The following is a 40379-nucleotide window of genomic DNA, read 5'->3' on the forward strand; positions in this document are numbered from 1 at the left end:
CCGTCGGAGTTGACCGCCGAGCCGCGCACCACCGCCAGCACCTGGCGGCCGTTGCGCACCGCATCCGACAGCCGCTCCAGGACCAGCACGCCGACCCCTTCGGCGCATCCGACGCCGTCGGCGGCCTCCGCGAACGCCTTGCAGCGGCCGTCCGGCGCCAAGCCACGCTGTTCGCTGAAGTAGACGAACATGTCCGGCATGGCCATGACCGTGACTCCGCCGACGAGTGCCAGCGAGCAGTCTCCCTGGCGCAGGCTCCGCGCCGCCAGGTGCAACGCCACCAGCGACGACGAACACGCCGTATCCACCGTCAAGGCCGGGCCCTCCAGTCCCAGCGTGTACGCCACACGGCCGGAGACCAGGCCGCCGTCGCTGGTGGCCCCGGGGTAGTCGTGACACATGACGCCGGCGAAGACGCCGGTCGGGCTGCCGCGCAGGGTACGCGGCCGGACGCCGGCGTCCTCGAGCGCCTCCCAGGACGCTTCGAGCAGCAGCCGCTGCTGCGGGTCCATCGTCAGTGCCTCACGCGGCGAGATGCCGAAGAACGCCGCGTCGAAACCGGCTACGTCGTCGACGAAGCCACCGTTGCGGGAGTACGTCCGGCCGGGCCCGCTGGGCTCCCGCTCGTACAGCGCCTCGATGTCCCAGCCACGGTCGGTGGGAAACTCGGTGACGGCGTCGGCGCCCGAGGACACCAGCCGCCACAGGTCGTCGGGTGATCCGATCCCGCCCGGCAGGCGGCAGGCCATTCCGACGATCGCGACCGGTTCGGTGGCGGCGGCGGTGACCCGGTCGAGTTCCCGGCGCAGCCGCTCGTTGTCCAGGACCGACTGCCGCAGCGCGCTGACGATCCGCTCGGTCGATGCCGCCTCACTCGTCTGTTCCGTGCTCACGCCGGGGCTCCTCCCTCGCCGTACACCGATCGCAGCAGGTCGTCGATGCCCATCTCCGCGACCCGCTCCCGCATCCGGGCGTCCTCGGCCGCGTCGGCCCGCCCTTGGGCTGTCGCAGCGGCCGGCGACCCGTCCGGCAACGGCTCGTCCGGCACCAGTTCGGCGAGCAGGTGCCTGGCCAGTGGCACGGCCGTCGGGTAGTCGAAGATCAGCGTGGCTGGCAGGCGCAGGCCGGTGGCTGTGCCGAGACGGTTGCGTAGCTCCAGCGCCGCGAGCGAGTCCAAGCCGAGGTCGAGGAACGTCTTCTCCGGGTCGATCGCGACCGAATCGTCGTACCCGAGCACCGCGGCCGCTTGACCGCAGACGAGGTCGAGCACAACCTTCTCCCGGTCGGGGCGATCCATGCCGGTCAGCCGCTCGCCGAAGGCGGGCGGATCTTCCGCAGCGGTGGCCGCGACGACGCGCCGCCCTGGGGCGCCGGCCACGGCACGCAGCAGGGCCGGAAGGTCGGTACGGTCCCGCAGCACCGCCCTGTCCACCCGCAGCGGCACGAGTACCGCCTCGGCCGCACCCAGCGCGGCGTCGAACAGGGCCAGGCCCTCTGCGGTGGACAGTTCGACGATTCCGGAGCGAGCGAGACGGTCCACGTCGACCTGACCGCCGCTGCCCTCCCACGGCCCGAAAGCCAGCGAGGTGGCCGGAAGGCCCTGGGCGACCCGGTGCTCGGCGAGCGCGTCGAGGAAGACGTTGGCCGCCGCGTAGTTGGCCTGCCCGGCCGTGAGCACCAGGCCGCCGGCCGAGGAGTACAGCACGAACGCCGCCAGGTCCAGGTCGCGGGTCAGCTCGTGCAGGTGCCACGCGCCGTCCACCTTGGGGCGCAGCACGGCCGCCAGTTGCTGGTGGGTCAGCGAGCCGAGCACGCCATTGTCCATGACGCCGGCCGCGTGCACCACCGCGGTCAGCGGATGCGCGGCGGGCACGCCGCCGAGCAGAGCCGCGACGGTGGCCCGGTCGGCCACGTCACAGGCCACGATGGACACCGTGGCGCCCATGCCGGACAGCTCCGTGTGCAGCTCGGCGGCGCCGGGTGCGGCCATCCCCCGGCGGCTGGTCAGCAGCAGGTGCCGTACGCCGTGGCTGCTCACCAGGTGCCGCGCCAGCGCGCCGCCGAGCAGCCCGGCGCCGCCGGTGATCAGGACGGTGCCGTCCGGGCGCCAGGCCGCCGGTCGGTCCACTGTGTCCACCCGGTCCACGCGCTCCAGCCGGGGCAGCCGCACGACGCCGGCACGGATCGCCGTTTCCGGCTCGCCGGAGGCGGCGACGGCGGGCAGTGCCCGCGCGGAGGCTGGCGAGCCGTCGGTGTCGACCAGCACGATCCGGCCCGGGTTCTCCGCCTGTGCGGCGCGGACCAGGCCCCACAGTGGAGCCTGGGTGAGGCTTGACCCGTCGGGCGCGCACGCGGCGTCGCGGGTGAGCACGACGAGGGTGGCACCCTCGGTGCGCGGGTCGGCGAGCCAGAGCCGTAGCTGGTCAAGGGCCCACCGGGTCGCCGCGTGGACCGCCTCGGGCACGTCGCTGCCGGTGTCCGCTGGTGCCGGTAGGACCACGACGTCCGGGATCGGCGTGATGGCGGCCAGGTCGGGGTACGTCGGGGCGTGCAGTCCGTGTGCGTCGTCGCCGAGCACCGCCCAGCCGTCGGCGGCTTCGGTGGGGTCCGCTGGCGCGACGGCCGGGCCGGGCTGCCACCCGATCCGCAGTAGCCCGTCCGGCGCCGGCTTGCCGGACCCGAGCTGGTCAGCCGAGACCGGCCTGGTCACGATCGACTCGACCCTGCCGACCGCCGTTCCGGCGGCGTCGGCCAGCGTGAGAGACACTCCGGCCGGTCCGCCGCGCGCTCGTACCCGTAGCGCGGCCGCTCCGGCGGCGTGCAGGCGGATCCCGGTCCACGCGAACGGGATCGCCGTCTCGGTGATGGCCTTCGGACCGCCGTCGACGAAGAAGTCCATGGCTCCCAGCGCGGCGTCGAGCAGCGCCGGGTGAACGCCGAACGACGCGGCCGAGGCGGCGGCATCGTCGGGGAGCGCCACCTCGGCGTACACCTCGTCGGCGCGCCGCCAGACGGCCCGCAAGCCGCGGAAGGTCGGCCCGTAGCCGTAGCCCAGCCCGGCGAGGTGGCCGTAGACACCGTCGAGGTCCACGCGCCGCGCACCTTCCGGCGGCCATGCGGCAAGGTCGTGCTGTTCCGAGCGGGCGCCCAGGGCGAGGGTGCCCATCGCGTGCAGTGTCCACGCCGTCGTCGCGGCGCCCGCACCGTCGGCCGGCCGTGAGTACACCGACAACGCGCGCCGGCCGGCGTCGGCGCCGCCGACCACGACCCGCACCTCGGCCACCGCGCCGGCGGACAGGTCGAGCGGCCGGTGCTGGGTCAGCTCCTCCACCACGTCGTACCCGACCTCGTCCCCGGCACGGATCGCCAGCTCGACGAAAGCGGTGCCCGGCAACACGGCCCGGCCCAGGATCACGTGGTCGGCGAGCCAGGGCTGGCGGTCCAGGGACAGCAGGCCGGTCAGCACCACACCGCCGGAGTCCGGCAGTTCCACCACGGCGCCGAGCAGCGGATGCCCGGCAACGCCCAAGCCGGCCGACCAAACGTCGGCGGCCGGACCTGTGCCGACCTCGCCGCCGGTGACGGTGGGCGGTGTGGAGGCGTCCAGCCAGTACCGCTTGCGCTGGAAGGCGTAGGTGGGCAGGGGCATCTTGCGGGCGCCCCGCCGGGCGAAGAAGGCCGGCCAGTCGATCGGCGTGCCGCGCACGTGCAGTTCCGCCACCGCCGCGAGTACCGTGCCGGTCTCCTCCCGGCCACCGCGCAGCATCGGCACCACGCCGGCGGATTCCGCGACGCTCTCGCGCGCCATCGCGGTCAGCGCCGCCTCGGGTCCCAGTTCGACGAAGCGGGTCACACCCAGCGACTCCAGGGCGCGGGCCGCGTCGGCGAACAGCACCGGCTGGCGCACCTGCCGCACCCAGTACTCCGGCGAGCACAGCTCGTCGGCGGTCGCGACCGTCGCGGTCACAGTGGACATCACCGGGATCCTCGGCGGCTGGTACGCCAGCCGCTGCGCGACCGCGCGCAACCTCGCCAGCATCGGATCCATCAGGTGGGAATGGAAGGCGTGCGAGACCCGCAGGCGCTTGGTCTTGTCGAAGCCGCGCGCGACCCGCGCCACCGCGTCCTCGTCTCCGGAGACAACCACCGCCCTCGGCCCGTTGACCGCGGCGATGTCCACGCCGGCGCACAGCGCCGCCCGCACATGTTCGGCGCTGGCCGCGATCGCGACCATCGACCCGCCGGCCGGCAGATCCTGCATCAGCCGGCCTCGCGCCGCGACCAGCGCGCACGCGTCAGCCAGGGAGAACACGCCGGCCACGTGGGCGGCCGCCAGCTCGCCGATCGAGTGCCCGGCCACGAAGTGCGGCACGATCCCCCAGGACTCCAGCAGCCGGAACAGCGCCACCTCGACGGCGAACAGCGCCGGCTGCGTGTACCCGGTCTGGTCCAGCAGGTCGGGTTCGGCCCGCATCACGTCGCGCAGTGGATGGTCGAGCTCGCGGTCGAGCAGCGTGCACACCTCGTCCAGCGCCGCCGCGAAGGCGGGGAACGCGGCGTAGAGTTCCGTGCCCATCCCGAGCCGCTGCGCGCCCTGGCCAGTGAACAGGAACGCGGTCAGACCGCTGGAGCGCGCGACGCCGCGCGCCGCCCCGGGCGGTGCCGCCCCCGAGGCAAGACCGGCGAGGCCGGCGGCCACCGCACCGCTCGCACCGCCACCGGCCGGCGCCAGCACCACCGCGCGGTGGTCGAGTGCCGCGCGGGTGGTCGCCAGCGAGTACCCCAGGTCGAGCGGGTCGATGTCGGGCCGGCTGTCCAGGTAGGACACCAGCCGGGCTGCCTGGTCGCGCAGCCCTTCCGCGCTACTGGCGCCGAGCGGGAGCGGGACCAGGGTGAGCGGCGCCGGGCGACCGGCCGCCGGCGGCTCCGGGTGGGCTGTCTCCGCCTCGGCGGGCGCCTCCTCGATGATCGCGTGGGCGTTGGTGCCGCTGATCCCAAACGAGGAGATGCCGGCCCGGCGCGGCCGACCACCGGCCAGCCACGGCCGCGCCTCGGTGAGCAGTTCCACCGCGCCCGCCGACCAGTCCACGTGCGGCGACGGCGCGTCGATGTGCAGGCTCTTCGGCAACAGGCCGTGGCGCAGGGCGAGCACCACCTTGATGACGGCCGCGGCGCCGCCGGCCGCCTGGGCATGGCCGATGTTCGACTTCACCGAGCCGAGCAGCAGCGGCCGGCCATCGGGCCGGTCCTGCCCGTACGTCGCGAGGAGCGCCTGCGCCTCGATGGGGTCGCCGAGCCGGGTCCCGGAGCCGTGCGCCTCCACGGCATCCACATCGGACGGGTTGAGGCCGGCGGCGGCCAGCGCGGCCCGGATCACGCGTTCCTGTGACGGCCCGTTGGGCGCGGTCAGCCCGTTGGACGCGCCGTCGGAGTTGACCGCGCTGCCGCGGACCACCGCGAGCACCTCGTGGCCGTTGCGACGGGCGTCGGAGAGCCGCTCCAGCACCAGCAGGCCGACCCCTTCGGCCCACCCGACGCCGTCAGCGGCCGCCGAGAACGACTTGCACCGGCCATCCGGAGACAGCACTCCTTGCCGGCTGGAGTCCACGAACAGGTCCGTGGTCGACAGCACGGTCACGCCGCCGGCCAGCGCGAGCGAGCATTCGCCGTTGCGCAGCGCCTGGGCCGCCAGGTGCAGGGTCACCAGCGATGACGAACAGGCCGTGTCGACGGTCAGCGACGGGCCCTCCAGGCCGAGCACGTACGAGATCCGGCCGGACACCACCGCGCCGGAACTACCGTTGGCCAGGTATCCGGCCACGTCGGCTGGCGGGTTCTTGGCGCGGCTGCCATAGTCGTCGTACATCACGCCGGCGAACACACCCGTCTGGCTGCCCCGCAACGAGCTCGGATCGATACCGGCGCGTTCGATCGCCTCCCACGAGGCTTCCAGCAGCAGCCGCTGCTGCGGGTCCATCGCGACGGCCTCACGCGGGCCGATGCCGAAGAAGCCCGGATCGAACCAGGCCGCGTCGTGCACGAATCCGCCCTCGCGGGCGTAGGTCCGGCCGGGCGTTCCAGGCCGTGGGTCGTAGATGCCGGCGACGTCCCAGCCACGGTCGGTCGGGAAATCCCCGACCGCGTCGAAGCCGTCGACCAGCCGCTGCCAGAGGTCCTCGGGCGAGCCGACCCCACCGGCGTACCGGCAGCTCATTCCCACGATCGCGATCGGCTCGTCGGTGCGCCGCCGGGGCGCGGCCGCGGCCGGCGCGGCGTCCGCCGTCCCGACGAGCCGGCCCTTGAGGTATTCGGCCGAGGCGCGGGCGGTCGGATGGTCGAAGACCAGCGTCGCGGGCAGCGCCAGGTTGGTGGCGGAGCTGAGCAGGTTGCGCAGCTCCACCGCCGCGAGCGAGTCGAACCCCAGACTGCTGAACGCCCGGTCAGGGTCCACGGCGGACGCGTCGTCGTAGCCGAGCACCGCCGCGACGCTGGTGCGGACCAGCTCGGTCAGGATCCGGTCCCGCTCGGCGTCGGGCAGCCCGGCGAGGCGGCGCACCAGCGGCGGACCATCCGCCGGTTCGGCTGTCCGGGCGGTGCGGCGCCGCTGGGTCGCAACCATCGCGCGCAGCAGCGCCGGCAGTTCGTCGGTGCGGGCCCGCAACGCCACCGGATCCAGCCGCAGCACGGCCAGGACGGCCTCGTCCGTACCCAGCGCCGCGTCCAGCAGCCCCAGCGCGTCAGCGGCGGCCAGCGCCGGCATGCCCAGACGTGCCATCCGGCGCAGGTCGGACTCGCCCAACTCGCCGCCCAGCCCGGTGTTCTCCGCCCACAGGCCCCAGGCCAACGCCGTCGCGGGCAGTCCGAGCCGCGCGCGGTGCTCGGCCAGCCGGTCCAGAAACGCGTTCGCCGCCGCGTAATTGGCCTGCCCGGCGCCGAGCACCATGCCGCCGGCGGAGGAGAACAGCACGAACGCCGCCAGGTCGAGGTCGCGGGTGAGCTCGTGCAGGTGCCAGGCCGCGTCCACCTTGGGCCGCAGCACGGTCTCCATCTGCTCGCCGGTCAGCGCGGCGAGCATCGCTCCGTCCGAGGTACCGGCGGCGTGCACCACCGCGCTGAGCGGCCGGTCAGCGGGGATCGCCGCGATCAGGCCGGCCAGTTCCGCGCGATCAGCCACGTCGCAGGCGGCAAGGGTCACCTCCGCTCCGAGCGCGGCCAGCTCGGCGCGTAGCTGCTCCGCACCCGGGGCGGCGGCGCCGCGACGGCTGGTCAGCAGCAGGTGCCGCACGCCGTGCTCGACGACGAGGTGCCGGGCGAGCAGGCGGCCCAGCCCGCCCGTGCCGCCGGTGACCAGCACCGTTCCGGTCCCCCACGACACCCCGTCGGCACCGGCGCGGTCCGGCACCGCGACCTGGACCAGCCTCGGCACGAGCGCCGCGCCGCCGCGCACCGCCGCCTCGGGCTCGCCGGCCGCCACGATGCCGGGAAGCAGGCCCGCCGCCGTTTCCACCGCGTCGCCGGTGATGGCAGCGTCGAGGTCGACCAGGACGAACCGGCCGGGGTGCTCGGCCTGCGCGGCCCGGACCAACCCCCACACGGCGCCGTGGGCCAGATCGTCCTGGCGAGTCGCCACCACGAGTGTCGCCTCGGCGAACCGGCGGTCCGCCAGCCAGGTCCGCGCCGCGGAGAGCACCGTGGCCGTCGCCGCCCGCACGCTCACCGGTACGTCCACGGTGGACGACGGGCAGTCGAGCACCACCACGTCGGGCACGCGTGCGCCTCGCTCCAGCGCGGCGCCGAGCGCGGCCAGGTCCTCGAACGCCGCCGCGCCGGCGCCCACGACCGCCCAGCCGTCCGGCAGTGCCTCGGCGCGTACCGGCAGCGGGCTCCACCGCACCCGCAGCAGTGACCCGCCGGCGGCGCCGGCCCCGCCCGCGTCCTCGGCGGCCTTGGTGATCTGCTGGTCCGAGACCGGCCGTGAGACAAGCGCCTCGACCGACGCCACCGGACGCCCGGCGGTGTCGGCCACGTCGATAGTGGACACCTCGGCGCCGTCGACCGCCACGATGCGGACCCGCAGCGCCGCCGCGCCGGCCGCGTGCAGCGTAACCCCGCGCCACACGAACGGCAGCAGCGTGGGCGCCCCGCCGGGCTGGTCGGCGCCGTCGAGAAGGTCGGCGTGCATGGCGGTGTCGAGCAGGGCGGGGTGCAGGCCGTACCCGCCGGCCGCCGCCTTGACCTCGTCCGGCAACGCGACCTCGGCGTACATCTCGTGTCCACGCCGCCAGGCGGCCCGCAGTCCCTGGAACGCCGGGCCGTAGTCGTACCCGCGGGCGAGCAGCCGCTCGTAGGCCCGGTCCAGGTCGAGCGGCACGGCACCGGCCGGCGGCCACTCGTCGTCGCCGGCCGGCGGCCACGGGCCCGGCCCGTCTGCCTCGACCGCCGGGGCGGCGGTGAGCACTCCGGTCGCGTGGCGGGTCCACGGCTGGCCGGCGGGCGCGTTCTCGGCCCTGGAGTACACCGACAGCTCATGCCGGTCAGTGCCGGCCTCGGCCACGACCACCTGCAGCGCCACCCCGCCATGCGCGGGCAGGACGAGCGGCGCCTCCAGGGTCAGCTCCTCGATCACCGGGCAGCCGACCTGGTCGCCGGCCCGGATCGCCAGCTCGACGAACCCGGTGCCGGGCAGCAGCACCGAACCCTTGACCACGTGGTCGCCGAGCCACGGCTGGACGCCCGGGGCGAGCCGCCCGGTGAGCACCACCGAGTCGGTGCCGGGCAGCGGCACCACGGCGCCCAGCATCGGATGCCCGGCGGGCTGCTGCCCGACCGCCGTGACGTCGCCCGATGGCGTCGCGTCGAGCCAGTAGCGCTTGCGCTGGAAGGCGTACGTCGGCAGGTCGACCCCGGCCAGGTCGGACCCGAGCAGCGCTGGCCAGTCCAGGCCCACCCCGCGCGTGTACAGGTGGGCGACGGCCGACACCACTGTGGACGGTTCGGGACGGTCGCGCCGGCACATCGGCGTGAACGTGGCGTCCGCGCCGCTGTCGACACAGTCCGGCCCCAGCGCGGACAGCACGCTGTCCGGCCCGATCTCCACGAACGTGGTCACCCCGTCCCCGGCCAGCGCCCGCACGGCGTCGGCGAACCGCACCGTCGCCCGTACCTGGCGCACCCAGTACCCCGGTGAACACAGCTCGTCGGTGGCCGCACCAGTCACCGTGGACACGATCGGGATCCTCGGCGCGTGGTACGACAGCGCGGCCGCGATCTGGCCGAACTCCGCCAGCATCGGCTCCATCAGCGCCGAGTGGAACGCGTGGCTCACCACCAGCCGGTGGGTGCGGGCGCCGCGCGCCCGGATCAGTTCGGCGACGGCCAGCACGTCCGCCTCGGCCCCGGAGATCACCACCGACGCAGGGCTGTTGACCGCCGCGATGTCGACCTCCGGCCGGGCTTGGCCACGCTCGCCCGCCTCCAGGTAATCGCGCAGCACTCCGCGCACCACGTCCTCGGACGCCCCGAGCGCGACCATCGCCCCCGGCCGGGCGGGCAGCGCCTGCATCAGCCGGCCGCGCGCGGCCACCAGCGTGCCGGCGTCGTCCAGGGACAGCACGCCCGCCACGTGTGCGGCGGTCAGCTCGCCGATGGAGTGCCCGGCCAGCAGGTCCGGCCGGACTCCCCACGACTCCAGGAGGCGGAACTGCGCCACCTCGACCGCGAACAGCGCGCTCTGGGTGTAGCGGGTCTGGTCGAGCAGGCCGGGCTCGGCGTCACCGAAGACGACCGCCCGCAGCGGCGGCCCGCCCGCGACCTCGTCGAGCACGGCCGCCACCTCGTCGAAGGCCCGGGCGAACACCGGAAACGCGGCGTACAGCTCGCGTCCCATGCCGACCCGCTGCGCGCCCTGGCCGGAGAACAGGAACGCGAGCTTGCCCTCGCTGGCGGCGCCGCGCACCGCACCAGCCGGCACATCGCCCTCGGCCAGCGCACCCAGGCCGCGCAGCAACTCGGCGCGGTCGGCGGCGACGACGGCCGCGCGATGCTCCAGCCCAGCCCGGCCGGTCGCGAGGGTGCGGGCCAGCACGTCGAGGCCGATACCGTCCCGCTCGGCCAGGAAGGCACGCAGTCGGGCGGCCTGCGCCCGCAGCGCCGCGGCGCTGCCGCCGGAGAGCACGAACGGCAGCGGCCCGGTCAGGTCGCCTCCACCGGCACCGGGTCCGGTCAGGGCGGCGGGCGCCGGATCGGTGGCCTCCTGCAGGATCACGTGGGCGTTGGTGCCGCTGATGCCGAAGGAGGACACCCCGGCGCGGCGGGGGCGCCCGTTGGCCTTCCACGGGCGGGCCTCGGTGAGCAGCTCGACCGCACCGGCCGACCAGTCCACATGCGACGACGGCTCGTCGACGTGCAGGGTCTGTGGCAGCAACTCGTGGCGCAGCGCCAGCACCATCTTGATGATGCCGGCAACCCCCGCCGCCGCCTGCGTGTGCCCGAGGTTCGACTTCACCGAGCCGAGCCACAGTGGACGGTCCCGGTCGCGCCCGTAGGTGGCCAGCAGCGCCTGGGCCTCGATGGGGTCGCCGAGCGTGGTGCCCGTCCCGTGGCCCTCCACCGCGTCGACGTCGGCGGGGCGCAGCCCGGCGGCGGCCAGCGACTGCTGGATGACCCGCTGCTGGGACAGCCCGTTCGGCGCGGTCAGGCCGTTGCTGGCACCGTCGTGGTTGACCGCCGTACCGCTCACCAGCGCGAGTACCGGGTGCCCGTTGCGGCGGGCGTCGGAGAGCCGTTCCAGCACGAGCATGCCCGCGCCTTCGCCCCAGCCGGTGCCGTCGGCGGCGGTGGCGAACGACTTGCAGCGGCCGTCGGCCGACAGGCCGCGCTGCCGGCTGAAGTCCACGAAGGTGTCCGGTGTGGACATTACCGTCACGCCGCCGGCCAGCGCGAGCCCGCACTCTCCACTCCGCAGCGCCTGCGCGGCCAGGTGCAGGGCGACCAGCGACGACGAGCACGCCGTGTCGACGGTGACGGTGGGTCCTTCCAGGCCGAACGCGTACGAGACCCGGCCGGAGACCACACTGGCCAGGCTGCCGTTGCCGAGGTATCCGGCCACCTCATCGGAGACGGTGCCCAGCCGGGTGCCCCAGTCGTGGTACATCACGCCGGCGAACACACCGGTCTGGCTGCCGCGCAGCGACCGGGGGTCGATCCGGGCGCGCTCCAGCGCCTCCCACGAGATCTCCAGCAGCAGCCGCTGCTGCGGGTCCATGGCCTGGGCCTCGCGCGGGCTGATCCCGAAGAACTCGGCGTCGAACTCGGCGGCGTCGTGCAGGAAGCCGCCTTCTCGCACGTAGCTCTTGCCGGGCACGCCGGGCCGGGGGTCGTAGATGGCGGCCACATCCCAGCCTCGGTCCACCGGGAAGTCCGTCACCGCGTCGCCGCCGCCGGCCAGCAACGCCCACAGGTCCTCGGGGGTGTTGACGCCTCCGGGGTACCGGCAGCTCATCGCGACGATGGCGATCGGCTCGTCGGTGCCGACCAGCGCGCCCGGCGTGGTGGCGTCCGCCGCCGGTACACCGAACAACCTGGCGAGGATGTGTTCGGCGAGCGCACGCGGGTTGGGGTAGTCGAAGATCAGGGTCGCCGGCAGCCGCAGCCCGCTGGCCGCGTCGAGCGCGTTACGCAGTTCGATGGCGGCCAACGAGTCGAAGCCCAGCTCGCTGAACGCCCGGTCGGGGCTGATCGCGGCCGCGCCGCCGTGCCCGAGGACCGCGGCGACGTGGGTCCGTACCAGGTCGAGCACCGCACGTTCGCGGTCCGGTCCGGACAGGGCCGCGCGCAGCGCCGGGTCACCGGCCACCGCGCCCGCCGCGACGGGCGCCGCGTGAGCCGGCGGCGCCGCGGCCGGCACCAGGTCCGCCAGGAGCGCGGGTACGCCGTCCGGGCGAGCCCGCAGCGCTGCGGTGTCGACGCGTACCGGGAGCACGGTCGCCTCGCCTGCGCCGAGCGCCGCGTCGAACGCGGCGAGGCTGTCGCGCGCGTCCATCGGCACCATCCCGAGTCGGGCGATGCGTCGAAGGGCGCCCTCGCGCAGCCGGCCCCCCATGCCCGCGGAACCGGCCCACAGGCCCCAGGCCAGCGAGACGGCGGGCAGGCCGAGCGAGCGCCGGTACGCGGCCAGCCCGTCGAGGAACGCGTTACCGGCCGCGTAGTTGGCCTGCCCGGCGCCGTCGACGTGCCCGGCCGAGGAGGAGAACAGCACGAACACCGTGAGGTCGCGTTCCCTGGTCAGCTCGTGCAGCCACCACGCGGCGTCCAGCTTGGGCCGCAGCACGGCCCCCATCCGCTCCGGCGTGAGGGCGCCGAGCGAAGCGTCGTCGAGCACACCGGCGGCGTGCACGACACCGGTCAGCGGGTGGGCGGCCGGGATCTCGCGCAGCATGCCGTGCAGCGCGTCGGGGTCGGCCACGTCGCAGGCCACCACCCGCGCCTGGGCGCCCAGTTCGGCCAGGTCGGCCACCAGGCCGCCGGCGCCCGGCGCGTCCGGACCTCGGCCGCTGGCCAGCAGCAGATGGGTGACCCCGTGCACCGTCGCCAGGTGCCGGGCCACGAGGGCGCCGAGGCCGCCGGTGCCGCCGGTGATCAGTACCGTGCCGGCCGGATCCCATCGCGCGCCCCGTGCCGCCGGGCGCGACCGGGCCAGCCGAGGCGCGTGCAGCGCGGCGCCGGTGAGTCGCAGTTCCGGTTCGCCGGAAGCCAGCGCGGCGGCCAGCGTATCCGCCGGCACGGCGGCCGAGGTGTCGAGCAGCAGGATCCGCCCGGGCTGCTCGGATTGGGCCGCCCGCACCAGCCCGCGCACCGCGGCGGCGGCCAGCCCGGTCGGGTCGGCCGGATCGGCCGCGCCGCGGGTCACGACGACCAGCCGCGACGCGGCGAACCGCTCGTCGACCGCCCAGCGCTGGAGCACGTCGAGCACGTCGAGCGCAGCCGCTCGGGCCGCCGGGACCAGCCCGGCGGGGTCGACATCGGGGCCGGCCGGGACGGGCAGGACGACGGCGTCCGGGGGCCCGCCGGTGGCGGCGGCCTCGGCCAGTGAGTCCAGGTCGGCGAACGCCGGGGCGTACGGCACCAGGCCGGCCAGGGCGAGCGGAGCCGAGGACAGCACGGCCACCCGCATCCCGGCCTCGTCCGCCGGCGGCGTGGCGACCGGTGGCGCGGCGAGCGCGGTCCACCGCACGCCGTACAGCGGCGCCTGCCGGGCGGCCGACAGCGTGCCGGCCGGCACCGGGCGGGACCGGAACGACGCGACCGACGCCACCGACGCGCCGGCCTCGTCGGCGAGCGCGAGCCTCACGCCGCCGGTCGGGCTCGGCGAGATCCGTACCCGCAGCCGGGTCGCGCCCGCCGCGTGCAGGCGCACACCGTTCCACGCGAACGGGAGCCGGACCTCGCCGGGCTCGCGGGCCTCGGCCGGGGCGAAGTCGGTGGCCTGGAGCACCCCGTCCAGCAGCGCCGGATGGATGGCGTATCCGTCCGCGTCCGTAGCGAGCGCGACCTCGGCGAAGACGTCGGCGTCGCGCCGCCACACGGCACGCAGATTGCGGAAGGTCGGCCCGTAGCCGTACCCCTCGACGGCCAGTCGCTGGTAGAAGTCGCCGAGGTCGACCGGAGACGCACCGGGCGGAGGCCAGGCGGCCAGGCCGGCGTCGGTGGGGGCGGCGCCGCCGGCCGGGCCGAGCCACCCGGTCGCGTGCTGGGTCCACAGTGGGCTTTCCAGGGCGTCCGGGCCCGACGGTGCCGCCGGGTCTGACGGGTCCCGCTCGGGTCGCGAATAGAACTCGATGGTCCGCCGGCCGGCCTCGCCTGGCGGGCCGACCACGACCTGGAGCGCGACCCCGGTCGACTCGGGCATGACCAGCGGGGCGTGCAGCGCCAGTTCCTCGACCTCGGCACAGCCAACCCGGCTCGCCGCGAACGCCGCCATCTCCACGAACGCCGTGCCGGGCAGCACGCCCACGCCGGTGACGACGTGGTCGGCCAGCCAGGCTGGCGAGCCGGCCGCCACCCGGCCGGTCAGCACCAGCCGGTCCGAGTCGGCGACACCGACCTCGGCGGACAGCAGCGGGTGTCCGGACGCGACCTGGCCGAAGCCGGCGGCGTCGGCGCGGTGGGGTGCCGAGGACGCCCAGAAGTACTGGCGCTGGAACGCGTACGTGGGCAGGTCGATCCGCCGTGCCCCGACCGGCGCGTAGAACTTCGCCCAGTCCACGTCGGCACCTCGCGCGTAGGCCGCGCCGAGGGCAGCGACCAGCACTTCGGCGGCGGGTGTCTCACCACGCTCGCGCATGGCCGGCAGGAAGGCGATGTCCGCGCCCGGCACGCACTCGCGGGCCAGCGCCGACAGCACCGGGTTTGGCCCGACCTCGACGAAGGTCCGCACGCCCAGACCGGCCACGCACCGCACGCCGTCGGCGAACCGGACGCTCTCGCGGACCTGCCGTACCCAGTAATCCGGCGAGCACAACTGTTCGGCCGTGGCCAGCTCACCGGTCAGGTTGGACACCACCGGGACGCGGGGCGGCGCGTACTCGACGATCTGCAGGATCCGGCGGAAGTCGGCCAGCATCGGCTCCATCAACGCCGAGTGGAACGCGTGCGAGACCCGCAGCCGGGTCGTCCGTCGCCCGTCCGCCGCGAACCGCGCCGCGTGCTCCGCCACCGCATCCTCGGCGCCGGAGATGACGGTCGACGTGGGGCCGTTGACGGCGGCGACGCACACCCGGTCGTCCAGCCGCCGCCGGACCTCGTCCTCGGCCGCCTCCACCGCCACCATCGCGCCGCCCGCGGGCAGCGCCTGCATCAACCGCGCCCGCGCGGCGACGACGGTGCACGCGTCCTCCAGCGACCACACCCCGGCCACGTGCGCCGCCGCGAGCTCACCGATGGAGTGCCCCAGCAGCACCGTCGGCGCCAGACCCCACGACTCCAGCAGCCGAAACAGCGCCACCTCGACGGCGAACAGGGCGCACTGCGCGTTGCCGGTGCGGTCCAGTTCCGCCGCGTCCGTGCCGTACAGCACCTCGCGCAACGGCCGGTCCAGGTGCACGTCGAGGTGGTCGATCACCTCGTCCAGCGCCCGCGCGTACTCGGGGAAGGCACGGCGCAGGCCTCGGCCCATGCCCAGGCGTTGGGAGCCTTGGCCGGTGAAGAGCAAGGCGATCCCGCCCGTGGTGGCCTCGTCGACGATGACCGTGCCGGCGGTCCCGGCCGCGCCCTGGGCCACGGACTCCAGGCCGCGCAGTGCCTGTGCCCGGTCGCCGGCCAGCACGACGGCCCGGTACGGCAGCGCCGCGCGGGTCGTCGCGAGGGAGTACCCGATGTCCGCGAGCGCCGTCCCGCTGTCCACGATGGACGCCAGCCGGCCGGCCTGGGCGCGCAGGGCGGCCGCGCTGGACGCCGACACCGGCACGGGGACCGGGAAGCCGGTTCCATCGGCCGGCTCAGCCGGCACGGAGGTTTCGGTGGCCTCGACCGGGGCGGCCTCCTCGATGATCACGTGGGCGTTGGTGCCGCTGACCCCGAACGAAGACACGCCGGCCCGGCGCGGGCGGCCGGTCGACGGCCATGGTCGCGCCTCGGTCAGCAGCCGGACGTTGCCGGCGGTCCAGTCCACGTGCGGCGTCGGCTCATCCACGTGCAGGGTCTCGGGCAGCGTGCCGTGGTGGATGGCCTGCACCATCTTGATCACACCGGCGACCCCGGCCGCGGCCTGGGTGTGGCCGATGTTCGACTTCACCGAGCCGAGCCACAGCGGCTCCGCGCGATCCTGGCCGTAAGCCGCCAACACCGCCCGGGCCTCGATCGGGTCGCCAAGCCGCGTACCCGTACCGTGCGCCTCCACCGCGTCGACCTGGTCCGGGGTCAGCTTCGCGTCCGCGAGGGCCCGCCGGATCACCTCGCGCTGGGCACGCCCGTTCGGTGCGGTCAGGCCGTTGGAGGCGCCGTCGGAGTTGATCGCGCTCCCCCGCACCACCGCGAGGACCCGCCGCCGGTTGCGGATAGCGTCGCTGAGCCGCTCCAGGACGAACACCCCGACGCCCTCGCCGAACCCGGTGCCGTCGGCGGCGGCCGCGAACGCCTTGCACCGCCCGTCCTCGGCCAGCCCGCGCTGACGGCTGAACGCGGTGAACGTGCCGGGTCCGCCCATCACCGCGACGCCACCGGCCAGCGCGAGTGGACAGTCACCACGCCGCAGCGCCTGCACCGCCAGGTGCAGCGCGACCAGCGAACCGGAGCACGCGGTGTCGACGGTCAGCGTCGGCCCCTCCAGCCCGAACGCGTAGGCGACGCGCCCGGACACCACGCTCGGCGCGTTGCCGGTCAGCAGGTATCCGTCCATCCCGTCCGGCGCCTCGTGCAGCCGAGGCCCGTACTCCTGCGCCTCGGCACCGATGAACACGCCGGTCGGCGTGCCGCGCAGCGTCGTGGGATCGACGGCTGCCCGCTCCAACGCCTCCCACGCCGTCTCCAGAACCAGCCGCTGCTGCGGGTCCATCGCCATTGCCTCGCGCGGGGCGATGCCGAAGAAGTCGGCGTCGAAGTGTGCGGCGTCGGGCAGGAATCCGCCCATCCGCACGTACGTCGTGCCCGGCTGCTCGGGGTCGGGGTCGTAGAGCCGCTCGAGGTCCCAGCCGCGGTCGGTGGGAAACCCGGTGACGGTGTGCCGACCCGCCGCGACCAGCTCCCACAGCTGCTCCGGTGATCCGATGCCGCCCGGGTAGCGGCAGCCGATGCCCACGATCGCCACCGGCTCGGCGTCGAGCGGCCCGGCTCCGGCCGGTGCCTGGTCGGCGGGTCCGGTGTCGGCCGCCTCGCCGGTGGCCAGTACCTGGAGGTGGCGCGCCAGCTCGGCCGGTGTCGGATGCTCGAAGGTGACGGTGACCGGCAGGTCCAGGCCGGTGTCGGCGACCAGCCGCTCCCGCAGCTCGACCGCGGCCAGCGAGTCGAACCCGAGGTCGCGGAACGAGACCTTCGGGTCCGCGACCTCCGGCGAGCCGGGCCGCACCGCGCTGAGCACCGCCGCCGTGCGCTCGGTCACCAGACGCAGCAGGAACCGGTCACGTTCGACCGCCGGCAGCTCCGCCAACTGTCGCGTCAGGACACTGACCTCAGACTGGACCATCGCCGTACTCCATCGTCGTGGCGGAAACTCTCGTGGCGGACCTCACCCGGTGTCCGGGTCGCCTGCCCGGCTCAGGCTGTTCGCGGGTTCGCGGCGCTCACCAGGCGATGAGCAGGCGCGCCGGGCCCCGCACGATCACGCCGTACTTCCAGGGAATCGCGGCCCGCTCCTCAGCCAGGTGCAGGCCCGGCAGGCGGGTCAGCAGCTCCGCGAGGGCCTCGCGCAGCTCCAGTCGCGCCAGCTGCGCGCCGATGCAGTGGTGCGGACCGTGGCCGAAGGCCATGTGCGGGTTGGGACTGCGGGTCAGGTCGATACGCTCCGGGTCCTCGAAGACCTCCGGATCGCGGTTGCCCGCCGCCAGCGCCGGGAGCACCGGATCGCCGGCACGCACGACCACGTCGCGGAACCGCACGTCCTCCAGCGCGTACCGGGCGAACATGGCCGCGGTGTTGATCGGCACGTACCGCAGCAGCTCCTCCACCGCCGAGGGCATCAGCTCCGGTTCGGCGCGCAGCTGCGCCAGCAGGTGCGGCTGGGTGAGCAGGGTGAACACGAAGCTCGGCAGGCCCGACGAGACGGTCTCCACGCCACCGGTGAGCAGCCCTGCCCCGGCGATGGAGATCAGCTCGTCCTCGCTGAGCTTGTCGCCGCTGTCGCGGGCGTAGACCAGGGCGCCGAGCAGGTCGTCGGTGGGTTCCAGGCGGCGCTGCGCCACGAGCCCGGCCATGTACTCGGCGAGCGCGTCGCCGAGCTCGTTGAGCACGTCGCCGTTCGCCGTGGCGTCGTCGACCAGACCCTCCGTCCACTGTCGAAAGACGTCGCGGTCGGAGAAGGGCACGCCCAGGAGGTCGCAGATGACCGAGACCGGTAGCGCCCGCGCGAAGTCCTCGACCAGGTCGGCCGGCGGCCCCTTCTCGATCATCGCGTCGACCAGCCGGGCGGCCCGGGAACGGACGTCGGCGCGCATCTGCTCGATCCGGCGCGCGGTGAACGCCTTGCCGACGAGCCTGCGCAGCCGGCTGTGGTCCGGCGGGTCCATGCCCATGATGCCGTCACCGCTCGCCTCGCGGCGCAGGCGTGGCTGGTCGAGGCCCTGCGCGACCGCGCGGCTGAACCGCTGGTCGCTGAGCACGACCTTGAGGTCCTGGTAGCGGGTGGCCAGCCACGCCGGCTCGCCGTAGGGCAGCCGTACCCGGCTCAGCGGCTCGTCGGACCGAAGCTTCGCGTATATCGGCGACACCTCGATCTCGTGCATGTCAAATGGGTAGTCGCGGACCGTGGCGCTGGTGACCATCGGACATCCTCCCGGGAAGCTCACCCTCGTGGCTGTCGAGCGCGGGCCGATCGGCCCGGCGGTCCAGCGCGTCTTCGTCGAACGTTCGCTGCACATAGGACAGTGCGCGCATGAGGCTGGTCGAGCTGAGCGCGTGCCGCCGGTGCCCCTCGGCGATCCGGCCCAGCGGAAGCGACCCGATGTCGGCCCAGCCCAGTCGGCCATCGGCGTCGATGTAGCCGCGGCTGCGGCCGGCGTTGTCCGGGTGCAGGCAGTAGGGCACGTCCAGCAGGCCGCGCTTGAAGGCCGACAGCATCGCGCGCTCGATCTCCGGCGCGCAGTTCAGTACCGCGTCGACGAGCGCTTGCGCCTCCAGGTACACCTGGCCGCCGTCCCCCTCCACCACGTCGGGAGCGACCGAGCCGGCCACCGCCGCGGCGTGTTCGAGCGCCGCGACGTTCTCGGCGATGGTGGGGATGCGGTGCGCCTCGGCGACGGTCTTGACGATGAGCCGCGCCGAACCAGTGGCGACGGCCAGCTCGACAGCCTCGGCGAGCAGGTTGCGGGCTCCCTCCGGGGTGCGTGGCGCGAGGCCCATGTAGGCGTACACCACGATGTGCCAGCGCGTCCCGGTCAGCAGTTCGCGGCACAGCCGGCGCAGCGCGGCGATCGCCTCGCGGTCCTGCGCCGGATTGGTTTGCTGGGCGTAGCTGACCGAGACGCATCGCACGCCGTAGCGGTGGAAGAACAGCGCCTCGAGCACGCTGATGGCCACGAGCTGGCTGGGCGGGCAGAGCTGTCCCATCATGGCGCCGCCGAACGTCTCCAGATGCGGCTCGACGCCGGCCTCGCGGAGGCTGGCCAGCAGTTCACAGGTGGCGGCCCAGTCGCGCACCGAGTCGCTGAGCGGGATCCGCCCGTACGGCAGGCAGTAGGAGATCGGGCCGCCTTCGGTCGCGTGCAGGCCGGCCCGCAGCACCGCCCGCACGATCTCCAAGGGCTGGGCGGAGCCATGCCGCACCTGTACCGGGAAGTCGTCACCCACGACCCCGTGCAACATCGCTCGGGTGGTCGCCACCGGATGGCTTCGGATCGGGTACCCGTTGAGCCCGATCCCGGCGCTCAGCGCGTGGTCGACCGCGCCGAGGTCGCCGATCCGCGTGTAACTGTCCAATGTGATCGTTCCGACCGTCGCCGCCGCGGCCTGCCGGGTCGCGACGAGCCCGGCCCGCATCCGGTCCGGATCGGCGAAGCCCATGCGCGGCTGCACCACCAAGGCCCCCGCCCGGTGCCGCCGCCGCACAAACTCGCCGAAGCTCACGGCGCGTCCAGAGCGGTCGCGCCCGCACCGAGCCGTGTCGTGACGAAGCTGCGGAAAAGCGCGGCGCCGTCCGGCCGATCGTCGTAGACGGCGTCGAACCCGGCGGCGAGCAGATCCGCCGCGTGCACCTCCCGGTCGACCTCGGAGACACCGAGCTTGCCACCGATCACCACGGGCGTGCCGGCCAGTTCGGGCCGCTCGCGCAGCCGCCCGATCACCCGCATGCCGTCCTGATACCCGTGGCCGTTGACACTGCTCAGCACGACCATCGACGGGCGTCGCGCCACGCACTCCGACACCAGCAGGTCGTCGGGCACGCACGGCCCGAGATTCACCACCTCGAAGCCGAACTCGTTGATGAGAAGCTGCAGGTACACCAGGTTCCACGTGTGCGAGTCGGATGCCATGCTGCTGACGAGCACGGTCCGCCCACCGCCCGGGGAAGCCGATTCCACATCGGACGGCCGAATCGCGTCCAGGCCGGTCGTGCCGCGCGCCGCAGCTCCGCTCATGATCCTGACACCGGCTCGAACCCGCGCTGGTAGGCCAGGCGGGACACCGACACGACATCCCCGCCGCGAACCGTCACCTCGGCAGGCGCCGGCCGGCCGAGAAAGCTGACCAGGCTGGCGCTGACGCCGTAGGCGCCGACGTTCGGCACGGTGATCAGATCGCCGATCTCCAACGGAGGAACGGTGACACCGCGCCCCAGCAGATCGCCCGGTGTGCACAGTGGACCGACGAGGTTGGCCACGTCGGTGACCTCGTGGCCGGCGAGCCCTTCGAGCTCCACGGCCATCGGCATCAGCCGGCCGAGGCCGGACAGGCCACCGATGACGTTGATGCCCGCGTCGAGGATGACGTACCGGTTGCCGCGGCTCTCCTTGATGTTGACTACGCCGCAGGTCAGAGATCCGCTACCGCCCACCAGGTACCGGCCGGACTCGCAGGCCAGCCGAGGATGTCCCGAGCGCCACCGCGGCAGGTACAGGTCGAGAATCGGCTCCAGGTAGATCCGCAGCTTGTCGTACGTGGCCCGCTCGCCGGGCGCCGCATAAGGCGAGGCGAACCCACCACCGATGTCGAGCAGCTCCAGCGGCAGCCCGATCTCGTCGGTCAGCATCGCCGCCAGCTCGATGACCTCCTCGTACTCGGCCAGAAGGCTCGACTCGTCGGCCGCGTTGCTCATCGTGAAGAAGTGCGCGCCGACGACCCGCGCGCCACGGACCGCGGTCAGGTGCGGCATCAGGGCCGGTAGCGTCTCCGCGTCGATCCCGAACTGCGAGGGACGTCCCATCATCCGGATGCCGGTCGGCGCACCGACCCACTGGCTGTTGATCCGCAACAGGCACTGGGCGACGGCGCCGTGCCGGTCCGCCGTCGCGCCGATCCGCCGCATGTCGGTGAGCGACTCCACCGAGAACAGCCGGACCCCGGCGCCGATCGCGATGTCCAACTCACCGTCGGTCTTGCCCGGGCCGGTGTACAGGCACTCCCCCGCCGCGTACCCGGCCTCGATGGCGACGGCCAGTTCACCCACCGAACTGATCTCGGCCCGGCACGAGGGGCCCTCGCCCTCGCGCAGCGCGCGGGCGACCTCCGGATGTGGGTTGGCCTTGACCGCGTAGAACACCTCGAACCCGGCGGGCAGAGCGGCGAACAGGCTCCGCCGCGCCTCGGCCACCCGGTCCAGGTCGTACACGTACAGCGGAGTGCCGTAGCGCCCGGCCAGTTCGTGGTGTGCGTTCACCGTCCGGTCCCTTCCCCGCCGGCCAGCAGGTCGGCGAGCTGCCTGGTCGCGTTCTTGCCGTGGACGGTGAGCGGCACCTCGGCGACCACGTGGCACACGGCCGGCACCTTCGCCGGCTCCAGGCGGCGGGTCAGCTCCCGCAGCACAGCGTGCGGCGCGAGGTCGGCCTCGACGTAGATGGCCAGGTCGTGGTCCTCTGTCGGCGCGATCGCCGCGGCGGCCCGGACGCCCGGGACGTCCATGGCTGCCGCCTCGATCTCCAGCGTGCTCATCCGCACGCCCTTGCGCTTGAACATGTCGTCGGCACGACCCCTGAAGTACAGGTAGCCGTCGTCGTCGAGGTAGCCGTAGTCGCCGGTGTGCAGCCGCGACACGCCGCTGCCGTCACGGCGGAAGGTGCGGGCGGTCAGCTCGGGTTCGCGCCAGTAGCCGGGCATCACGTGCGGGCCGGTCACCACGATCTCGCCGAACTGCCCGGCGGGCAGCTCGCGGCCGTCCGGATCCAGGATCAGCACGGTGGTGCCGGGCAGCGGCCGGCCGACGGCGCCCGGCCGCTCGCCGTCCTCCTCCGGCGGCATGATGGCGATCCGCTTGCACTCGGTCTGTCCAAACTGGCGCACCACCCGCACGCCGGGGAACGCCGCACGCAGCTTGGCGATGGTGGCCGGCGGCAGCGCCGCACCGGTGTTGGTGAACATCCGCACGGTGTTGACCGGTACCGGACCAACCTCCCGGTTGGCCAAAGTGGCGATCATCGCCGCCAGCGACGGGACGATGGGTACCACCGTCGCGCCGACCTCGCGGATCCGCGCGAGCAGCACCAGGTCTGACTCGGCACCGGCGAGGACGATCTCGCTGCGCCCCAGGAACGCGAGCAGGACCTTGTAGAGGCCGTAGTCCCACGACATCGGAAACCGGCAGAACACGACATCGTCGGGCCGGTACCCAAGCTCGGCGGCGATGGCCCGCGCGGCGAAGGTCACCGGCCCGTGCGGGCCGATCACGCCCTTCGGGGTCGCGGTGCTTCCGGACGTGTAGACCAGCACAGCGATGTCATCGACGGCCACGTCGACCGGCTCCGCCCGCGCCCCCCGCTGTCGCAGATCCTCGACCTCACGCCACATCGACTCGGCGCCGTCCTCGGGCAGAAACAGCCGAGGCTCCGCGTTGGCGAGCACGGCGCGCCGCTGGAACTCCTTCATCGCGGGGTTGAGTGGCACGAACGTGGCGCCGAGGCGGGACACGCCGAAGAACAAGGCGACCAGCTCGCGCGTCGTCGGCCACTGGACGACGACCCGGTCGCCCTTGCCGACCGCCCGCGCGGCGAGCCAGGCGGCGACCGCATGGCTGTGCGCCTCGACTTCGCGGTAGCTCCACACGCCGAGCGGGTCTCGGACGGCGGACGCGTCGGGCACGGCCGCGACCGCGTCGTCGAGTATAGAGTGGACGGTCGTGGCGGCAACGGTCGCGCTCACAGGAGCCAACTCCAGCACTGATCCAACTCCAGCACTCTCCAGACCTGGGGAAGATGAGCCGCGATCGCAGCCACGGCCCGGTGCGAAACGCCGATCCCGGATGACTCCGGAAGCTACCGTCCGGCACCGAGGGCTCCCACCCCCCTACGCCCCTTATTCGGCACCGGGCGCCTCGGCCGCGAGGAGGTCCCGGGCCCGCGCGGCCAGTGCGGACCGGTCGACCTTTCGGTTGGCGTTCAGGGGAAACTCCGCCACGTTTCGGTAGTGCTTGGGGATTACGCCATCCGGAAGGATCTGCCGCAGCCGCCGCGTGATCGCCACGGGTGCGACCGGTGTCCCGGTGTAGAAGGCGAACAACTCGGTGGCGGCGGCCTGTACCCCTACCACGACCGCGTCGTCCACCCCGCAGGTGCGCAGTGCCTGCTCGACCTCGGCCAGTTCCACCCGCCAACCCTGAACCTGCACCTGGGTGTCGAGCCGCCCCAGGTAGGCGAACTCGCCCGGCCCGATCCGGCGGACCCGGTCGCCGGTGCGGTAGAAGCGCCGCGAATCCCGTTCGAGGAAGCGGTGAAGGCCGTCGTCCGGGTCCAGGTAGCCCGGCGTCAGCTGGGGCCCCGCCACGCACAGCTCGCCCTCCCCGCCGGCGTCGGCGCCGGCCGGTCCGCCGCCGTCGCCGTCATCGAGCAGGAAGTGGTCGTGGCCCTCGTGCAGCGCACCGATCGGCACCACGCCGTTGACGGCCAGGCCGGGCGTCGTCTCGTCACACCACCGGTAGGCCGCGACGGTGATGGTCAGCTCGGTCGGCCCGTAGAGGTTTTCCAGCGTCGACGCCGGCGCCGCGCGCCGCCAGTCGGCCGCGTCGCGGCACGTCAACGCCTCGCCGGCGAAGAAGCTCCACCGCAGTCCGGGCATGGCCGCGGCGGCGAGCCCGTCCATCCGGCGGACCAGGGCGATCGCACTCGGCGTCGAGAACCACACCGTCACCTCGCGCTCGGCCAGGAACGCCGGTAGCTCACGATAAGCCTGCGGCGGTACCGCCTGAAGCGTCGCGCCGGCACCCCAGGCGCAGAACATGTCGAACAGAGCACAGTCGAAGTTCAGGTCGAACGTCTGGGAGAACACGTCGCGGGGCGTGAAGTCGTACCGCGCGTCCAGCAGCCGGAAGTAGTGGTCCGTGCTGCCGTGTGTGATCACGACGCCCTTGGGCCGGCCGGTGGATCCGGAGGTGAACAGCAGGTAGGCGGCGTCGTCGGGCGTCACCGGCAAGGGCGCGTCGAGCGCCTCACCGGGAGCTGCCACCAGCCGCGGAAACGGCCCCCCGCCGCCGGCCGCCGCGCCCGGTGCGAGCACAGCCAACTCGGCCGGGCCGGCTGAGGCGCTCGTGTCGTCCAGCAGCCGGGGCAGGGCGGCCAACCCACTGTCGTCGACGACCAGCGCCCGCGCGCCCGAAGCGGCGAGCATCTGGCGGGTCCGCGCCGCGGGGAAGTCCGGCCGCAGGGGTACCACCGTCGCACCCGCGTAAAGCGCGGCGAGCGTGCCCACGTATGCCGTCAAGCCCTTGCCGGCCAGCACGCCCACCGCCCGCGCCTTCGCCCCGGCCAGCGCACCACCCCAACGCAGCGCCATCTCGTGCGCGTGCCGGTACGTGATGGATTCGCTGCCGACCCGCACCGCCACTCCGTCCGGTGACAGCGCCAGTCCGCGCAGGAAACGTCCATACAGCGCGGGCTCCGCCGTGGCGTGTTCGTTCGTCGGATTCACGTCGATCTCCGTGATGAATAGGGGTCCGCGGTTGTCGACCAAGCCCAGGCACGGCCGGTAACGTGCTCAACCAAACGGCCGGCAGCACAACCAACTCGCGTCGGAGTAGTCATGTGGGACAGCCAGTTCGAGGAGTCACTTCGTCGGTTCCTTCCCTATCTGTCGGCCGACGAGCCGCTGGAGGAGGACGCACAGCTTCGCGACTACGGGCTCGACTCGCTCGCCGGAGTCGAGCTGCTGTCGCTGCTGGAACACACCTACAGCGTCCGGTTCGCCGACGAAGCGCTGTCGCTGGCGACCTTCGAGACACCGGGGATCCTCTGGAAGGCCCTGTCGGCGATCCGGGTACCCACCGGCTGACCGCCGCCCCCGCGCGTCATCGGTCCCCGGCCGCCGGCCGGGGACCGCGGTGTTACCTGGCCGGCCACGGCCGAATGCCGCATCAGCCGGCCGCACCACGACGCCGGGGTTGCAGCGCGAGCCGAGGGTTGGCGGCGATCACCTCGAAGTTGGCGGTCGTGCACCCCACTCGGCCGAAAAGGCTATCCGGGCCGGCCACGCATACCGTGCCAACGCCCAGCCGCTTCAGCGTCGCCACCACATCGGGCCAGCGCAGCGGCCGGACGAAGCTTTCCAGCAGCATCGTACGGACAGCCTCCGCGGTGTGCAGCACCGCACCATCCTGGTCGGCCACCACCGGCAGTTTCGGGTCCGCGAAGGGCAGCTCGCCGATAACCTCCCGCTCGGCCTTACGGCGCAACGCGTCGAACGCGCCGGAGTGCATCGGCGGCCGCATCGTGTAGAGCGAAAGCCCACCCAGGCCACGAATCTCGCGTTCCAGCCACTCCAGGTTCTTCTCCCGCAGCGACACCATGAAGAAGTCGTGGTCGAGGTAGCAGGAGATGTCGTACCACTCTCCGCGCCCGTCCAACTCCGCCAGCACCTCGCCCAGCCCCGCTTCCGGAGTCCGGATGAACGAGTGCGTCACCACGTCACGATGCTCGGTGGCGAAGAACTCATCCATGCAGCGAGCCAGCCGCGCGGTCATCTCCACCGCGTCCGGATACGGCAGCACACCGGTGAACACCGTCAAGGGCTTCTCGCCAAAGCTCGCGCCGGCGCACACGTCCGGCTCAAACCCCAACTCATCCCGCGCCCACTCGGCCAATGCCAGACAGCACACCATGAAGCCGACCTGCGCGTACTCGCTGTAGTCGCCCTCGGTGTCGCGAAACCTGTCCACAACGGAGTAGCCCAGCCGGTCGTCGGCCTCCGCGACGAGTCGCCGCGCCGCCGGGCTGACCAGCATGAACCGGCCGAGGTCGACAAACCGCGACGGGCTCATTCCCGGAAACACGATCGCTTTCGCCGATCGGCTCTCCTCCACCGCATCCACCTTTCGCCTCAGCCGCCGAGGCTGGCCAGGAACTCGGTCAGGACCGCACCGAAGCGTTCCGGCTCCTCCAGGTGCGGCACGTGGCTCGACTCCTCGAAGATCTCCCACCGGACGTCGGGAATGCGGTCGGCGTACGGCCGCACGGTGACCGGCGTCGCCTCGTCATGCCGGCCGGAGATGACGAGTGTGGGCACCGCGATCGCGGGCAGGCACTCCTCCACCGACCAGTCCTTCAACGTCCCCACGACGTGAAACTCACTCGGCCCGTTCATCACCGAATAGACGGTTGGGTTGTTGGAGGTCTCCATGAACGAAGCCAGATAGTCGCGCGGCCACGGTCGCAGCCGGCACACGTGCCGCTCGTAGAAGAGCAGCATCGCCTTGACGTACTCGTTTGTGCCGGTGGTGCCGGCCGCCTCGTGCCGGCGCAGCGTCGCGTCCACATCCGCCGGCAGCGCGGCCCGCAGCACCTCCATCTCCTGCCGCCAGAGCACATACGACGCCGGCGAATTGGCCACGACCAACCCGCGCAGGCCGCTGGGTCGGCGCGCGGCATGTCGCGCGGCCACCATGCCACCCCAGGAATGGCCGAACAGTACATAGTTGTCGGCGATGTCGAGACGGCGCAGCAGGTTGTCCAGCTCGGCGAGGAACAGCTCGGGCATCCAGAAGTCCACCCCACGGTCGGGAAGGTGGGTGGAGCCGCCGTTGCCGAGCTGGTCGTAGTGGACGACCGGCCATCCCGCCTCGGCCAGGAAGCACAGGCTCAGCAGATAGTCGTGGGTGCTGCCAGGTCCACCATGGATGGCGACCACCGCCGGTTTGCCGCTGTCCGCCGGACCCGTCACCCTGTACCACGTACGGTACGGCCCGAAAGGCAGCCACCCCTTGACCCTGGGCGCTGCGGTGAGGCCGACCCCGGGTACGACGGTCACGCTGTATCACCTCAAACCTCTGGGCCGGACGCTCCCACCTGTTGTAGCCGCCGGCACGGTGGCACACCAGCCCCTATGGGGTACGCCGGCCGGGCGCGCCCAAGGCTCGCCGCCGACCCCTAATCTCACGCCGCGTCACGGTCGCGACCCGCCCTCGCGGCTACGCTGATCCGGCCCGAGGCACTTGGAGACAGTCATGCGTGTCATGTTGATGGCGCTACCGACCCGGACGCACATCTACGGCCTGGCCCCGATCGGCTGGGCCCTGCGGGCGGCCGGGCACGAGGTCCGCTTCGTGGCCCAGTGCAACCCGGCCGAAGTCGAGTCCTTTATGGAGACCGGCCTGGACGTGATGTGGTTCGGGGAGGATCTCGACATCGCCCGGGATCGCCGGGCCGGCCGTGCCACCGGCAACAGCGCGATGGACTCGGAGTACCGCATCTCCGAGACCCGGCCCGAGGTGCTGACCGATCACTACCTGCGCACGGTGTACGAGATGTGGGCCGGCCACCTGCGCTGGGCGGCTTCGGACTCCTTCCTCGACGACCTGGTGCCCTTCGCCCGGCACTGGAAGCCCGACCTGGTGATCTGGGACCCGATCATCTACGCCGGCCCGCTGATCGCGCAGGCGGCCGGAGCCGCGCACGTGCGGATGCTGATCGCGACCGACCAGACGGCCCGGCTGAGCTTTCAGTACCAGGAGATCATGCGCCGCGTGGACCCGACCGGCTCGGTGCCGGATCCCCTCGTCGCCTGGATGTCCGAGTGGCTCGGCCGGTACGGGTGCGAGTTCGACGAGCATTCGCGGTTCGGCGCGGCCACCGTCGACCCGGGCCCGGCCTGCATCCGCTACGACGTCGACGTCAACTACATCCCGGTCCGCTTCGCGCCGTTCAACCGCCCGATGCCGATGCCGCGATGGCTGCTGGAACAGCCCGACCGGCCCCGCATCTGCCTGACCCTCGGCGTCTCCGCCCGTCAGGTGCACGGCCGGGAGGAAACCTCCGTCGGCGATCTGCTCGAGGCCCTGGCCGACCTCGACGTCGAGGTGGTGGCGACGCTCAACGCCGACCAACTCGCCGACGTCGACCGGGTGCCGGACAACGTGCGCACGGTCGACTTCGTGCCGCTGAACGAATTGCTGGCGACCTGCTCGGCCATCGTGCACCAGGGCGGCGGGGCCACCATCGGCAACGCGGTGGTCAACGGCGTCCCGCAGCTCATCATCCCGGGCACGACATGGAGCGAGATGGCGTCCGCGATCGCGCAGGAGAAGCGCGGCAACAGCCTGTTCATCGACCTCGACCAGGTGAGTCCAGCGGCAGTGCGACGCGACGTGCAGCGGCTGCTCGACGAACCCTCGTTTCGCAGGTGCGCCGTCGAGGTACAGCAAGAGATGCTGGCCACCCCTACGATGCACGACATCGTGCCCGAGCTCGAACGGATCGCCGCGCTGCGGTAGGGGTGGGCTACGGGTGGCACGCCACGCACAAACCATCCAGGATGTCACTCATCCATTGGAGCCTGTTGAACAACCCCTGGGCTGAGCGTGCTCCTCCGATTGCCGGTGTTGTATCCGGTCGTCGTCTGGGCACCGCCGTGGCCGGTCGGCGGGCTATTCGACAGGCTCCTACATCCCTGCCGCGCGGGCGCGGGCATGCGCAGCATTGGAGACAGCTTTGCTAAGCGTCGTAATGCCCACCTTCAAGAACGCGCAATGCCTTGAGCTGACGCTGCGTTCGCTGACCCGGCAAACCCTGTCGACCGACCTGTTCGAGGTCATAGTCGTGCTGGACGGCCGGATGAACGGATACGACGGGGTCGAAAGGCACGCGCCGGACATCGACCTGCGCATCGAGACGCTTCCGCAGCGCCGCGGCCGCTCGGTCGCCCGAAACACCGGCATCGCGCTGGCCAAGGGCGAGGTCGTGCTGTTTCTCGACAGCGACTGCTACGCCACACCGCAACTGCTCGAACGGCACTACCGCTTCCACACCGAGACGCCCGGCCAGCGCGTGCTGCTGGGCAACCGGCACGAGATCGACTGGCCGCACATGACCTTCCTGGTCAACGACGACCCCATCCCCGCCGAGCTGATCTCCTCGCCCGACTACCGTGACATCAAGTTTCACGGCGCGGCGGACGCGGAGATCCCGGAGCGCATGCGCACGACGCCCTGGTTGTTCGCGCACACCAACAACGCCTCGGTGACCACCGAGACGCTGGCGGCGTCCGGCTGGTTCAACGAGGACTTCGGCGTCCGGTGGGGCCTGGAAGACCTCGAACTGTTCTACCGGGTCTACCTTCACCTCGGGCGCGATCCCGAGTCGTTCCACCACGATGTCGAGGCCGCCAGCTACCACCTCGTCGAATACCGCGACCAGCACGGCTTCTACCAGGAGATGTTCGAGAACATCAGCCTGCTGCGGCGGCTGCACCCCCATCTGGAGTGGGAGTTTCACTCCACCCTGTCCACAATCGACATCGCCGACAAGGTATGCCACTACCGAGGCGTCATCGACCGGTGCCTCGACGACGGCATCGGCCAGGTGCCGCCGGTGTGGGAGTGGCTGCGGCCGAAGCTGCCGGCTGGTCGGGCACTGGTGATCGGCACCGGAACCGGCGAGGTGGCGATGCCGGACGGCACGATGACGTTCGACTATGCCGCCCCGGTCTCCGCCGACAACTACCACCTCGTCGGCGTCGCGATACCGGTGTCCAGCGGCGCGTTCGACACCGTCGTCAGCGTCGACATCTGGCGCTGCCTGCGATGGCACGATCTGTGCGAGTTCCTGCGCGAGGCGACCCGGGTCGCGTCGCAGGTGCTGCTCGTGCACACGCGGACGGCGAAAGTGCCCTACGATGCGATGCGGACCGCCAGCGAGATCGGATACCTGCTGCGGACACTTGAGTCGCGCTTCGTCATCTCGGTGGAGCGCGGCGAAAACGGCGTCACCGGCATCACCGTGCGGCGGCGGGCATAGAGCCCGCACGAACTCGCTCCGGCTCCATCGGTAGGCGTAGCTGGGCCCGTCGCGGGCGGGCGACCCTCGTGATGGCGACGTGCACCAGTCGAGTCGCGAAGATGCCACCCGCTCAGTCGAGATCGAACTCGTTGCCCTCGATGTCCTGCATCACGAGACACGACTCGTTTTCGCCATCGGCACGCAGCAGCCGCACGCGTATGTCCGGCTGGTCGCCGAGGTACTTCCCGCCACGGGCCCTTCGGGCAGACCATCGCCCACGGATACCTGACCGTCTCCCTGCACGTACCGATGTGGTCCCAGCTGCTGCGCATCGACGGGATCGGCATGGGCGTCAACTACGGGCTGAACAAGGTCCGCTTCCCCGCCCCACTGCCCGTCGGCTCCAAGATCCGGCTACGCCCGACTGAAGACCGTCCGTTAGGCCAGCGGCGGCGCCGTCGACCTCACCGTCGCCATGACCGTGGAACGCGACGGCGGCGACAAACCCGTCGCGGCAGCCGAGGCGATCTACCGATACGTGCCCTGAGTGCCCGCGCCCGTTCAAGACGGTAAAGCTCACCTGTGGTTCAGCGACGTGGCACCGGACCCGTACTGGAGCGCAACGAGATCGGTGGGCTGTATAGCCGGTGTCGTGGCGCCGTCCCGGGTGTGGCGATGCTCTCCAGCAGCAGCGTCACCGCCTCGGTGCCCATGTCCACGATGGGCACGTCGGCGGCGGTCAGCGGCGGGCGGAAGTCCTCGGCCCAGTGCCGCGCGGCGACGCCGGTGATGGAGAAGTCGCGTGGCACGGCCAGCCCCGCCGCGTCCAACGACCGGTGCATGCCGGGCAGCGCGGCCTCGTTGACCGTGGCGATCGCGGTCAGTTCCGGGTGGGCAACCAACAGTTGCTCCACACATGCCTCCCCCGCCGCCGCGTCATCGCCGCAGCAGGCATCCACCCCGGTCAGGCCGCGCTCGGCGACGGCGCTCGTGAAACCGGCCAGCGCGCGGTGGCCCGGGCCGTAGCCGGCGGCCACCAGCTCGGCGGACCGGTTTACCAGGGCGACGTACGTATGCCCCAGGTCGGCCAGGTGGTGGACGCACCGGGCGATCAGCCCGGCGTAGTCGACGTCGACCCACGCCATGTCGTGCGGATCGGCGGTGCGGCCAATGGTGACGAACGGGAGCCGGCTCTGTTGCAGCCGGGTCACCCGGTCGTCCTCGAGCCGGATCTCCATCAGGATCACGCCGTCGACGCGCCGCCCACTGACGATCCGCTCGAATGACCGGTCGTGGTCTCCGCCGGACGGTGACAGCAGCACGTCGAGGTCCACCCGCGCGGCCGCCTCCACGACGCTGGCCACGAACCCGAGTTGCATGTCGGTGAGCCGCTGGCTGGCCGGCGGGATGACGAGGCCGAGGGTGTGGGTGCGGCCCTCCCGCAAGGCGCGGGCACTGGCGTTGGGGCGGTAGTCCAGCTCGTCGATGACGGCCTGGATCCGCTGCCGGGTCCCCTCGGACACGGCGCGCTTGCCGCTGAGCACGTACGACACCGTGCTGCGCGACACGCCGGCCCGCCGGGCGATCTCCCCGATGTTCATCCCGCTCCTGATGTCGAATCGGTTCCCGTGCCAGCCTACCGCTGTGCCGTGCTTCGGTCCGTTCGGCGCTTCTCGTGGGCGGCGGCGAGGATGAGATAGCCGCTGGCGGTCCAGGTGTAGGCACGGTCACGCAGGCCGGCGCCGGTCTCGGCGTCGAAGTTCTCAGCGAAGCCGGACTTCTCGCACAGAGCGCGGAAGCGTTGGCTGATCTCGTCGGCGAGCGCCGTGTGTCCGGCGCGGCGCAGGCCGTCCTCGATCAGCACGGTCGATGGTGCCCAGATCGGGCCGCGCCAGTAACCATCGGCGGCGTAGTGACTGGAGTCAACCGGCTCGGTGGCCAGGCCATGGGCCGTCAGGTGGTCCTCGATGCGGGCGGCGAGCGTGGCGGCGACAGGATCGGGCAGGTCGGCGCCGAGCACGATCGGCATGAGGTCGAGCAGACTGGTACTGGTACGTCGCTGGCCGGTGTGGGCGCCGCGAGCCTCGAATCGATCCGAGGTCCACAACTGGTCGAGCATGGCGGTGTGGATTCGGTCGGCCGTCTGCGTCCACCGGCTGGTGGGCTGGCCCAGTTCGGCGGCCAGATCGGCAAGGCAGCGCAGCTGTACGACGAGGAAGGCGGCGAGGTCGGCGGTCTCGATGACCCGATCGCCATCGAAGGTCGTGGCGTTGTCCCAGCCGCTGTCGTTGCCATGCTGATAGTGCGGCAGATCGTGGCCGGGTACCCGGCGGGCGGTGAGCCAGAAGTCGGTCCAGCGGGCCAGGCGCTCGTAAGCTGCGGTCAAGGCTGCCCGGTCCAAGGGTGGGTCGAGACGTTGCCGTAAATGCCGCAGCGCCCAGCCATGGATTGGCGGCTTGACGTAGTTGTAGAGGATCTCCGAATGAGTCACTGAGTCGGGCAGCGCGCCAGCAGGATCCTGGTGGTCGAAGGGCAGTTGGAATTGGTGCCAGGCGAGTTCGGGATCACCGTCGGCCAGGGCGATGGCGTTGAAGCAGTGATCCCAGCTCCAGACTTTGTCCATCCAGTGTTTGGACATGAGCACCGCCGGCCGGGTGACGAAGCCCGCGGGCGCGACGGTAGCCGACCACAGCAGATAGGCAGCAAGCTCGGCGGCCGGGGTCTGCGCGGTGCGCCACGGCGCGACCGCGTCGACGAACCCGGCGAAGTCGGCGGCGACGGCGTGGTGGAGCTGGTCGAAAGGGACCGCATCGGCGTACGGGCGACGGGCGGTCTGATACTCCTCGATGGCGATTTCCCACGGCCGGTCAGCCGCCAGAGTCAGGGATCGCCGCGCGGCGCCGAGCGCCTCGACTCCTTCAGTCTGCCCGAAGGCACCGCGAAGCAGGGTGACACGGTAGCGGCGGCCGGTTTCGTAGGACGTGAGTACGTGCGAGCCGTCGACCGGGTCGCGATAGAGGTAGGCGCCACTGAACGGGGTGAGCGTCCTGGCGGCGGCCTCGACGCGCATGCCGATGCCATCGCCGCGCAGCCGGATGGTGTCCGGCCCGTCGTAGACGAGTTCGACCCGGCCGGCGTCGTGGCGCCAGGTCAGCAGGGCGGGTGTGGCGACGACCGCCGTGGTCGCCAGCGGGGTGAATCGTAGGATCGCGTGCAGTCCGGTCTGGTGTGAGACCAGATGCAGGTCGTCGGCGTAGGTCTTCTCGGCTACCACAGGGGAGACGTTGAGCCAGGATCCGCGGTAGCTGAACGGGATGTCCTGGACGGAAAACGTCGGACCGGATGGGGCGACGGTCATGGGTGGCAGCTGCCTTTCTTCGTACACGGTGGGTCAGTCCTTGACGGCGCCGGCGGTGACGCCGGCGGCGACGTACCGCTGGGCCAGGACCAGCAGGATGGTGGCGGGAACGGAGGCGACGACCGCCGTGGCCATGATGGCGTTCCACTGCTGGTTGTTGTTGCCGATGTAGTGGTAGATGCCAAGGGTGATCGGCTGGTGGTCGCCACCGCCGTCCAATGTAGAGGCGAAGATGAAGTCGGACCATGCCCAAAGGAACGCGAACAGCGACACGGTGACGGTCGCGTTCCGGCTGAGCGGCAGGACGACCGACCAGAAGGTGCGCAGGCGGCCGGCGCCGTCGATGACGGCCGCCTGCGTCAACTCGTCCGGTATCCCGGACATGAAGGCGGTGAAGATGAGCACGGCGAACGGCACGGCCAGTGTCGAGTCGGCCAGGATCAGGCCGGGGACGGAGTTGAGCACTCCGAGGTTGAGGTAGATGGCGTAGAAGCCCATCGCCATGATGATGCCCGGGATCATCTGCGCGATCAGCAGCATGAAGCTGAACGCGCCACCGCCGACGGGTCGCAGCTTGGCCAGGGCATACCCGGCCGGGGCCGCGAGCACCACCGTCAACGCCACCGTGCCCAGGCCGATCAGCAGGCTGGTGCGCAGATAGGGAAGCTGCTGGTCGAGCACCGCCCGATACCCCTCCAGCGTGCCCTGAATCGGGATGAGGTGCGGTGGGTCCGCGCGCATGTCCTGGTCCCTGGTCAAGGACACATTGATCATCCAATAGACAGGGAAAAGCATCACCGCGGTCAGGGCCACACCGGTGGCGGTTTTCCACCAGTGGCGTCGGTTGGAGATGGTCATCGCGGCTGCTGCCTTCGTTGTACCCGGATGTAGATCAGCCCGGCGAACAGGGCCATGATGATGAGCAGGTTTCCGACCGCGGCGCCGGGCCCAAAGGAGGGCAGCAGGCTGCCGAACCCGAGCCGGTACGACCAACTGGCGAACGTCGTGGAGGAGTCGGTCGGGCCGCCCTTGGTCATGATCCAGATAATGTCGAAGACCTTCAGGGTGTAGATCAGACCGAGCAGCAGCGTGATCGCGGAGACCGGCCGCAGCAGTGGGAACGTGACCCGCCAGAACCGCTGCCAGCCGGTCGCGCCGTCGAGCGCCGCCGCCTCGTGCACCGCGATCGGGATCGACTTCAGTCCGCTGTAGAGCACGACCAGGTTGAACGGGATGCCGATCCAGATGTTCGCGATGATCACCGACACCAGTGACCAGTCCGGTGAGGTGAGCCAGTTGACCGGTCCGACACCGACCAGGCCGAGGGCCGCGTTGACGACGCCGGCGTCGCTGTTGAGCATCCACGACCAGGTCGACCCGGACACGATCAGCGGAAGCAGCCACGGCACCAGAAAGAGCGCCCGCAGTGTGCGGGACAGCGGGAAGCTCTGGTGGAAGAAGACCGCCAGAGCCATCCCGATGCCGAACTGGAAGGCCAGCGACGCGACGGTGAAGACCACGGTGTGCGCCAGCGCCGGCCCGAAGGTCGGGTCGGACAGGACCTCGTGGTAGTTGTCCAGCCCGGCGAACGGGGCACCGCCCCGCACGAACGAGCGGACCGTGTACTCGCGCAGGCTCAGCTCGATGTTGCGGTAGAGCGGATAGGCGTAGAAGGCGAGCAGATAGATCGTCACCGGGGCCAGGAACAGCCAAGCCGTCCACCGCCCGCCGGCGCGGCTGCCACGGCGCCCGGACAGCGCCGGGCGTGCGGGCGGAACGCGCCGTGCCGTTCCACCCGCACCGCGTTCGTGGCCCTTCGCGGATGACGTGGTCGCGGGGTTCATCGTGTCCGGAGTATTCCGAGGGCTACTTCGCCGCGCCGGCGGTTGCCTGCGCGTCGGCCAACGCCTGCTGTGGCGTCTTGGCGCCGCTGAGCGCGGCCTGCATCGCGGTCCACAGCGGTTCGGAGATCCTCGGGTACCTGGTGCCGAGGTTGTCACCGGTGCGTCCTTTCGCGGCCTTGACCGCCTCCACCCACACCCGCAGGTTCGCGTTGGCAGCCACCTGCTTGGCCTGCACAGCCGCGACCGGTGCGATGTAGGACAGGGTGGTGTCGGTAGCCAGCAGGTTGTCACCGCTGGTCAAACAGGCGACCAGCTTCTGGCTCGTTGCGTACCGCTCCGTGTTGCCTTGCACTGGGATCGAGACGAACTCACCGCCGGTCGGCGCGGGCGCGGTGCCGCCGGAACTCGCTGGGATCGGGATGATGCCGTACTCGAAGTCGAGCTTCTCCGCGTTGGCCAGCTGCCACGTGCCGTTCTCGCTGAAGGCGTAGTCGCCGCTGGCGAACTCCTGCCAGCTCGTGGTCTGCGTGTTGTTGATGACCGAGTTCGGCGCGTACCCCTGCTCGAGCCAGCCGGTCCACAGCGCCAGCGCGGACACCGCCTGCGGTGAGTCGAGGGCGGTCAGCTGCGCGCCGGATCCCCAGAACCAGGGCAGGAACTGGAAGCTGCCCTCCTCGGTGCCGATCGCCGAGAACGTTATGCCCTTCTTCCCGGCCGCCTTGACCTTCGCGAGCGCGGCGGTGAGGGTCGGCCAGTCCCGCACCGACGCGACGTCCACGCCGGCTTTGGTCAGCAGGTCCTTGTTGTAGTACAGGGCCAGCGTATTCGCGCCGATCGGGACACCGTAGGTCTTGCCCTCGGCCTGGCCGGCACCGAGCAGGTTCGGCTCCATCGCCGAGGTGTCGAGCTTGTTCTCCTCCGTGGTGGTGAGCACGCCCGCCTCGGCCAGGGTCGAGATCACCGGATTGTCAACGATCAGCACATCCGGCGAGTTGTCCTGCTGGGCGGCGAGCAGCGCCTTGTTGGTCAGGTCGGTGGTATCGAAGCCGGTCCGCTCGACGGTCACCCCGGCAGACGTACCGCAACTCTTGAGCAGCTTCACCCACTCGGAGTCGCCGGCAAACTGCGGATACGGGTCCCAGATGGCGTAGGGACCGCCGCCGGCCGAGTCGTCATCGCTGGACGAGCAGGCGGTCAACGCCGTGGCCACCGCGACCGCTATCGCGGCGATGCTGACCACGCGCCGCCCGTAGGTGGATGTCGTCATGTGGTGCCTCACTATGAGTCGATCTTCAAGGTGGCTCGAAGCGCGCCGGGGACCTTCGTCTCGCCACGGCTGGCCTGTCGGGGCCTGGGCTCCACAGGCGAACCGATTCGGCGAATCGGTTCGCCTGAACATAAGCCCTCTCCGGACAGCGGTCAAGGAACGCTTTCGCCTACGCCTACGCTCTCGTTAGAAACACGGGCTTCACGGCGCGGTCACGGCATTGACACACTTGATAGCCAGGTCCTACGCTGCCCGCGAATCGGTTCGCACCTCTCCCATCCCCGAGGAGTTGCCCATGAGATCCATGCTCAGCAGCAGACTCGTCCGTGCCCGGACGGCGGCCCGGGTCGCGGTCGGCCTGCTCGTGGCCGCCTCCGCCGTCCTCGTGGCCACCCCCGCGGCTCAAGCCGCGGACGAGTCGATCAGCGTCAACTTCGCCGCCGGCGGCGGCACGCCCACCTACCGGGCGTCCGGATGGATCTACGGCATGACCGAGAACGCGTCCGGCCCGGCCGACCACTTCTATCGCGACGTGAGGTTCCGCTACATGCGCGCCGGTGGCGCACAGCTTGGCTCGCCCGGCGGTTGGGTCAGCGGCACCTACGAGCGACGCTGGAGCTCCACCGTGGCGCAAGCCCGCCGCACGAACGCGCTCGGCGGCCAGTTCATCCTGCTCCCCCATGACCTGTGGGGCGCGGACGGCTACCCGATCTCCCGGTTTCCCGGCGACAACGGCAACTGGACCGACTACGACAACTTCCTCACCCGCGTCATCAACGATGTCCGGGCCGCCGGCATCACCGTGCAGTGGGACATCTGGAACGAGCCCAACATCACCCTCTTCTGGAACCGGCCCCAGACCCAGTACTTCGAGCTTTGGCGCCGCAGCTACCAGCGCATCCGAACGGCGTTCCCCAACCATCTGATCGTCGGGCCGAGCTGCGCCTGCGTGCCATCCACCACGCACACCTTCTGGAACCAGTATCTGGACTACATCCGCGCCAACAACGTCATCCCCGACATCATCAGTTGGCACTCGCTGCCGGGTGATCCGGTGGCGAACGTGGCCGCCGCCAATGCCACCCTCGACCCACGCGGCATCCCCCACCCGCGCCCGTACCAGATCAACGAGTACGCCGCCCCCGACGAACAGAACCCCGGCGACGGTTCCTGGTACATCGCCCGCCTCGAACGCGCCGGCGCCGACGGACTGCGCGCCAACTGGGCCGGCGGGGCCAACCTGCACAACGACCTGGCCAGCCTGCTGGTGCGAAACTCGGCCGGGCAGTCGCTGCCCAAGGGCGAATGGTGGGTCTACCGCTTCTACGGCTCACAGACCGGTCAGACCGTCGCGGTCACGCCCAGCCTCTCCTACGACGCCTTCGCCACCAAGGCGAGCGGCACCGCCAAGGTCCTCGTCGGCGGCGGCGGGACGACCGGCAACATCGCCGTCAACCTGCAACGCCTGGACGCCACCAGCGGCCTCGTGCAGAACAACCAGGTCCGGGTGCGGGTCCAGCGCATCCCCCACAACGGCGGCGGCGCCGTCCAAGGACCGGTCACCATCCAGAACGCGGTGGTGACGCTCGCCAACAACGGCACCACCGTCAACCTCCCGCACAGCAACGCCAACGACAGCTTCACCGTCACCGTGCTCCCGCCCTCGGACAACTCCTTCCAGTCGGTGGCCGTCGCGCAGCACTCCCAGCAATGCCTGGACAACGCCGACCTCGGCACCGCTGACGGCAACCTCCAGCAGCAGTTCTACTGCGATGGTGGCGACCAGCAACTGTGGAATTTCCGGCCGGTGACCGGCGTCGCCGACACCTACACCGTCGTCAACCAGCAGAGCGGCAAATGCCTGGACGTCAGTGGCGTCTCCACCGCCAACGGCGCCGCCGTACACCAGTGGACCTGCGTCAGCGGCGCCCAGAACCAGCAGTTCACGCTGCGCAAGGTCACCTACGCCGGCAACGACGCCCACGACTACCAGGTCATCGCCCGGCACAGCGGCAAGTGCGTGGACGTCAGCACGATCTCCACCGCGCCACGAGCCCCGATCCACCAGTGGACCTGCAACCCCGCCAGCCAGGGCAGCCCGCTCAACCAGACCTGGCGCCTCTGGGGACGATAACCATCCGATGCCAAGGCGTGGCGCTGGACCTGCTTCCCGCACGTCCAGCGCCGCACCCGATAGGTCGATGCCGGGTCGCGGGCCGCCCGACCACGATGTCCGCGACCAGGTTCAAGCCCCGCTCAGGCGTCCGTCCCGCATCTGGACGACACGGTCGCAGCGTGCCGCGATGCCAGCGTCGTGAGTGGCCATGAGGAGGGTCGTGCCGTGCTCGCGCCGCAGGCTCAGCAGCAGGTCGACGATCGCGGTGCCGGTGTGACTGTCGAGATTGCCGGTCGGTTCGTCGGCCAGCAGCAGGACGGGTTGGTTGATGAGCGCGCGGGCGATGGCCACTCGTTGTTGCTGCCCGCCGGACAGCCGCGAGGGCAGGGCGGATGACCGGTCGGCGAGCCCGACCATCGCCAGCAGCTCACGTGCGCGGGCGGCCCTGTCGAAGTCGGTCCGGAATGGGATCAGCGGCGCCATGACGTTGTCCAGGGCGGTGAGGGTGGGCACCATCCGTCCAATGCCGAGGCCAGAGGTGCCCGCCAACACGCTGCAAGAGGCTCGGGGAGATTGTCGTCAACATGGCTGCGGTCTGCGCTTTCAGGGTCAGGTGCGGGACCACTGCATGCTGTTCGCGGAGGTGCAGGTCCGCTGCTCGAGTGCGGCGCCAAGCGCGGTCGAACCGCCGACCACGTTGAGACATTTGTTGCTGTTCAAATTCACCAGGTCGTAGTAGCCGTTGCCGATCGATCGCCAGCTAAAGACCTGGTTGGCGCCACCGTGGCAAGTGTACTGGACGACCGGCGCGCCGTCGGCGGTGGAGAAGTTCAGGATGTCGACGCACTTGCCGCTGTGGGCGCTCTGGAGCGTGACGTTGCCGTTGCCGGCATCGACAAACCGCCACTGCTGCCAGGCGTTGCCGTTGCTGGCCCATTGGCCGATCACGGCCAGGTCCGCGGTGTTGGGTGACTGCACGTCGACGACCTGGCCGCTGTTGCGGTTGGCGATCCGGTACGACGCCGGGCCGGTGCCGCCGGTGAACTGCCACCAGTCGAAGTTGAAGAGGTGACCGCCGCCGCCCGTGAACCTGAAGTAGAGGTCGCGCGTGCCGGTCGCGCCGCTGACCGAACAGGATGTGTTGGTCCAGGTCTGCCATCCACCTGTGCCGGGCACCGTGCACCTGCCGACCAGTGGCCCGGTGGGACTGTCCAGCCGAAGTTCGACATTACCGCCCGCCGCGGCGGAAGCGACCCGGGCGGTGAAGGAGGATGCTCCGGTGCCGAACGCGACGCCCTTGACCTTGATGTAGTCGCCGTTCTCGATGGACCAGACGTTGAGGCTGCCGCTGCTGGCGGGCTCGGTTTCGATGCCGGAGGACCAGGCGATGGTTTCGGCTTCCTGGCGGACGTACGGGTTGAGGGTGCCGATCTGTGGCGCGCCGGTGGTGGTCATGTTGATCGTCGGGATGGTGCCGTTGCTGTTGTAGGTGAACCTTTCCACCGCGACCGACCGCGTGAAGCCACCACCACCGGGCAACGCGCCGTTGTGGTAGAAGAAATACGAGCCGCCGTTGAAATCCACGATCCCCGGATGGTTGGTGAAACTGCTCCCCTGACGAGACATGACGGTGCCCCGGTAGGTCCACGGACCGGTCGCACTCGTCGCGGTCGAGTAGGCGATAAACTCGCTACAACACTCGGCCGCGAAGATGTTGTAGTACATGCCATTGCGCTTGTAG

Annotated in this window: 20 protein-coding genes and 3 pseudogenes; 5 read left to right on the forward strand and 18 right to left on the reverse strand. The window is 71.6% G+C overall.

The features are described from left to right. The 8 genes from ACFFIA_RS06650 to ACFFIA_RS06685 all read right to left on the reverse strand — a co-directional run. Window positions 1-893 (reverse strand): beta-ketoacyl synthase N-terminal-like domain-containing protein (locus ACFFIA_RS06650; protein WP_377247055.1); only part of this gene is annotated, 893 nt, incomplete at its 3' end. Then, a complete protein-coding gene (locus ACFFIA_RS06655) occupies window positions 890-17176 on the reverse strand; it encodes a type I polyketide synthase (RefSeq protein WP_377247058.1) in 16287 nt (5428 codons plus the stop codon). The genes ACFFIA_RS06650 and ACFFIA_RS06655, both read right to left, overlap by 4 nt. 97 nt (window positions 17177-17273) lie before the next feature. Continuing rightward, complete coding sequence (locus tag ACFFIA_RS06660; RefSeq protein WP_377247061.1) at window positions 17274-18470, reverse strand: cytochrome P450; 1197 nt, start codon at window positions 18468-18470, stop codon at window positions 17274-17276. Continuing rightward, a complete protein-coding gene (locus ACFFIA_RS06665) occupies window positions 18433-19770 on the reverse strand; it encodes a methylaspartate mutase (RefSeq protein WP_377247064.1) in 1338 nt (445 codons plus the stop codon). Before ACFFIA_RS06665 ends, ACFFIA_RS06660 begins: the two co-directional genes overlap by 38 nt. Beyond that, window positions 19767-20282, reverse strand: coding sequence for a cobalamin B12-binding domain-containing protein (locus tag ACFFIA_RS06670; protein WP_377247067.1), 516 nt, complete (start codon window positions 20280-20282; stop codon window positions 19767-19769). The genes ACFFIA_RS06665 and ACFFIA_RS06670 overlap by 4 nt, the downstream gene beginning before the upstream one ends. Continuing rightward, a complete protein-coding gene (locus ACFFIA_RS06675) occupies window positions 20279-21520 on the reverse strand; it encodes a type III PLP-dependent enzyme domain-containing protein (protein ID WP_377247070.1) in 1242 nt (413 codons plus the stop codon). Before ACFFIA_RS06675 ends, ACFFIA_RS06670 begins: the two co-directional genes overlap by 4 nt. Next, on the reverse strand, window positions 21517-22995 hold the full coding sequence (locus tag ACFFIA_RS06680; RefSeq protein ID WP_377247073.1) for an AMP-binding protein: 1479 nt from the start codon (window positions 22993-22995) through the stop codon (window positions 21517-21519). Before ACFFIA_RS06680 ends, ACFFIA_RS06675 begins: the two co-directional genes overlap by 4 nt. 153 nt (window positions 22996-23148) lie before the next feature. Continuing rightward, window positions 23149-24756 (reverse strand): AMP-binding protein, encoded by a 1608-nt coding sequence (locus ACFFIA_RS06685; protein ID WP_377247076.1) that lies wholly within the window; start codon window positions 24754-24756, stop codon window positions 23149-23151. Window positions 24757-24867: 111 nt separating this feature from the next. Between ACFFIA_RS06685 and ACFFIA_RS06690 the strand changes: the two genes are divergently transcribed. Next, window positions 24868-25116, forward strand: coding sequence for an acyl carrier protein (locus ACFFIA_RS06690; protein WP_377247079.1), 249 nt, complete (start codon window positions 24868-24870; stop codon window positions 25114-25116). A gap of 82 nt (window positions 25117-25198) precedes the next feature. Here ACFFIA_RS06690 and ACFFIA_RS06695 read toward each other — a convergent pair whose 3' ends face one another. After that, the gene (locus ACFFIA_RS06695; RefSeq protein ID WP_446686958.1) at window positions 25199-26143 is read right to left on the reverse strand and encodes an ACP S-malonyltransferase; all 945 of its coding nucleotides are present in this window, start codon (window positions 26141-26143) and stop codon (window positions 25199-25201) included. A gap of 17 nt (window positions 26144-26160) precedes the next feature. Beyond that, window positions 26161-27087, reverse strand: a complete 927-nt coding sequence (locus tag ACFFIA_RS06700) for a proline iminopeptidase-family hydrolase (protein WP_377247082.1) — start codon at window positions 27085-27087, stop codon at window positions 26161-26163. Between the two features lie 196 nt (window positions 27088-27283). Here ACFFIA_RS06700 and ACFFIA_RS06705 point away from each other — a divergent pair, with 196 nt between their 5' ends. Together ACFFIA_RS06705 and ACFFIA_RS06710 are read left to right on the forward strand one after the other, a co-directional pair. Continuing rightward, complete coding sequence (locus tag ACFFIA_RS06705) at window positions 27284-28549, forward strand: nucleotide disphospho-sugar-binding domain-containing protein (protein WP_377247085.1); 1266 nt, start codon at window positions 27284-27286, stop codon at window positions 28547-28549. Window positions 28550-28781: 232 nt separating this feature from the next. Then, the gene (locus ACFFIA_RS06710; protein WP_377247088.1) at window positions 28782-30071 is read left to right on the forward strand and encodes a glycosyltransferase family 2 protein; all 1290 of its coding nucleotides are present in this window, start codon (window positions 28782-28784) and stop codon (window positions 30069-30071) included. A 112-nt stretch (window positions 30072-30183) separates the two neighbouring features. Here the strand turns inward: ACFFIA_RS06710 and ACFFIA_RS06715 are convergent. Then, window positions 30184-30270: pseudogene (locus tag ACFFIA_RS06715) on the reverse strand (VOC family protein); the annotation flags it as partial. 41 nt (window positions 30271-30311) lie between these two features. Here ACFFIA_RS06715 and ACFFIA_RS06720 point away from each other — a divergent pair. Further along, window positions 30312-30626, forward strand: a pseudogene (locus ACFFIA_RS06720) (MaoC/PaaZ C-terminal domain-containing protein); the annotation flags it as partial. A gap of 14 nt (window positions 30627-30640) precedes the next feature. On the opposite strand, the gene ACFFIA_RS06725 reads toward ACFFIA_RS06720, so the two are convergent. The 5 genes from ACFFIA_RS06725 to ACFFIA_RS06745 form a co-directional block, all read right to left on the reverse strand. Then, window positions 30641-31654 (reverse strand): LacI family DNA-binding transcriptional regulator, encoded by a 1014-nt coding sequence (locus ACFFIA_RS06725; RefSeq protein ID WP_377247091.1) that lies wholly within the window; start codon window positions 31652-31654, stop codon window positions 30641-30643. A gap of 35 nt (window positions 31655-31689) precedes the next feature. Beyond that, the gene (locus tag ACFFIA_RS06730; protein ID WP_377247094.1) at window positions 31690-33123 is read right to left on the reverse strand and encodes an amylo-alpha-1,6-glucosidase; all 1434 of its coding nucleotides are present in this window, start codon (window positions 33121-33123) and stop codon (window positions 31690-31692) included. A gap of 321 nt (window positions 33124-33444) precedes the next feature. Then, window positions 33445-34269, reverse strand: a complete 825-nt coding sequence (locus ACFFIA_RS06735) for a carbohydrate ABC transporter permease (protein ID WP_377247097.1) — start codon at window positions 34267-34269, stop codon at window positions 33445-33447. After that, entirely contained in the window at window positions 34266-35105 is an 840-nt protein-coding gene (locus ACFFIA_RS06740; protein WP_377247100.1) for a carbohydrate ABC transporter permease, read from the reverse strand. Before ACFFIA_RS06740 ends, ACFFIA_RS06735 begins: the two co-directional genes overlap by 4 nt. 172 nt (window positions 35106-35277) lie before the next feature. Further along, the gene (locus tag ACFFIA_RS06745; RefSeq protein WP_377247103.1) at window positions 35278-36522 is read right to left on the reverse strand and encodes a sugar ABC transporter substrate-binding protein; all 1245 of its coding nucleotides are present in this window, start codon (window positions 36520-36522) and stop codon (window positions 35278-35280) included. 295 nt (window positions 36523-36817) lie between these two features. Here ACFFIA_RS06745 and ACFFIA_RS06750 point away from each other — a divergent pair, with 295 nt between their 5' ends. Further along, window positions 36818-38656 carry an RICIN domain-containing protein gene (locus ACFFIA_RS06750; protein ID WP_377247106.1) on the forward strand — a complete coding sequence of 613 codons (1839 nt, stop codon included), beginning with the start codon at window positions 36818-36820 and terminating at the stop codon, window positions 38654-38656. A 111-nt stretch (window positions 38657-38767) separates the two neighbouring features. Here ACFFIA_RS06750 and ACFFIA_RS06755 read toward each other — a convergent pair. Beyond that, window positions 38768-39154, reverse strand: a pseudogene (locus ACFFIA_RS06755) (ABC transporter ATP-binding protein); the annotation flags it as partial. A gap of 93 nt (window positions 39155-39247) precedes the next feature. Then, a partial coding sequence (locus ACFFIA_RS06760; RefSeq protein ID WP_377247109.1) for a carbohydrate-binding protein occupies window positions 39248-40379 on the reverse strand: 1132 nt, incomplete at its 5' end.

This window comes from Phytohabitans kaempferiae, assembly GCF_042433955.1.
Classification (GTDB): domain Bacteria; phylum Actinomycetota; class Actinomycetes; order Mycobacteriales; family Micromonosporaceae; genus Phytohabitans; species Phytohabitans kaempferiae.

Coding starts and splice junctions, on each gene's coding strand:
- ACFFIA_RS06655 (WP_377247058.1), bottom strand. CDS start 17,176: ATGGTCCAGTCTGAGGTCAGTGTCCTGACGCGACAGTTGGCGGAGCTG.
- ACFFIA_RS06660 (WP_377247061.1), bottom strand. CDS start 18,470: ATGGTCACCAGCGCCACGGTCCGCGACTACCCATTTGACATGCACGAG.
- ACFFIA_RS06670 (WP_377247067.1), bottom strand. CDS start 20,282: ATGAGCGGAGCTGCGGCGCGCGGCACGACCGGCCTGGACGCGATTCGG.
- ACFFIA_RS06690 (WP_377247079.1), top strand. CDS start 24,868: ATGTGGGACAGCCAGTTCGAGGAGTCACTTCGTCGGTTCCTTCCCTAT.
- ACFFIA_RS06705 (WP_377247085.1), top strand. CDS start 27,284: ATGCGTGTCATGTTGATGGCGCTACCGACCCGGACGCACATCTACGGC.
- ACFFIA_RS06710 (WP_377247088.1), top strand. CDS start 28,782: ATGCCCACCTTCAAGAACGCGCAATGCCTTGAGCTGACGCTGCGTTCG.
- ACFFIA_RS06725 (WP_377247091.1), bottom strand. CDS start 31,654: ATGAACATCGGGGAGATCGCCCGGCGGGCCGGCGTGTCGCGCAGCACG.
- ACFFIA_RS06730 (WP_377247094.1), bottom strand. CDS start 33,123: ATGCGCGTCGAGGCCGCCGCCAGGACGCTCACCCCGTTCAGTGGCGCC.
- ACFFIA_RS06735 (WP_377247097.1), bottom strand. CDS start 34,269: ATGACCATCTCCAACCGACGCCACTGGTGGAAAACCGCCACCGGTGTG.
- ACFFIA_RS06745 (WP_377247103.1), bottom strand. CDS start 36,522: ATGACGACATCCACCTACGGGCGGCGCGTGGTCAGCATCGCCGCGATA.
- ACFFIA_RS06750 (WP_377247106.1), top strand. CDS start 36,818: ATGAGATCCATGCTCAGCAGCAGACTCGTCCGTGCCCGGACGGCGGCC.